The sequence below is a fragment of the Anaerostipes sp. Marseille-Q3525 genome (genome assembly GCF_018223505.1).
Classification (GTDB): Bacteria; Bacillota; Clostridia; order Lachnospirales; family Lachnospiraceae; genus Anaerostipes; species Anaerostipes amylophilus.
The window spans coordinates 1-57,671 of the sequence record NZ_JAGTTT010000011.1; the positions used below are offsets into that span (position 1 = coordinate 1).

At 37.3% G+C, this 57,671-nt stretch carries 60 protein-coding genes, 1 tRNA gene, 1 other RNA gene and 1 riboswitch (1 of these 63 running past the window's edge); of the genes, 52 read left to right on the forward strand and 10 right to left on the reverse strand.

Annotated features, from left to right (window positions below):
• Positions 1-172: 172 nt before the first annotated feature.
• The 5 genes from KE503_RS06725 to KE503_RS06745 all read left to right on the forward strand — a co-directional run bounded on the left by KE503_RS06725 (position 173) and on the right by KE503_RS06745 (position 2,600).
• Positions 173-718, forward strand: a complete 546-nt coding sequence (locus KE503_RS06725; protein WP_022374485.1) for a YcxB family protein — start codon at positions 173-175, stop codon at positions 716-718.
• 17 nt (positions 719-735) lie between these two features.
• The gene (locus KE503_RS14690; RefSeq protein WP_262568766.1) at positions 736-858 is read left to right on the forward strand and encodes a hypothetical protein; all 123 of its coding nucleotides are present in this window, start codon (positions 736-738) and stop codon (positions 856-858) included.
• A 114-nt stretch (positions 859-972) separates the two neighbouring features.
• Positions 973-1,048, forward strand: a riboswitch (cyclic di-GMP riboswitch).
• 122 nt (positions 1,049-1,170) lie between these two features.
• Positions 1,171-1,446 carry a hypothetical protein gene (locus tag KE503_RS06735; protein ID WP_022374489.1) on the forward strand — a complete coding sequence of 92 codons (276 nt, stop codon included), beginning with the start codon at positions 1,171-1,173 and terminating at the stop codon, positions 1,444-1,446.
• Positions 1,443-1,895 (forward strand): response regulator, encoded by a 453-nt coding sequence (locus KE503_RS14865; protein ID WP_055197796.1) that lies wholly within the window; start codon positions 1,443-1,445, stop codon positions 1,893-1,895. Before KE503_RS06735 ends, KE503_RS14865 begins: the two co-directional genes overlap by 4 nt.
• Before the next feature lie 72 nt (positions 1,896-1,967).
• On the forward strand, positions 1,968-2,600 hold the full coding sequence (locus KE503_RS06745) for an endonuclease III domain-containing protein (protein WP_022374491.1): 633 nt from the start codon (positions 1,968-1,970) through the stop codon (positions 2,598-2,600).
• A 115-nt stretch (positions 2,601-2,715) separates the two neighbouring features.
• Here the strand turns inward: KE503_RS06745 and KE503_RS06750 are convergent, their stop codons facing one another.
• The gene (locus KE503_RS06750; protein ID WP_242852147.1) at positions 2,716-3,375 is read right to left on the reverse strand and encodes a YczE/YyaS/YitT family protein; all 660 of its coding nucleotides are present in this window, start codon (positions 3,373-3,375) and stop codon (positions 2,716-2,718) included.
• 228 nt (positions 3,376-3,603) lie between these two features.
• On the opposite strand from KE503_RS06750, the gene KE503_RS06755 reads away from it, so the two are divergent.
• Both KE503_RS06755 and KE503_RS06760 read left to right on the forward strand, forming a co-directional pair.
• A complete protein-coding gene (locus KE503_RS06755; RefSeq protein WP_212384814.1) occupies positions 3,604-4,467 on the forward strand; it encodes a LysR family transcriptional regulator in 864 nt (287 codons plus the stop codon).
• 17 nt (positions 4,468-4,484) lie between these two features.
• On the forward strand, positions 4,485-6,614 hold the full coding sequence (locus KE503_RS06760) for a SulP family inorganic anion transporter (protein ID WP_212384815.1): 2,130 nt from the start codon (positions 4,485-4,487) through the stop codon (positions 6,612-6,614).
• A 33-nt stretch (positions 6,615-6,647) separates the two neighbouring features.
• Here the strand turns inward: KE503_RS06760 and KE503_RS06765 are convergent, their stop codons facing one another.
• Positions 6,648-7,163, reverse strand: coding sequence for a spore maturation protein (locus KE503_RS06765; RefSeq protein WP_022374495.1), 516 nt, complete (start codon positions 7,161-7,163; stop codon positions 6,648-6,650).
• On the reverse strand, positions 7,160-7,732 hold the full coding sequence (locus tag KE503_RS06770; RefSeq protein WP_022374496.1) for a hypothetical protein: 573 nt from the start codon (positions 7,730-7,732) through the stop codon (positions 7,160-7,162). Before KE503_RS06770 ends, KE503_RS06765 begins: the two co-directional genes overlap by 4 nt.
• Before the next feature lie 138 nt (positions 7,733-7,870).
• Here KE503_RS06770 and KE503_RS06775 point away from each other — a divergent pair.
• From KE503_RS06775 to rsmA, 4 genes are all read left to right on the forward strand, one after another.
• Positions 7,871-7,941, forward strand: a tRNA-Gly gene (locus KE503_RS06775).
• Positions 7,942-8,019: 78 nt separating this feature from the next.
• Positions 8,020-8,967: an NYN domain-containing protein gene (locus KE503_RS06780; protein ID WP_022374497.1), complete on the forward strand. Its 948-nt coding sequence runs from the start codon at positions 8,020-8,022 to the stop codon at positions 8,965-8,967.
• Positions 8,964-9,737 (forward strand): TatD family hydrolase, encoded by a 774-nt coding sequence (locus KE503_RS06785; protein WP_022374498.1) that lies wholly within the window; start codon positions 8,964-8,966, stop codon positions 9,735-9,737. Before KE503_RS06780 ends, KE503_RS06785 begins: the two co-directional genes overlap by 4 nt.
• Before the next feature lie 2 nt (positions 9,738-9,739).
• Positions 9,740-10,597, forward strand: a complete 858-nt coding sequence (gene rsmA / locus KE503_RS06790) for a 16S rRNA (adenine(1518)-N(6)/adenine(1519)-N(6))-dimethyltransferase RsmA (RefSeq protein ID WP_022374499.1) — start codon at positions 9,740-9,742, stop codon at positions 10,595-10,597.
• Here the strand turns inward: rsmA and KE503_RS06795 are convergent.
• Entirely contained in the window at positions 10,586-11,488 is a 903-nt protein-coding gene (locus KE503_RS06795) for a DUF6128 domain-containing protein (protein WP_249182994.1), read from the reverse strand. The genes rsmA and KE503_RS06795 overlap by 12 nt on opposite strands.
• A gap of 73 nt (positions 11,489-11,561) precedes the next feature.
• On the opposite strand from KE503_RS06795, the gene tadA reads away from it, so the two are divergent.
• From tadA to KE503_RS06830, 7 genes are all read left to right on the forward strand, one after another.
• A complete protein-coding gene (gene tadA, locus KE503_RS06800) occupies positions 11,562-12,044 on the forward strand; it encodes a tRNA adenosine(34) deaminase TadA (RefSeq protein WP_022375489.1) in 483 nt (160 codons plus the stop codon).
• Positions 12,031-13,461 (forward strand): C1 family peptidase, encoded by a 1,431-nt coding sequence (locus tag KE503_RS06805; RefSeq protein ID WP_212384817.1) that lies wholly within the window; start codon positions 12,031-12,033, stop codon positions 13,459-13,461. Before tadA ends, KE503_RS06805 begins: the two co-directional genes overlap by 14 nt.
• 120 nt (positions 13,462-13,581) lie before the next feature.
• Positions 13,582-13,846, forward strand: an RNA gene (gene ffs / locus KE503_RS06810) — signal recognition particle sRNA large type.
• Positions 13,847-14,008: 162 nt separating this feature from the next.
• Positions 14,009-14,659 (forward strand): GTP pyrophosphokinase, encoded by a 651-nt coding sequence (locus tag KE503_RS06815; RefSeq protein ID WP_022375491.1) that lies wholly within the window; start codon positions 14,009-14,011, stop codon positions 14,657-14,659.
• Positions 14,660-14,721: 62 nt separating this feature from the next.
• Positions 14,722-15,114, forward strand: a complete 393-nt coding sequence (locus KE503_RS06820; RefSeq protein ID WP_022375492.1) for a hypothetical protein — start codon at positions 14,722-14,724, stop codon at positions 15,112-15,114.
• A gap of 155 nt (positions 15,115-15,269) precedes the next feature.
• Positions 15,270-17,765: a hypothetical protein gene (locus KE503_RS06825; protein WP_022375493.1), complete on the forward strand. Its 2,496-nt coding sequence runs from the start codon at positions 15,270-15,272 to the stop codon at positions 17,763-17,765.
• A gap of 140 nt (positions 17,766-17,905) precedes the next feature.
• Positions 17,906-20,098 carry a transglycosylase domain-containing protein gene (locus KE503_RS06830; protein WP_212384818.1) on the forward strand — a complete coding sequence of 731 codons (2,193 nt, stop codon included), beginning with the start codon at positions 17,906-17,908 and terminating at the stop codon, positions 20,096-20,098.
• A 147-nt stretch (positions 20,099-20,245) separates the two neighbouring features.
• Here the strand turns inward: KE503_RS06830 and KE503_RS06835 are convergent, their stop codons facing one another.
• From KE503_RS06835 to murC, 4 genes are all read right to left on the reverse strand, one after another.
• On the reverse strand, positions 20,246-21,415 hold the full coding sequence (locus KE503_RS06835) for a ribose-phosphate pyrophosphokinase (protein WP_055197789.1): 1,170 nt from the start codon (positions 21,413-21,415) through the stop codon (positions 20,246-20,248).
• A 56-nt stretch (positions 21,416-21,471) separates the two neighbouring features.
• A complete protein-coding gene (locus KE503_RS06840; RefSeq protein WP_117944927.1) occupies positions 21,472-22,458 on the reverse strand; it encodes an ATP-binding protein in 987 nt (328 codons plus the stop codon).
• 3 nt (positions 22,459-22,461) lie between these two features.
• Entirely contained in the window at positions 22,462-23,586 is a 1,125-nt protein-coding gene (locus tag KE503_RS06845; protein WP_055197787.1) for a DnaD domain protein, read from the reverse strand.
• Positions 23,587-23,833: 247 nt separating this feature from the next.
• The gene (murC, locus tag KE503_RS06850) at positions 23,834-25,219 is read right to left on the reverse strand and encodes a UDP-N-acetylmuramate--L-alanine ligase (RefSeq protein WP_055197814.1); all 1,386 of its coding nucleotides are present in this window, start codon (positions 25,217-25,219) and stop codon (positions 23,834-23,836) included.
• Between the two features lie 306 nt (positions 25,220-25,525).
• Here murC and spoVG point away from each other — a divergent pair, with 306 nt between their 5' ends.
• From spoVG to KE503_RS07005, 31 genes are all read left to right on the forward strand, one after another.
• Positions 25,526-25,813: a septation regulator SpoVG gene (gene spoVG / locus KE503_RS06855; protein ID WP_008392243.1), complete on the forward strand. Its 288-nt coding sequence runs from the start codon at positions 25,526-25,528 to the stop codon at positions 25,811-25,813.
• A gap of 140 nt (positions 25,814-25,953) precedes the next feature.
• On the forward strand, positions 25,954-26,145 hold the full coding sequence (locus KE503_RS06860) for a DUF951 domain-containing protein (protein WP_212384819.1): 192 nt from the start codon (positions 25,954-25,956) through the stop codon (positions 26,143-26,145).
• A 92-nt stretch (positions 26,146-26,237) separates the two neighbouring features.
• Positions 26,238-26,525 (forward strand): 30S ribosomal protein S6, encoded by a 288-nt coding sequence (gene rpsF, locus KE503_RS06865; protein ID WP_055197785.1) that lies wholly within the window; start codon positions 26,238-26,240, stop codon positions 26,523-26,525.
• 21 nt (positions 26,526-26,546) lie between these two features.
• On the forward strand, positions 26,547-26,990 hold the full coding sequence (locus KE503_RS06870) for a single-stranded DNA-binding protein (RefSeq protein ID WP_055197784.1): 444 nt from the start codon (positions 26,547-26,549) through the stop codon (positions 26,988-26,990).
• 16 nt (positions 26,991-27,006) lie between these two features.
• The gene (gene rpsR, locus KE503_RS06875; RefSeq protein ID WP_055197783.1) at positions 27,007-27,261 is read left to right on the forward strand and encodes a 30S ribosomal protein S18; all 255 of its coding nucleotides are present in this window, start codon (positions 27,007-27,009) and stop codon (positions 27,259-27,261) included.
• 220 nt (positions 27,262-27,481) lie between these two features.
• Entirely contained in the window at positions 27,482-29,557 is a 2,076-nt protein-coding gene (locus KE503_RS06880; RefSeq protein ID WP_055197782.1) for a DHH family phosphoesterase, read from the forward strand.
• Positions 29,558-29,560: 3 nt separating this feature from the next.
• A complete protein-coding gene (gene rplI / locus KE503_RS06885) occupies positions 29,561-30,004 on the forward strand; it encodes a 50S ribosomal protein L9 (protein WP_055197781.1) in 444 nt (147 codons plus the stop codon).
• Between the two features lie 12 nt (positions 30,005-30,016).
• Complete coding sequence (gene dnaB, locus KE503_RS06890) at positions 30,017-31,357, forward strand: replicative DNA helicase (RefSeq protein ID WP_055197780.1); 1,341 nt, start codon at positions 30,017-30,019, stop codon at positions 31,355-31,357.
• Positions 31,358-31,443: 86 nt separating this feature from the next.
• Positions 31,444-32,154: a ComF family protein gene (locus KE503_RS06895; RefSeq protein WP_212384820.1), complete on the forward strand. Its 711-nt coding sequence runs from the start codon at positions 31,444-31,446 to the stop codon at positions 32,152-32,154.
• A gap of 118 nt (positions 32,155-32,272) precedes the next feature.
• Entirely contained in the window at positions 32,273-33,313 is a 1,041-nt protein-coding gene (mutY, locus tag KE503_RS06900; protein WP_212384821.1) for an A/G-specific adenine glycosylase, read from the forward strand.
• Positions 33,314-33,390: 77 nt separating this feature from the next.
• Positions 33,391-34,185, forward strand: a complete 795-nt coding sequence (locus tag KE503_RS06905; RefSeq protein WP_055197777.1) for a basic amino acid ABC transporter substrate-binding protein — start codon at positions 33,391-33,393, stop codon at positions 34,183-34,185.
• A gap of 25 nt (positions 34,186-34,210) precedes the next feature.
• Positions 34,211-34,888: an amino acid ABC transporter permease gene (locus tag KE503_RS06910; RefSeq protein ID WP_212384822.1), complete on the forward strand. Its 678-nt coding sequence runs from the start codon at positions 34,211-34,213 to the stop codon at positions 34,886-34,888.
• Positions 34,875-35,597 (forward strand): amino acid ABC transporter ATP-binding protein, encoded by a 723-nt coding sequence (locus KE503_RS06915; protein ID WP_022374224.1) that lies wholly within the window; start codon positions 34,875-34,877, stop codon positions 35,595-35,597. Before KE503_RS06910 ends, KE503_RS06915 begins: the two co-directional genes overlap by 14 nt.
• 236 nt (positions 35,598-35,833) lie before the next feature.
• Positions 35,834-37,132 (forward strand): diguanylate cyclase, encoded by a 1,299-nt coding sequence (locus KE503_RS06920; RefSeq protein WP_330621929.1) that lies wholly within the window; start codon positions 35,834-35,836, stop codon positions 37,130-37,132.
• A gap of 49 nt (positions 37,133-37,181) precedes the next feature.
• Complete coding sequence (locus KE503_RS06925; RefSeq protein WP_212384824.1) at positions 37,182-37,352, forward strand: hypothetical protein; 171 nt, start codon at positions 37,182-37,184, stop codon at positions 37,350-37,352.
• A 4-nt stretch (positions 37,353-37,356) separates the two neighbouring features.
• Positions 37,357-38,022: a response regulator gene (locus KE503_RS06930; protein ID WP_330621924.1), complete on the forward strand. Its 666-nt coding sequence runs from the start codon at positions 37,357-37,359 to the stop codon at positions 38,020-38,022.
• A gap of 156 nt (positions 38,023-38,178) precedes the next feature.
• Positions 38,179-39,003, forward strand: coding sequence for a substrate-binding periplasmic protein (locus tag KE503_RS06935; protein WP_117944936.1), 825 nt, complete (start codon positions 38,179-38,181; stop codon positions 39,001-39,003).
• Positions 38,993-41,134, forward strand: coding sequence for a response regulator (locus tag KE503_RS06940; RefSeq protein ID WP_212384825.1), 2,142 nt, complete (start codon positions 38,993-38,995; stop codon positions 41,132-41,134). The genes KE503_RS06935 and KE503_RS06940 overlap by 11 nt, the downstream gene beginning before the upstream one ends.
• Before the next feature lie 137 nt (positions 41,135-41,271).
• Positions 41,272-41,565: a hypothetical protein gene (locus KE503_RS06945; protein ID WP_212384826.1), complete on the forward strand. Its 294-nt coding sequence runs from the start codon at positions 41,272-41,274 to the stop codon at positions 41,563-41,565.
• Positions 41,566-41,588: 23 nt separating this feature from the next.
• A complete protein-coding gene (locus tag KE503_RS06950; RefSeq protein ID WP_212384827.1) occupies positions 41,589-42,062 on the forward strand; it encodes a PD-(D/E)XK nuclease domain-containing protein in 474 nt (157 codons plus the stop codon).
• 447 nt (positions 42,063-42,509) lie between these two features.
• Positions 42,510-42,821: a hypothetical protein gene (locus tag KE503_RS06955; RefSeq protein WP_212384828.1), complete on the forward strand. Its 312-nt coding sequence runs from the start codon at positions 42,510-42,512 to the stop codon at positions 42,819-42,821.
• Positions 42,822-42,833: 12 nt separating this feature from the next.
• A complete protein-coding gene (locus KE503_RS06960; protein WP_022375608.1) occupies positions 42,834-43,901 on the forward strand; it encodes a V-type ATPase subunit in 1,068 nt (355 codons plus the stop codon).
• Positions 43,898-45,847, forward strand: a complete 1,950-nt coding sequence (locus tag KE503_RS06965) for a V-type ATP synthase subunit I (protein WP_212384829.1) — start codon at positions 43,898-43,900, stop codon at positions 45,845-45,847. Before KE503_RS06960 ends, KE503_RS06965 begins: the two co-directional genes overlap by 4 nt.
• Before the next feature lie 18 nt (positions 45,848-45,865).
• Complete coding sequence (locus KE503_RS06970; RefSeq protein WP_055197813.1) at positions 45,866-46,300, forward strand: ATP synthase subunit C; 435 nt, start codon at positions 45,866-45,868, stop codon at positions 46,298-46,300.
• A gap of 17 nt (positions 46,301-46,317) precedes the next feature.
• Positions 46,318-46,626, forward strand: a complete 309-nt coding sequence (locus KE503_RS06975; protein ID WP_022375611.1) for a V-type ATP synthase subunit F — start codon at positions 46,318-46,320, stop codon at positions 46,624-46,626.
• Positions 46,627-46,644: 18 nt separating this feature from the next.
• Positions 46,645-47,241, forward strand: a complete 597-nt coding sequence (locus tag KE503_RS06980) for a V-type ATP synthase subunit E (protein WP_081020094.1) — start codon at positions 46,645-46,647, stop codon at positions 47,239-47,241.
• Entirely contained in the window at positions 47,234-49,000 is a 1,767-nt protein-coding gene (locus tag KE503_RS06985; protein ID WP_055197767.1) for a V-type ATP synthase subunit A, read from the forward strand. Before KE503_RS06980 ends, KE503_RS06985 begins: the two co-directional genes overlap by 8 nt.
• Positions 49,001-49,015: 15 nt before the next feature.
• Positions 49,016-50,401 (forward strand): V-type ATP synthase subunit B, encoded by a 1,386-nt coding sequence (locus tag KE503_RS06990; protein WP_212384830.1) that lies wholly within the window; start codon positions 49,016-49,018, stop codon positions 50,399-50,401.
• Positions 50,402-50,416: 15 nt separating this feature from the next.
• The gene (locus KE503_RS06995) at positions 50,417-51,037 is read left to right on the forward strand and encodes a V-type ATP synthase subunit D (RefSeq protein WP_022375615.1); all 621 of its coding nucleotides are present in this window, start codon (positions 50,417-50,419) and stop codon (positions 51,035-51,037) included.
• 298 nt (positions 51,038-51,335) lie between these two features.
• Entirely contained in the window at positions 51,336-51,746 is a 411-nt protein-coding gene (locus KE503_RS07000; protein ID WP_022375616.1) for a sortase, read from the forward strand.
• Between the two features lie 113 nt (positions 51,747-51,859).
• Entirely contained in the window at positions 51,860-53,056 is a 1,197-nt protein-coding gene (locus tag KE503_RS07005; protein WP_212384831.1) for a chloride channel protein, read from the forward strand.
• Positions 53,057-53,264: 208 nt separating this feature from the next.
• On the opposite strand, the gene KE503_RS07010 is transcribed toward KE503_RS07005, so the two are convergent.
• Positions 53,265-54,149 carry a putative ABC transporter permease gene (locus tag KE503_RS07010; RefSeq protein ID WP_212384832.1) on the reverse strand — a complete coding sequence of 295 codons (885 nt, stop codon included), beginning with the start codon at positions 54,147-54,149 and terminating at the stop codon, positions 53,265-53,267.
• A gap of 170 nt (positions 54,150-54,319) precedes the next feature.
• On the opposite strand from KE503_RS07010, the gene KE503_RS07015 reads away from it, so the two are divergent.
• Positions 54,320-54,715: a MerR family transcriptional regulator gene (locus tag KE503_RS07015; RefSeq protein WP_022375619.1), complete on the forward strand. Its 396-nt coding sequence runs from the start codon at positions 54,320-54,322 to the stop codon at positions 54,713-54,715.
• 116 nt (positions 54,716-54,831) lie between these two features.
• Here KE503_RS07015 and KE503_RS07020 read toward each other — a convergent pair whose 3' ends face one another.
• A complete protein-coding gene (locus KE503_RS07020; protein WP_212384833.1) occupies positions 54,832-56,199 on the reverse strand; it encodes an MATE family efflux transporter in 1,368 nt (455 codons plus the stop codon).
• A 162-nt stretch (positions 56,200-56,361) separates the two neighbouring features.
• On the opposite strand from KE503_RS07020, the gene KE503_RS07025 reads away from it, so the two are divergent.
• Positions 56,362-57,648, forward strand: a complete 1,287-nt coding sequence (locus KE503_RS07025; RefSeq protein ID WP_212384834.1) for a 2-hydroxyacyl-CoA dehydratase subunit D — start codon at positions 56,362-56,364, stop codon at positions 57,646-57,648.
• On the forward strand, positions 57,641-57,671 hold the 5' end (the start) of the coding sequence (locus KE503_RS07030) for an acyl-CoA dehydratase activase (protein WP_212384835.1). Its footprint extends 1,628 nt past the window's final position; only the first 31 of its 1,659 coding nucleotides appear in the window; its start codon is at positions 57,641-57,643; its stop codon lies beyond the right edge, outside the window. Before KE503_RS07025 ends, KE503_RS07030 begins: the two co-directional genes overlap by 8 nt.

Consider the following 57,671-nt stretch of genomic DNA (forward strand, 5'->3'; position numbering starts at 1 on the left):
CATAGGGCTTAATAAGTAAATGACGGTACAGTTGGCGAACCAAATTCGATGAGTCTTTAGACTTAGCGTCGGTAATAAGCCCTTATAGGGCTAGTACAAACCACCGGCTAAGCCGGTGGTTTTGATTAAAGTATATGCGTTATCTTAAAAATAAAGCAGGGGGGGAAGGAATATGCTGCAACTAAATTACAAATTAACAGACGAAGACTACATAGAATTCAACGAATTTCATCAGTTAATTCATTCAGAGGTAGGAAAGAGAAATCTGTTTTTTCTAAAACTAGCAGGACCAATGATCAGTGTTCTTGCGATAGTAATTTTCATTTTGGCAAGAGCAGAAAAAATGTTGATCATTACAGAAGTAATTGTATTATGCATTTTTTCAATTGTATGTGTAGCACAGGCTAAAAAGATTATGAAAAGAGGTATTCGCAAGACAATTCTTAAAATGATAGAAACAGAAGGACTACCATTTGCAGAAGAAATAACATTAACTTTTACGGAAGATCAGATTATAGAGATAACAAAAGGCCAGGAAGTGAAAGTAGATTATCAAAAGGTAGAAAATGTTTGTGAAACAGAGACGGCTTTTTACATTTATATTAGTTCCATAGAAGCACTTATTATTCCTAAGAGAGTTTTAAATCAGGATATGGAAAAGAAATTAATACGAATAGTCACAGAGAATTTTGCACATCTTATTTCTATTAACAAATAAAAAAGGAGAGAAATAAGATGCCAGATATATTTTGTTTTCAATGCCAGCAGACAGCAGGCAATAAAGGATGTGTGGTAACAGGTGTCTGTGGAAAGCAGTTACAAATACACACCGGACCAAAGAAGCCGACCGATTGGTAATGGATGGATTATTTACAACAAACTGTATCATGCCGCCAAGAGAGAGTTATCAAGATCGCGTGTATACAACATCAGTTGTTGGATATGAAGGATTAAAATATATTGAACGAAAGAAAGATATAACGGCAAAGCAGTCGAAAGGCTGTGACGCAAAGCTATAGGGCCTTTGACATGGCAGCCAGTTGCACATTGTATAATAAGAGTGCAGGGGACACTGTAGATATATTTATCTATAGTGTTTTTTACATGTTTGAAGATATCAAGAAAGTATTTGACATAGATAAAAAGAGTATGAATAAGGAATAGGAAATAATGAATAAGGAGTTATTTAGGGAAGAAATAATATATTCTGTGGGTGATTCAAACTTGGAGGAGAATAGTTATGAGATGATCAAAGACGTGATCCGTAATAATCATGCAGTTGGATTTATGACAGGACATTATGATGAGAATCTGACAATTACGAATGTCAGTGGATTTTTACTTTATAATCTTGGATATGATTACAAGGAGTTTATGGAAATTACCAAAGGTTCACTTAAAAATTTATTTTATGGGGAAAATAGAAGTTTTTTGGAAATGATGTGACGATCATTATCTTATCGGCATATGATTATTCGGAGATCGAAGCAGAGGCAAGAGAGGCTGGAGTTGATGAATTTATAGCAAAATCATTATTCAGATCAAGGCTTACAGCAACACTAAAAAATATCATTGAAGGGAAATCCAATAAAGAGGCTAACATTGAGACTGCAGAAAATGGAAAAGAAGCCGTTGAAAAATTTGCAAATGCACCAAGTGGTTTTTATGACTTGATCTTTATGGATATTCATATGCCTGTAATGAATGGATACGAAGCAACGGCAGCAATCCGTTCCCACAGAAAATATAGAGAAAAACAAATACCGATCATAGCAATGACTGCCAATGCATTTGCAGAAGATGTTGTAATGGCGAAAAATGCAGGAATGAAGGAGCATATTGCAAAACCTTGGGAGATGAATCGTTTGTGCGAGATCATGCAGAGATATCTGTAATTTGACCAATTTTCTTTCCAGTGCTAAAATAACAAAAATAACCAAACAGCTTTTAGGGAGGATTTGCAATCAATGAACAAAAAAGAATTAGCATTAGAAGTAATTGAACGTTTGAAAAATGAATATCCAGATGCGGATTGTACACTGGAATATGATCAGGCATGGAAATTATTAGTCAGTGTAAGACTTGCAGCCCAGTGTACAGATGCAAGAGTTAATGTTGTAGTCAAAGGATTGTTTGAAAAATATCCAACTGTAGAAGCATTAGCGGCAGCAGATGTCGCAGATATTGAGGAAATTGTACGTCCATGCGGACTTGGAAAAAGCAAAGCGAGAGATATCAGTAAATGCATGAAAGTTTTAAGAGATGAATATGATTGTAACATCCCAACAGATTTCAAATCTATTTTAAGTCTGCCAGGTGTTGGAAGAAAAAGTGCCAATCTGATCATGGGAGATGTGTTTGGAAAACCTGCGATCGTAACAGATACGCATTGTATCCGTCTTGTGAATAGAATTGGTTTGGTTGATGGAATTAAAGACCCAAAGAAAGTGGAGATGGCATTATGGGAGATCATTCCTCCAGAAGAAGGTAGTGATTTTTGTCACAGACTTGTATGGCATGGAAGAGATGTCTGCACGGCAAGAACGAAACCACATTGTGAGAGATGTTGTTTGAATGATATCTGTCATCAGATCATTTAGAAGATTACTTAGCATTTATAATAAAAGAGTATGATAAAAAACCGTAATCACTAATAGTTTTTGTAGTGATTACGGTTTTTTACTGCATATTATTGTATATTGTTAAAGTTAAAAATTATGCCTGAAATCCTAAGTAAGCATTGATTCTTTTGTGGAACAGTGAAGAAAATACATTTGTAATATTTCCGCTTAAGAAAGCAGCGATCACAGTTCCGATTCCAACAGATGGTAATTCTGGAAGTAAAACAAAAGAAGCGACAGCAGAACATACTGTAAATAAAACTTCCAGACAAACTCTCACGGCACCAAAGCTTACATTTTTCTTCTCAGCGATACTCTTAACAAGACCTTCCATTGGCATAACAGCAAATCCAGAACTAATTGTAAATCCAACACCTGTAGATAAAACTGCACATGCAATAACAGATAATAAGATCTTTGCTGCAAGACCATGAGGCTCGATAAAGAATAAACCATAAGAAGTAAATTCAATAAATAAAGAATAAACAAATGTCAACCCAAGTTGAATAAACTGTATTTTCCCGAATTCACGGAGAACCACTGCTTCACAGATCAAAAATGTTGAGTTGATCAGAAAATTAAATAAAGCATAGCTGTGAACAGGGGAGAGATAACTTAAAGTTAAAGCCATTGTACAGCTTGGGGCAACTCCAAGAGTTGCTTTTAAAAATAAATTAGAACCAACAGACATGATCAGCAGTCCTAAAATATAAAACAATAATCTATGGTAGAAAAAAGTTTTTTCGTTTTTCATATTTTTATCCATCCTTTCTATCAAAATTCTATATTTTCATAAATTTATTTCCCTTTTGTGTTCTTATTATATAGAGGTAGAAGTAAGTATTGCAATTCCAGTTAAGACTTGATATATTCCATGTAGGAATATATACAGAAAATAGCAGCTAAAAGTGATTGAGTATGATGAAAAATGAGAATAAAAAGTGTAAAATGAAATATATGAAAATAAAAGAGGATTATAAAAATGGAAATACAACAGCTATATTATTATATGGAATTATGCAGACAAAAGAATTTCACAGAGGCTGGGTATTCTTGTAATATGACACAAGGTGCATTGTCAAAGCAGATCAGAAAGCTGGAAAATGAATTAGGAACAACATTGATCCGTAGGAATACCCGGAGATTTGAGTTATCCAAAGAAGGGGAAATCTTTTTGTCTTATGCAAAAGAAATGACATCAATGTATGAAGAAATGCTAAAAAACATACAAAAAAATAAAGAGATCAAAATTGGATGTATGCCAGTACTTGCACCATATCATTTTGCAAGAATGGTAGCAGATTTCAAAAAACAATATCCGGATATAAAAATGGTGATAGACGAAAGGATTGCAAGTGAGATTCAGGAAAATTCAGATAGTTATGACTTTTTGATCTTAAGAGAAAATACAATGGAAGATGAGAAAAAATATCGATTTACGCCATTATATGATGACCGGCTATGTGCAGTTATTCATAAGAAACATCCATTATATGTGAGGAAAAAAATCCAGCTAAAAGAACTTTGTAATGATAATTTTATTTTCCCAGAAAAGGGAAGCGGAAGTTACGAAGTATTTTCTAAGGCTTGTGAAAAAGCAGGATTTAAGCCAAATATAATTTTTGAATTTCCACAGGCGAATACGATTATGAGTTTTGTAAGTGAAGGAGTTGGGATCACGATCACATTTCCAACAGTATATAACGAAGCAAAATGTGATGGGATAAAAATGATACCGTTAGAAGAAGAATTTCACTCAATGATTTCGTTATTTTATAAGAAAAATAAGCCTTTAGATTATGCACAGAAGCAGTTTCTAAATTATATGAGGGAACATTTAAATTAGAAAGAAGGAATGGAAGAATGACATTAGGACATACAATGAAGAATTACAAAAAAGGAAACCTGATGCATGATGTGATCACGGGAATTATCATTATGGCAGTATCTATACCGATTTCTATGGGATATTCACAGATTGCAGGACTTCCAGCGGTTTATGGATTATATGGATCTGTGTTTCCGATCATCTTATTTGCACTATTTTCTACATCACCTCAATTTATCTTTGGGGTAGATGCAGCACCTGCAGCGTTGGTAGGGTCAGCACTTTTAGGAATGAATATCCAAAGTGGTTCCAAGGAAGCACTTGCAGTCGTTCCAGTCATCACGTTTTTTGTGGCAGTATGGTTGATCGCATTTTATCTGATGCATGCAGGGAAACTTGTGAATTATATTTCGGCACCAGTTATGGGTGGATTTATTACAGGAATTTGTTCAACGATCATTTTGATGCAAGTACCAAAACTTATGGGTGGAACTGCGGGAACGGGAGAATTATTAGAACTTTTGGAACATATAGAAAAAACAGTAGAACAGATCAATCTTCCGTCACTGATCTTAGGGATTGTTTCACTTATTATCTTATTGGGAGCCAAAAAGATAATGCCAAAATTCCCAATGGCAGTAGTGATGATGGCAGCAGGAGCAGTCATGACACAGGTTTTGCCGATGAAAGAATGGGGAATCAAGACATTGGATGCAGTATCACCAGGACTTCCAAGATGGAGTTTTCCTGATCTTACGTTAGTTCCGATGGACGAAGTAGTAACGATCAGCTTGTCAGTAGCAGTTGTTATTATGGCAGAAACACTTCTTGCAGAGAATAATTTTGCACAGAAAAATGGATACCGTATCAACGATAATCAGGAATTGTTTGCATTTGCAGCGGGAAATTTTGTGGCGGCATTGACTGGATGCTGTCCGATCAATGGATCTGTTTCAAGAACAGCAATGGGAGAGCAGTATCAAGGGAAAACGCAGTTAATGAGTATTGTGGCAGGATTATCAATGATCATTTTACTGCTTTTTGGAACAGGATTTATAGGATATCTGCCGATACCAGTGTTGACAGCAATCGTAATTTCAGCACTTCTTGGTGCAACAGAATTTGAACTTGCAGTGAAACTTTGGAAAGTCAGTCGTACAGAATGTTTCATTTTTTGGGGAGCGTTTATTGGTGTACTGCTACTTGGAACGATCAATGGTGTACTGATCGGAATTATTTTATCATTTGCGGAAATGGTAATTCGCTCATCAAAACCAGCAAGTTGTTTCTTAGGAATTCAGCCGGGACATAAACATTTTCGTGATCTGGCAGAGAGTAGGCAGATTCATGAGATCGAAGGAATTGTGATCTATCGATTTAGCAGTAATCTATTTTTTGCAAATGCAGGGGTGCTGCAGCAGGATATTGAGCAGGAGATTGAACGTAGAGGAAATATTAAAGCGGTAATTCTTGATGCAAGCGGAATCGGAAGTATCGATATCACGGCAGCAGATCGACTTGAGATTCTTTATAAGTCATTCAAAGAACAAGGAATCAAGTTTTACATCACAGAGCATATTGCTGGTTTAAATGAGCAGATGAGAAAGCTTGGGATTGGTTATCTGATTGAAGAGGGATGTGTTAGAAGAACAATCCATATTGCATTAAAAGATATGGGAATCAAACGTCCATATCCATTAGAAGGCGGAGTCGATAATGAAGAAAGAAGTGCTTCAAGAAAGCGTGTGGACAATCGGATGCAGGAGTTTGTCTGGGCATTTGGTTCAGAGACAGAAGATCAGATTGAGAAACAGATCACACGCCAGATCGAGCAGCTAAAGCAAAATGGAAATGTAGAAAATCTGTTGCATGGAAGATGGTCACATATGGAAGCGTTTGATGAAGATGAATGGTTAGAACATTTGGAAGAACATTTAAAAGAGATTGTAAATATTTCCGGAAAAGATGAAAGGACGCTGGCGGCACGTTTTGAGGAACATCGAAGAGAAATTCATGAACGAATCATGAAAGAACATCCAGAACTTGCACAGAGATTTAAAGAGAGAAGGCATCGTCTGGATGAACATTTGAAAGAGAAAAGACCAGAAGTTTATGATCTGGTTGTCAGTTTCCGAGAGATGGAAAATAAAAAAGATTTGGAATAATAAAATTCTTTTGGAAAGAGAGATTTTGATAGGCTATAAATAACACAGTACAATAGAAATCAGGGTTCCTGTAAACACAGCAAGTAATGCACCAGTCAGAGTATAACGGATTTTTTTAATTCCAACCACAGAATAATATACAGATAATGTATAAAAACAGGTCTCTGTAGAGCTGAGGATCACAGAGGACATAAATCCCGCTAAAGAATCCGGACCAGAAGTTTTATAAATATCCAATAAAAATCCAGTTGCAGCAGAAGAAGAAAAAAGTTTTGCAAAAATCACAGGAAGAACTTCTTGAGGAATCTTAAGCAGACTCCCGACAGGGGTCAGAAAACGAACAATCAGGTCAAGAGCACCAGAAGAACGAAAGATCTGAATTGCAAAAAATAAAGCAATCAAAGTTGGAGCAATCTCAAATACGATCTTAAAGCCGTCCATAACGCCTTCAAGAAATGGTGTATAGATATCCTTCCTCTTTAATGTTCCATATAAAATAAGAGTAAATATAAACATTGGAATTACAAGATTTGCAAGAAATGTGATCATCGTTTTCGGTCCTTCCATTTGATATAGATAACAGCCATGATCGTGGAAGCAAAAGTTGCGATCAGTCCAGGAATCAGTACTTTCGTTGGGTTTACGGAACCATATTGGCTGCGGTAAGCAATGATATTGATCGGAATCAGCTGCAAGGATGAGATATTTAAAATAAGAAAAGAACACATTTCATTGGTTGCGGTATCTTTATGAGGATTATTTTTTTGTAATTCTTCCATAGCTTTTAATCCAGAAGGAGTTGCAGCCCAGCCAAGCCCTAGCATATTTGCAATAATATTAGTGCTGATGTATTCTTTTGCTTTTTTGTTTTTTAAATTGGGGAAAAGAAAGGAAAGGAAGGGAGATAACATTTGCTGAAGTTTTGTAGTGATTCCAAGAGATAAGGCAATGCTCATGAGTCCAGACCACAGACCAACAATTCCAAACATAAGGATGCAGAGTTCTACAGCTTCTTTGGAGGAAGAAAGAATTGTATCGGAAAGTACAGCAATCTTCCCATTAAAGCTTCCAACGATCAAGCCAAATAAGATCATAAAACACCAGATAGAATTCATCATAAAATATACTCCAAGAAGCCTTTACAATAATTTATTCAAAAAAATAAAAAAAATTCAAAAAAACACTTGCAATTTATAAAAAGTGATGGTATAGTATTACTTGTCGCTAGGGAAAACAAATAACAGCGAACAAGATATGCGGGTGTAGTTCAATGGTAGAACTCCAGCCTTCCAAGCTGATCACGTGGGTTCGATTCCCATCACCCGCTTGGTATTTACTTAAGGATATATTCGAGAGGATATATCCTTTTTTCATTTTATAAACAATTTTAGATATGAGGGAAAATATGGTAGAAGAAGAAAAGAATCAGTTTGCAGTTCTGATCGATGCAGATAATATCAGTCCCAAGTATGCACCTATTATTTTTCAGGAACTTGAAGCATATGGATTTCCATCTTGCCGAAGAATCTATGGAAACTGGTCAAAGGCAAATGGGTGGAATGAAGAATTATTATTAGAGTATTCCATTATTCCTGTACAGCAGTTCGCTTACACTTCAGGTAAGAATGCAACAGATATGGCAATGGTTATTGATGCAATGGACTTATTATATGGGAAGAAAGTGGATGGATTTTGCCTGGTAACTAGTGACAGTGATTTTACAAGGCTTGCGATGAGACTTCGAGAAGAGCATATGTACGTTATTGGTATGGGAGAATCCAAGACGCCGGTTGCATTGACAAGAGCATGTAATAAATTTATACATCTAAATCTTCTGTATGAAGCAGACAGGGATAAAGAAGATGAGATTGAAAATAATGAGATTGAAAATGTAACATCATTAGACGAAATTTCTTGCACAATTGCGGATATCATCAGTGAAAATGGAAATGCACCAGTTGATTTAGGGAGAATTGGAAACCGACTGAATGAGAAATATTCAGATTTTGATGTGCGAAATTATGGATATACAAAATTAAGTGTGTTGATCGATGAAGAGATGGATAATTTTGTGATCGTTCAGGAAGATACCAATTGTTATGTGGAATTTAAAGAATTGACAAGCAGAGAAACGATTGAAGAAGAAGTGATTCTTTTTGTAAAGAAAAATGGAGGTTCACTGGAGAATTTATCAGCCATAACATTAGAATTGAAAGATAAACACAGCGGATTTAATATAAAAGACTATGGGTACAGCCGTATGTCAAGTTTTTTACGAAGTATTCACTGCCTTGCAGTTAACGGAAATACAGTTAGATTAAAGAGACGAAGAGAGAAAGGGGAGAAACGATGATATTTGATACACATGCACATTACGATGATAAGCAGTTTGATCAGGATAGAGAAGAACTGTTGGTTTCTATGAAAGATAATGGGATCGGAACGATTGTTGATGTAGGATCTAACATGGAAACATCTGCATGGATCGTAGATGCAGTGAATCGATATCCGATGATGTATGGAGCTGTTGGAGTTCATCCAAGTGATACAGCTGATCTTACAGAGTCAGATATGGATACATTAAAGGAATACGCAGGCAAAGATAAGATTCTTGCAATCGGTGAAATTGGACTAGATTATTACTGGGATGAACCAGAACGTGAGATTCAGAAAAAATGGTTTGAAGCACAGATTGAGCTTGCCAGGGAAGTGAGATTACCAATTATTATTCACAGCAGGGATGCAGCAAAGGACACATATGATATAATGAAATCATTACATGCAGAAGACATCGGAGGAGTGGTTCATTGTTTTTCATATTCCAAAGAAATGGCAAGACAATTCCTTGATATGGGATTTTATATTGGAATTGGCGGGGTTGTGACATTTAAAAATGCAAAGACATTAAAAGAAGTTGCAGCGTATGCACCATTAGACAGAATCGTATTAGAGACAGATTGCCCATATCTGTCACCAGAACCAAACAGAGGCAAGAGAAATTCTTCTCTGAACTTGAATTATGTAGCAGAAGCGCTCAGTCAGATCAAAGGGATTGATAAAGAGGAACTGATCGCAGTCACAGAAGAAAATGCAAGAAAATTGTATCGTATGAAAGAGGTATAAGAGTGAAACTTGGAAATCCAAAAAATACAATAGAAGTAATCCAAAAATATGACTTTGATTTTCAGAAGAAATTTGGGCAGAATTTCCTGATCGATGAACGTGTACTTGAGAAGATTATTTCCGCTGCCGAAGTAAATAAAGAAGATTTTGTATTGGAAATCGGACCAGGAATTGGAACTATGACACAGTATCTTGCTGAAAATGCAAGAGAAGTCATGGCAGTCGAGATTGATAAGAATCTGATTCCAATCTTATCAGATACATTAAGTGCATATGACAACGTGTCCATTTTAAATGCGGATATTTTGAAAGTTGATATCGCAAAGATTGTAGAAGAAAAGAACGGCGGTAAGCCTGTAAAAGTGGTTGCCAATCTTCCATATTACATTACAACACCGATTATTATGGGATTGTTTGAAAGTCATGTGCCAATCGACAGCATCACAGTTATGGTACAGAAAGAAGTTGCAGACCGCATGCAGTCAGGCCCTGGAACAAAGGACTATGGGGCATTATCGCTGGCAGTTCAGTATTATGCAGAACCATATGTGGTAGCAAATGTACCGCCAAACTGTTTTATGCCAAGACCGAAAGTAGGTTCAGCAGTTATTCGTCTGACAAAATATAAAGATGCACCGATCAAAGTTACAAATGAAAAGCTGTTATTCCAATTGATCCGTGCGTCTTTTAACCAGAGAAGAAAAACACTTCAGAACGGAATTAAGAATTTTGGTGGGCTAAACTTCTCCAAAGAACAGGTAGCACAGGCATTAGAAGAGATGGGATTACCAGCATCTGTCCGAGGAGAAGCCTTAACTTTGGAACAGTTTGCAACACTTGCAAACATATTAGATCGGTAAGATAAAATAGCCGAAATTACCAGTTTTATGAGGCTTTAAAGGAACTGTGATAAATGTTTTAAATCCAAATAAACGAGAGATAAAAGCTTTTTCGTTATCAAAGATTCCAGGAATTCCGAGATAACGCTGGCCGCTGTCAGCATCTTTTGCAAGCATCAGATGGCCGAAATTTCCATAATTTAAAAGAAGGAATCCATTTGCTTTTACGTTGTCATCAAGGTCAGGAATCTGATCAAGATCTTTTAGTGTGATCTTAATGCTAGGATCAAGGCTGTAAGAAAGAGGCATTGGCAAGGTGGGATACTCCTTCCAGTCAAAACCTTTAACAGGATCAGGATGCCGGATATTTTTGGCATCCTTTTCTAATTGAAGAGCTTCAATATACTCAGAAAGTCCGGAAGTTTTTGTCTCCGCGATCTCTTCTATCTCTTCTATCTCTTCTGTCTCTTCTATCTCTTCTGTTTCTTTAGTTTCCTCTGTTTTTTCTATCGTTTCTACTATTTCTGGTTTGGCATCCGGAATTTCCAAGGGCTTAAAACTCCGGATAATGATCGGAAGTTCTTTCCATTGTGACCCAAAGAAATGTTCATTTGAGTGATAGATCAGAAAACCATCCATTTCTTCAAAATTTTCAATTACAGGATAATTCTTTTTAAATTCGATGATTGCATCACTTCGTCTGATCGTATCAAGAAAAATTCCCTCCATTGTACCTTCATGAAAATGATAAAAATAAATTTTATATTCCAATGCCTGATCATTTGTCTTTACATGAAAATATACCCGCAGTTGATTCTGGCGCTTTTCTATTTTGGCAAAACCAACATTAGAACCTTTAATTCCATGGTGATATTCATACAGATAGGATACAATACGCTGATAATCTGACAATCGTCTACTCTCTTTTTGATTCATTCTATGTTATAATAGAAAAAAATATGACATAGATATAAGGGGAACAGACGTGACACAAGAAGAAAAATATATGAAAGAAGCAATCCGGCAGGCAAAAAAAGCAGCAGCAGTCGGTGATGTACCAATTGGGTGTGTGATTGTTCATGAAGATAAAATCATAGCCAGAGCTTATAATCAGAGAAATAAAAAGAAAACAACGTTAGCACATGCAGAATTACTTGCAATCCAGAAAGCCAGCAAGAAGTTAGAGGATTGGAGACTTGAGGAATGTACAATGTATATTACACTTGAACCATGTCAGATGTGTGCAGGAGCGATTGTTCAGGCGAGAATTCCAAAGGTTGTTATTGGAGCAATGAATCCCAAGGCGGGATGTGCGGGATCTGTTTTGAACATTTTGCAGGTAGAACGGTTTAATCATCAGACAGAGATTGAACATGGAATTTTAGAAGAAGAATGCAGCCAGATGTTATCAGATTTTTTCAGAGAATTAAGAAGGAAGAAAAAGGAGGAAAAAAATGCACAGAATTAAGAAATTAACAGCAATACTGTTATGTGCAGGAATAATGTGTTTATCTTCAATTGAGGGAGTATTTGCAGCACAGAAACCAACAGGATATCATTCTATTCATTTAAATATAGAGTCACCGAAGGAAAGTCAGCAGAATAAAACTTATGCAAGATCATATGCCGGATATTATAATGCAGCAGAACAAGGTCTTGTCACATTAGTAAAGAATCAGGGGAATACAGAACTTTGTTGGGCATTTGGCTTGGCATCGCTAGGTGAAACATCATTAATTAAACAAAAGAAAGTAAAAAAGAATGTTGATTATTCAGAAAAACATTTAGGATATTTTATGTATAATCGAACAAATGATGCGCTGAATAACACAAAAGGAGATGCAACAAAAGTATCAGGAAACTGGAAATATTCAGGTGGAAATGCACAGCTTGCGATGATCACATTAACAGGATGGTATGGGCTGGCCAACGAGAGTACAGCTCCATTTAATACCAATAAATGGACATTATCAAGCAAGCTTGGGCAAAAAGATGCTGCGATTTTAAAAAATGGATTTTTCCTTGGAAATAATCCATCAATCAATGTAGTAAAATCTTACATAAAAAAATATGGATCAGTTGTTGTAGCATATCATGCACCAGAAACGACAGAGGAAGATGAAAAATTCTACGATAGATCACATAAATCTTATAATTGTACATTATCAGAGGATGCAGCAAATCATATCGTAACAATTGTTGGGTGGAATGATAATTACAGTAGAGATAAGTTTGGGGAGGCATCAAAACCAAAGAGAAATGGTGCATGGATCATAAAAAACAGCTGGGGAAACAAGGAAGAAGACAAGGGATATACCTATATATCTTATGAAGATAGATCTATGTGTGAATTTTTGTCAGGTCAGTTTGTAAAGTCATCTACATATAAATACAACTATTTTTATGATGGATCAGCAAATCCATCTGCATACCGATTGAAGAAAGGTCAGCAGATCGCTAATATATACACAGCGAAAAAAGGAACAAAGAAGAAAAAAGAGACGCTAAAAGCAGTCAATGTAGTTACAATGAATCCAAATGTAAAATACAGCATTCAAATATATAAAAACCCGAAGAAAGGAAAACCGACATCAGGAAAGAAGCTGTTAAAACGTGCTATGACAGGAACGATCAAAGAAGCGGGAACACATACGATCGATCTGAAGCAGAAAGTCAGACTGGTCAAAGGAGAAAAGTTCTCTATAGTTATTAAGATAGGTTCAACAGCACTCATCGGATGCGATCACAGTGACAATTTTGGCTGGATCAGATTTGTGAATAAAACAGCGAAAGGACAGAGTTATGTCTGCTTGAAGGGAAATAAATGGTATGATATGTATTCTGCAAGACTTACAATGAGGATTAAAGCATACACAACAACATAACAGAAAAATAATAGAATTTATTAAAAAAGATAATAACTATTGACCTTGAGATAACTATTTAGTATAATCAAATATGCATCTTAAATCTAAGATGCCAAAGATAATCAAGTCATAAAGTTTCCGTGCTAGCCGGGGAGGTAGCGGCACCCTTTTTCTGCAATCCGCTATAGCAGAGGTGATGGTCTTGTTTCGGGTTGCCTTCTGTAGAGCTGCCCTCTACAAGTGGCGTTGATATCTGGGTCTCACGCAATAGGAATCCACGAACCGTGTCAGGTTGGGAACAAAGCAGCACTAAGTGGAACCTTCTATGTGCCGTGAGGGTGCCTGGGTTGAGTTAACTATAGAGGTAACGTCTGTGGAAGGCGACACAAGGCAGGCCGCACGGATTTTTTTATTATCATAGAAATTAAACTTATCATTTTTCATTTCATTTAACCTCAGTTTATAATTGAGAAGTCTAAGAAATTTCAGCAGATTGTACACTATTGAATACAAATCCAAACAGTGTTAAAATAGAAACAGCAAACAAGGTAAGGAGTGAGTAGACATGAGAGAATTAGAATTACCTGATGTACAAGATGTAATGCTTGAATATCGAAAGATTAAATTATTATATCGTTCTGCATTAAAAGAGATTAGAACAAAGTTAGAGATATTAAATGATGAGTTCCGTTTAGTACATCAGTACAATCCAATTGAACATATAGAATCAAGACTTAAGACAGATGAAAGCATCACTCGTAAGCTGATGAGAAAAGGAAAAGAGATTACCGTAGAGAATATTCAGAAATATATCGATGATATTGCAGGAGTAAGAGTCATCTGTTCATTTACACCCGATATTTATAGAATTGTTGATATGATCGCATCACAGGATGATATAGAAGTATTGAAGACAAAGGATTATATGCTGAATCCAAAGATCAATGGATACAGAAGTTATCATCTGATCGTAAGAGTGCCGATCTTTTTGTCTGATAAAGTTGTTCGTACGAAAGTAGAGATTCAGATCAGAACCGTAGCGATGGATTTCTGGGCATCTCTGGAACATAAGATTTATTATAAGTACGAAGGTAATACACCAGAGTACATTAAGCAGGAATTAAAAGAATGTGCAGATCTTGTGGCATTCTTAGACAGCAAGATGTTAGCAATCAATGAAGAAGTGAGAAGTATCAGAAAAGAAAATGGTGAATAAGACATGCATTTTTTCTCAAGAATATCATAAGATATGATTGATAGAGAAAAAGGAGCATAAAGATGGCGGATAGAGAAGGATTAGGGAATCTTCCAATATTTGATACAGAAATAAGAACAAGCAGAGAGCTGATAGCACAGGAACAGAGGCAGGAAGATGATTATCAATATATCATTCGGATGTATTCTGCACTGGCGAGAGAGATTCTAGATCAGATTGAGGATGCTTGTGATCAGATGGAATATGATGGAAGCAGAATGTTTGACGAATATATGGATCGGACAATGCTTCTTTCAATGGCAGATAAGATTTATGATAAGATGAATTACCAGGAGAAAGAAGACTGTCCTAAGCAGGAACGCAAGCTACATCAGATGATCGTAATTCTGATCGGAGGAGAGATCTATCACAGACGCTGTCGCTACCGTACAAAGAAAAATATGTTTCGATCATAGATTAATAAGGCCGGGAGAAATCCCGGCAATTGTTTTATTTACAGGATAAAAAGTCCTTTGCACATCTTAAACATTTCTTAAAATGGTTGTATAAATGTACAAAAAAAGATAAAATGAACAATAGAAAGCTTCACGGAATGAAAAAGGAGAATATAATGAAGCAAAATAAAGTGATACAGATTGCAATATTTGGGGTCATTTTTCTGATCTCATTATTTATATGGAATTATACATTAGTAGGAAGAAATAATCAGGGAGTGACAGAAACACAACAGCCGACATTCCCTTTATTAACAATATCTGTAGATGGAAAAGATATCAATGAATTACATGGTTATCAGGGAGATGTAGATGCATCACTGATCCGTGATAGTATCACACCGGTATATGAAAATCAGGTAAAAGTAATCCTAAAGGATGCAACAGAAGATATCAGTGTTGTATCATATAAGCTTTATGATACAGATAATAAGACTGTTTTGGGAAATGGTGATACAGCTTTTCATAAGGGAAAAGAAAAAAGTACTGCCAATATACAGATCAAAGAACGCTTGGAAAATGGAAAGACATATTTGATGGAGTTATCTGTAAAGCAGGATAATAAAACGATCCGTTACTTTACAAGAATTATCTATGGAACAAGTTTCCATCTTAAGGAATGTCTGAATTTTGCAGAGAAATTCCACAATGCGGCATTGACAGAAGGAAATACTGAATTTATCAGTCAGTATTTGGAAACAGCAGAAGGTACAACATCCAATAACCTTTCGAACGTAACATTGAAATCAACACAGGAAGCAGTTTCATACGCAACATTAAAACCTCAGGTAGAGAGTATTTATCCGGCAACAGTAAAAGAAATTTCAGATAATGTAACATCTGTTGAATTAAGATATATTCTTTCAGCTGAGAACAGTGACGGGACAAAACAGTATTATCAAGCAACAGAATATTTTAGGATTCGTTATGCAAAGGACAGAATGTATTTGTTAAATTATGAGCGCAATATGGAAGCTTATATGAGATATGATACGATTGACAGAAGTAATAATAGAATCTTACTCGGAATCGGAAGCAACCAGAAGCAGGTTGTCAGCAAAAAAGGCGGAAAGAAAGTCGCTTTTGTTGTACAGGACGAGCTTTGGTATTATGATTACCAGAAGTCTAATATGTACAAGGTATTTTCTTTTGAAGGAGAAGATTATCGAGACAGCCGTAATAATTATCAGAAGCATGATGTTCAGATCATGAAGATGAAATCTAATGGAGACATTTCGTTTGTGGTATACGGATATATGAATCGTGGAAAGCATGAAGGTAATAATGGTATTGCGGTATATCAGTTTAGTGCTTCAGACCAGAGGATAGAAGAATTAGCATTCATTCCAACAAAGATACAGTATGATATGATGAAGAATGATATCAAGAAAGGTGCGTTCTTAAGTGATGATGGAGATTTCTATTTCTATCTGGATGGTGCTGTATATCAAGTTGATGTTGAATCAGGAAAGAGTAAGATTCTCGCAAAAAATATTACAGATGATATGACAGTTATTTCTGACAATGGAATGCTGGCATTAAACCAGTTCAAAAATAAAATCAAGATCATAGATCTTGCAACACAAAAAACAGATAACATTTCTTGTGGCAAGAATGAAGTTTTAAGACCAATAGGATTTATAGGCAAAGATTTTATCTATGGAATTGGAGAAAAATCAGAAATCGTAAGACAAAAAGATGGTTCTTATCTGTATCCTTTAACAAAGGTATTTATCAGAAGTAATAAGAAGAATGTTAAGACATATGGAGAAGACGGAACTTATATTACGGATGCCAACGTAGATAGTACAACAATCTCATTGACACATTCACGAAAGAGTGGAAAAGGATATAAGAAAGTGAATGAAAGTTATATCCGTTACAAGGATAAGAAAGAAAATAAAGTTGTCTTGGAATATGGATATACAGGGACAAGATTAAATCAGCTTTACCTTGGATTCCCAGAGGATGTATATATTCAGACAAGACCAGATTATCTGTCCACAAATGTTGAAGAAGCAGACAATGATACAGAGATTACATTTGCAGAGAATGATAATAAATATAACGATGCATATGTATATACAGGTGGCAAGCTTTCAGGAATCTATAGCAATATGAAAGATGCTATTAAAGTTGCCGAACAAGGTGGCGGAGTTGTTGTAAATTATAATCAGATGTATTTATGGGAAAAAGGTATTGCACAGAATTATGGAAAAGCTTCTAATATTCCGATGATCAAAGCAGAGAATAAAGACGAAACAGATATTGCATGTATTCTGATGATGGCAAAGGCAGATGGAATTGATATCTCTTACAATAAGATTAAGAAGATGTCAGGAAGCACATATGACAAGTTAAATAAGGTATTTAAGCATAGAGCAGTAAACTATTCTGATTGCAGTATTGATGATATTGTTTATGTGATCAGTAAGGGTCGTTCATTTATGGCACAGAGAAAGGATGGAACATTCATCGTTGTTATGAGTTATAATCAAACAGACCTAAGATACTATGATCCATTGACAGGAAAATCTGTAAAGACAAACCGTAAGAAGCTTGAGAATGAATTTAAACAGGCAGGAAGTGTTTATTATGGATATGCGAATTAGTATATTTTGTCTTTAAAGTGCAAACTATGTCGAGACAAAAGTTTTAGTTATGATATATTTTATGTTAAAATTAAGATATATATCCGGAGATATTCCGGAACAAATGTAAGCAGTAAAAACAAACGAAAGGTGAAAGGAATATGGCTGAAGAAACAAAGGAAACAAAAAAGATTATTCCCGAAAGCAAGAAAAAGAAGAAACGTAAAAAGAAAAAAGTTCTTTTAAAAGTTTCAGTGGTCTTTTTGTTGTTGGTCGTAATCGGCTGGTTTACTTTTGGGGCAAAGGTTATGAAGCTTAGAAGTGAGGCCAAAGAACTCGTCGCACAGTCGAGTGAGGATACATTCAAGGCATCACAGACAAGTATTGTATATGACACCAACGGAAAGCAGTTACTGAAGTTTAAAGGTGAGAAAGATGTATATTACCTAAAATACAAAGAACTTCCGGTTTATGTCATAGCTGCTGTAATTTCTGTGGAAGATAGGAATTTCTACAAACACAGTGGTGTAGACTATAAAGGAATTTCACGAGCTGCGGTAAGTTATGTCGTACACAAAGGAGCAATCACACAGGGTGGAAGTACCCTTACACAGCAGCTTGCAAAGACTGTATTTTTGAATCGACAGAAAACATGGAAGAGAAAAGTAAAAGAAATTTTCATGGCAGTAGAACTGGAGAAGAAATATTCAAAAGAACAGATTTTGGAATTTTATTTGAATAATGTTTATTATTCAAATGGATATTATGGAATTCAGGCAGCAAGCCAGGGATATTTCAGAAAAGATGCGAAGAATCTGACAATGTCAGAAGCAGCATTTTTATCTGCAATTCCAAACAATCCAACAATTTATGATCCACGTACAAATAAAGAAAATACGATCAAACGTAGAAATAAGATTTTGAAAGATATGTACGAACAGAATCTGGTCAAAAAAGATCAGTATGAAGAAGCGTTAAATGAAGACATTGATGTGAAGAAAGCACAGAAAACTAAGACAGAGAAGAAGAACTATATAGAGACCTATGTCATTCACTGTGCAACAAAAGAGATCATGAAACAGAAGGGATTTGAATTCAAGGATGATTTCAGTTCTAACTCTGAGAAGAAAAAGTATCAGGAAGAATATGATAAGATGTATGCAGAGTGTAAGAGAACATTATACAGTGCTGGATATCATATTTACACATCCATTGATCCTGATGTTCAGAAACAGCTGCAAAAAAGTGTAAATAATGCGTTATCTGGATATACGGAGAAAGATAAGAATGGTATTTATAAAGCACAGGCATCTGGTACATGTATTGACAATGATACTGGAAAAGTAGTTGCAATCGTTGGTGGACGTGAACAGAAGAATATCGGTTATACGTTAAACCGTGCATATCAGAGTCCTAGACAGCCAGGTAGTGCGATCAAACCATTACTTGTATATGCACCAGCATTAGAGCATGGATGGTCTGCTGGATCAACAGTAAATGATTCTCCGATGGCATCAAATGATAAGCATCGAGTAAGAAACTCACATGGTTCTTACTCTGGACAGATCTCTCTTAGAAGAGCAGTTCAGAAATCAAGTAACGTTGCAACTATGCGTATATATGAACAGTTGACACCGAAGACATGTTTAAAATATCTGGAAGAGATGAATTTTAAATATTTGGAACCTTCAGATTATAAATATTATACGACATGTATTGGTGGTTTCAGAAAAGGAACAACTGCTGAAGAAATGGCAGCAGGGTATGCAACTTTGAAGAACAATGGTGTATACAGAGAACCAACATGTATTACAAAAATTACAACTTCTGATGGAGATGAAGTAATGTCATCTTCTACAAAGAAGAGAAGAGTTTATTCAACAAGTGCAGCAAAACAGATGACAGATGTATTAAAGAGTGTAGTAACAGGCGGAACTGGAGTGGGAGCTAAAGTACCGAATGTTGATACCGCAGGTAAGACCGGTACAACAAATGATAACCGAGATGGGTGGTTCTGTGGATACACACCTTATTATACAACTGCAATCTGGGTAGGTAGAGATGATTATAAAATCATGCCAGCATTAAGCGGAGCATCTTATCCAAAAACTATATGGAGCAACTTTATGAATATGATACATTCAGAGTATTCATCTTCAGATGCATCAGGTACAATCACAGAAGATTATTCAAATTATGATGGAGGAGACTATCAGGCGACAACATCAACACAGGCTACAAGCACTGGAAGGGTAGAGACAACAACAGAAGCGCCAACAACGGCAGCACCAACAACAGAAGCGCCAACGACAGCTTCACAGTCTCAGGATAATAATTCGTCAAAGGAACAATAATATTGTACAATAAAGAAGCGTACGGGAAATCTTAATGATTCCTGTACGCTTTTTGTTTTTTTGATTCTTTTCATGTTATGAACAAAAGAAATTTAAATATAATAAAAAAGGATCTGCTGATAATAACAGATCCTTCTATATTACAAATTAAAGATTTTTCTTTTCAAGATATTCTTTGATACGTTCTGTTGGATTTAACAGATCACTGATTGATGCGTCATGATTTAATGTATCAATTAACAGTGCAACGTATTTAGATACATCAGAAGATGCATACCAGTCACGAGATAATAATTCAGGTGTCTGATAAGTAAGGTTTGTAGTGATAACCTTTTCAATGATACCTTCTTCAACAGCACGATCAAATACTTCTAATCCATTTGTGAATAAACCAAATGTAGATAAGCAGAAGACACGACGTGCATTTCTGCGTTTTAATTCTTTCGCTACATCGATCATACTTTCTCCAGAAGAGATCATATCATCAATGATCAGTACATCTTTACCATCTAATGAATCACCAAGGAATTCATGGGCAACGATTGGGTTACGGCCATCAATAACTGTAGAATAGTCACGACGTTTGTAGAACATACCAACATCAACACCAACAACGTTTGCCATGTAGATTGCACGTTGCATAGCTCCTTCATCTGGACTGATAACCATTAAGTGGTCTTTGTCGAAGTGAACGTCTTTACACTGTTCAACTAATGATTTTACAAACTGATAAGTAGGCTGAATATTATCGAATCCGCTGATAGGAATCGCATTCTGTACACGAGGATCATGTGCATCAAATGTCAGAATGTTATCAACACCAAGGTTTAATAATTCCTGAAGCATAACTGCACAGTCAAGGGATTCACGAGTACTTCTCTTATGCTGGCGGCTTTCATATAAGAAAGGCATGATAACATTTATGCTCTTAGCTTTACCAGCGGCAGCACTGATGATACGTTTTAAGTCAGCATAATGATCATCTGGAGACATATGGTTCACACGTCCACTTAAAGAGTAAGTAACGCTGTAATTTAATACGTCAACGATGATGTATAAATCCATGTCACGAACAGATTCGCGAATGATACCTTTGGCTTCTCCAGAACCAAAGCGAGGGCAACTAGCATCTAAAAGATAAGTATCTCTTAAATATCCATCACAAGCAACAGAGTCTTTGAAATCTTTGAAAGTTTCAGATCTCCACTGAATGATATAGTTGTCAATTGTTTTTCCAAGTTCTTTGCATCCTTCAAGGGCAATGATTCCAAGTTTACCGTCTGGAATCTTAGTAAAGTTACGGTCAGATCGTCTCATGATACTATCTCCTTCGTATATTGTTCTTTATATTTTTTTATAACATTATAAATAAGTTACGTCAAGTTCGATTTTTTGAAACGGATATCATCTCCATAGATTTTCTGCCAGGAATAATTCTCTATAATTCTTGAGAAGATTCGTTCCGAGTAGGTATTTCGAAATTCCTGAAGAGATAAATTGGTAGAAATAATTGTGGATTTCTCTTGGATCAATCGTTCATTCAAACATTGAAACAACTGTGAAATCACAAATTTGTTAATCATCTCTGTACCAAGGTCATCAATGATCAGTAGATCGCATTGAAAGATCAGGTTAGCAGAAGTCTCCTGTTGAGCATTCTTTTCTCTGCCAAAGGTATGTTTGGCAAGTGTATCGAAAAGTTGAAAAGCTGTCATATAGACACAGGTAAATCCGCGGTTCATGATCTCCTTTGCAATACAATGACTTAAAAAAGTCTTCCCAACACCAGTGGAACCCTGAAATAAAATGTTGTCGTGATTTGGAAATCTGGAAATAAAGGTTTTGCAGTGTTCCACAACTTTCTGGATGTTGCGTCTTGGACTTGGAAGACCTTGTTTGGTCATCTGATCGGAGTAATAATCTTCTCTGAAGGTCCGAAAATTCTCCCGGGCTAAAATCTTAGCCATATTAGAACCGGAATACAGGTGATCGATCATCGCCTGATGAAAACAGGAACATGGTTCCTGCCCAATATATCCGGTGTCTTTACACTTCTTACAATGATAGATGGGTTCCAGATAATCAGATGAATATCCGGCCTCGTGTAAGAGAGCCTGCTTCTTCTCGATCAAAACATGATTCTTCTTACGGTAGTTTTCTCGTAAAGCAGGATCATCACTGACGATAAGCTGCTTTCCAAGAGAAATTGAATTGGAAGTAATCTGTCGGTCAAGATCTCTGATCTCTGGAATGGTTGTATATATATCTTTCTTGCGCTGTTCATGAAGACGGTAATTAGAAAGCCGCCTTGCTTCATATTGGCGCATGATATCCTGATAATCGTTATTTGATAATGACATAAGTTAGTTCTCCATGAGTTCGTTTGCGAACTGTTTCTGTAAAAGCTGCTGCTCTAACGCATCAAAATCATAATCACGCTGAGTAAAATTATGCATAGTATTCTGGTTATTATTGTTAGCAAAAGTCTTAGGAGCCTTCTGCTGTACATGGAAGTTCTTAGCATCTTCCAAGGTTACAATATGGTTATCTTTCCAATGTTTTAGGATGGTATCTGCATATGGAAAACTTGGTTTATTGATCGCATTGATTGTTCGGTTACATGCTTCGATGATCAATGGAAGATCAAAACCATCTGTCTCAAGCCATCGTTTCATATATTCTTCCTGAACAGGTGCAGGATTCTGGTTTAATCCGAAAGCACGCATAATAGAATAATATTCCTTACGGAAATTTTTGCTGTATGCTTTCGCTTCATCTGGAGTCTGAATATTGGCTTCATACCAGTTGATCGCTACAGACTGCATATAACGGAAACTCTTCTTGCCATTGGAAACACAATGCTCTACAAGATATTCAACTAATTCGCAGGACATCTTAAGATCCTCGATCATATAAAGTAATGTGTTCATATCTGTGCAGGTAAGAGGTTTTCCTAAAAACATTTCACATACATAAAGAAGATATGAGAAACGTTCGTCTTCACTCTTACGCTGTAATTCAGCAGGGGACAAAGTCTTCATTGCTGGGATTGCTTCAGCACCAATAGAAGCCTGTTTTTTTGCTGTAAACTGTTCTGTCTGGGAAGAGACAGTGGATGAAGCTGTTATAGACTGTGCCTGTGAATCTGGCTGTGCAGTCTGTGCATTGGAAATCTGTTCAGGAGAATGTGGATTGCCACTGACAGGGAGAAGTTCAATAAAACTGATCTCACCATCTTTTAATTCCATGCGCAGAAGTGATTCTTTCTCCCAGTACTTTAACGCACGAGTAACATCACGCTCCGTAAGTTCCAGTACGTCTGCCAGACAAGGGATGCTGAAGTTCGCACCATCAGAAACCATACGCAGAAGATAGATATACACTTTGATATATTCACCATTCGCACGGATCATGTAATTATCAACAAAAGCGTTTGGAAGCAGCGTTCCACCGGTTGGATATGTGGTTGTTACTTTAATGTAATTCATGGCAATTTCTCCTTCTTTTATTATTGTTAATCTGACTATAACGCAGATTGGAGAAATTGTAAATACCAGGGAAATCCACAGCCCAATTGTGTACAAGTATGTGGATAATGTGGATAATGTGGACAAAAATCGTAGAATTATGGAAATAAGCCATTTACAAAGATTTTACAAATGTGGAAAAGGATAAAAGAAATCCACAGATTTGTTTATCAACAATTGTGTACAAACCTGTGGATAATGTGGATAACTATCTATTTACGAGAGAATTTCCGATAGAATCGACGTTTCCTGCGCCCATAGTTATCAACAGATCATTTTTTTTGCAATTTTTTAAAATAAATTCTTCAATGTCATCAAATTCCTTAATATAATGCACATCTACATCATAATCTGCCATACGATCTACGATATCTTTGGAACTTACGATACCAGTATCTTTCTCTCTGGCTGCATAGATATCAGTTAAGATCACATGATCACAGAGACTTAATGCCTTAGCAAAATCATCAAGGAATGCGATCGTTCTGGAATAAGTATGTGGCTGGAATACACACCATAATTCATTATGTGGATAATTCTTTGCAGATTCCAGAGTTGCACGGATTTCTGTTGGGTGATGAGCATAATCATCAACAACAGTGAAGCCGTTGCATGTACCTTTTAATTCAAAACGACGTTTTGCACCAGTGAATCCAAGAAGCCCTTTCTTTATCGTATCAATATCGATACCGATACGTTTTGCAGCAGCGATGGCAGCCAGTGCGTTCTTTACATTATGCTCTCCATTGACATTTAACTGGATATGGTCAACATATTCTCCTTTAAAATAATAATCAAAATGTGCATGTCCAAATGCATCATATCCAATATTCTTTGCACAATAGTCGTAAGAATCATTTTCCAGTCCAAATGTTGCATATTCTGCTTTTAATCCGTCCACAATATAATCGATGTTCTCAATTTCACCATTGATGATCAGGTAACCATAATCAGGAAGTTTGTGAGCAAATTCACGGAAAGAATGGCGGATATCATCAAGATCCTTGAAGAAATCCATATGATCTTCTTCGATATTAAGGATAATACTGATCTTAGGGAAAAACTCTAGGAAACTGTTTGTATATTCACATGCCTCTGTTACGAATGTTTCAGAATGTCCAACACGGATATTTCCATTGATCGCATCAAGGATTCCACCGACACTGATCGTAGGGTCTGTGTTACCAGCAAGTAAAATATAAGATAACATAGAAGTAGTCGTTGTTTTACCATGAGTTCCAGATACAGCGATCGCATTCTGGTAATTGTGCATCATCTGGCCAAGCAGTGTGGCACGTTTCATAACTGGAATGTTACGGCGTACGGCTTCTTTATATTCTTCGTTTGTATCGAAGTTGATGGCAGCTGTATATACAACAAGATCAATATCATCTGTAATATTATCAGCAGTCTGGCTTAAGTAAACTTTGGCACCTTTATCTTCCAAGTGTTTGATGATATCAGAAGTATGGACATCGGATCCAGAAATAGTAAATCCTTCTTTGATAAGAATTTCAGCAAGACCACTCATGCTGATACCTCCGATTCCCATAAAATGAATATGAATTGGTTTGTTAAAATCTATTTGATACATTTTCATGTGTCCTTTCTTTCTATTTTGATATAGTTTCATTGTTTTCCTTATTATAAGTCACTGCAACTAAACTTGCAAGACGGAGATTGAATTGGAAAATATTATAAGTATCATAAAAATATGGATAAAAAAGTAGTAAAATGTTATAATAAAAAAGGGGATAAAAAACAAGTTTTTGTTCACAATTGCTGAAAATAGTGTTATAATAGAAACTAGCATATACGGTCGAAGAGAGAGAAGAAGTTACCAGAGCCTGACCGGAGAGCGAATTTTAGCTAAATTATTAGAAACTAGGAGGATGACAACATGCAAATAACTGATGTACGAATTAGAAAAGTGGCCAAAGAAGGTAAGATGAAAGCTGTTGTGTCTATCACGATCGACAACGAATTTGTGGTACATGATATTAAAGTAATCGAAGGGGAAAAAGGTCTGTTTATTGCAATGCCAAGTCGTAAAGCGGCAGACGGTGAATATAGAGACATTGCACATCCGATCAATTCTGATACAAGAAATATGATCCAGACTTTAATTTTAGAACAATACGAAGCAATGAATCTGGGGGATATTGACGCAACAGCGCCAGAAGTCTAAGAGAATAACTTCTTCTTTAATTTACGCAGGAAGAGAATCAGGGTTGACCGCCTGGTTCTCTTTTCTGCTATAATAAGGTATCATGATTTACGAAGCTAAGATACGAAAGAGATATTATTAAGAATAAGGAGGTTTGACCGATGGAATTTCAGATAGGAGATATTGTCAAATTAAAGAAAGCACACCCATGTGGAACGAATGAGTGGGAAATACTCAGAGTAGGAATGGATTTTCGCTTAAAATGTGTTGGATGCAGCCGACAGGTTATGGTACCAAGAAAGAGGATTGAAAAAAATTTTAGAGGATTTATAAAAAAAGCTTGCCAAGATTAGATTTTTATGATAGAGTAAATATTCGTGGTATATAAAAATATCCTTGCTCTTTCACGAAGAAAGAGCCACTAGACCAAAAGGAGGTGCAAGTAATGATGAAATATGAATTAGCATTAGTTTTAAGTGCAAAGATCGAAGACGAAGAACGTGCAGCTATGGTTGAAAAAGTTCAGGCAATGATTACTACAGCAGGTGCAACGATCACTAACGTCGATGAATGGGGTAAGAAACAGTTAGCTTACGAAATTCAGAAGATGAAAGAAGGATACTACTATTTCATCCAGTTCGAAGGCGAAACTACAGTTCCAGCAGAACTTGAAGAAAGACTTCGTATTGAGGAAACTGTATTACGTTTCTTATGCGTTAAACAGGATGCGTAATTAACAGGAGGGATCCGAATAATGAATAAAGTAGTATTAATGGGAAGATTGACAAGGGACCCTGACGTAAGATATTCACAGGGTGAAACACCTTTGGCAATTGCCAGATATACGTTAGCAGTAGACAGAAGATTCAAGAGAAACGGTGAACAGGATGCAGATTTTATTAACTGTGTGGCATTCGGACGCACAGCTGAGTTTGCAGAGAAGTACCTGAAACAGGGTACAAAGATGGTCGTTTCTGGAAGAATCCAGACAGGTAGTTACACAAACCGTGACGGAGTTAAAGTTTACACAACAGAAGTTGTGATCGAAGAGCAGGATTTTGCGGAAAGTAAAGCAGCTGCAGCCCAGAACAGTAGTATGGGAGTTCCACAGCCAAGCGCGCCACAGCCTAGTGCCGCAGCAAGCGATGGTTTTATGAATATTCCAGATGGTTTGGAAGAAGAATTACCATTTAGTTAAATAGGAGGTAGAAATCATGGCTTATACAAAAGGCGATTCTCCAATGAGAAGAAGAGGCGGACGTAGAAGAAGAAAAGTATGTACATTCTGTACAGAAGCCGACGCTGTAATCGATTATAAAGATGTAGCAACATTAAAGAAATATGTATCTGAAAGAGGAAAAATCCTTCCAAGACGTATTACTGGAACATGTGCTAAACATCAGAGAGCTGTTACAGGAGCTATTAAGAGAGCTAGACATTTAGCTTTAATGCCATATACAGCTGAATAATTTTAAGCAGATAATGAAGAGTTATATTGTGACGAATGTTGCGATATAGCTCTTTTTTCTTTATATTAAAATATATTGTTTTGTAGAAAAAACATGTCGTAATGATTAAGAAAATTGCAGAAATTGAACAAATATCTCGCTTTCGTTAAATACAATGTACAAATTCATACAATTGAGGTATAATAAAGGATAATTGTAATAACTGAATCAGGAGAAAAAAATGGACATTATGAAGAAAACAAAGATAGAACAGTATCTTCAAAGACCATTATGGGTATTGCTCATTTTGGTTTTTATAGATGTAGAGTTCTTTTTCTTGGATATTCGATGTGCAGTAATCTTAGCTGTCGTTATCATTGCATTTGCAATTTTTCAAATGGTCATTTATTCCAGAAGTAAGCAAGCAATCGTGAAAGAATGTATGAACTTTATGTTTGAACAGAGTCAGGTGCAGAATTATCTGCTTCAGCAGCTTCCAGTGCCATATGCTTTGCTTGATGGGAATGGGATGATCATTTGGTCGAACGAGGCATTTCAAAAAATTGCAGGAGATAACAGAGGAAAGTCGATTCAGCAGATTTTTAATAATCTGAATCGTAATCTGATTCCATCTGATGTCAGCCATGCGATTTCACATATTGAATACCAGAAGAAATACAAAGATGGTGACCAAGAAAAGGAACAGACGCTGTTCTATAAGGTAGAGATGAATCGTATTCGTGTGGAAGATTTCTCAGATGAGAATGATAACAGCTGTTCCAGACAGATGCTGAAAGATAATGACCTGATCGCAGCTTATTTCTTTGATCAGACACTGCTTAAGAAATATATGGAGCAGAATGAGAACCAGAGAATGGTTATTGGATTGATCTATATTGATAATTACGATGAGATCCTTGATGATATTGATGCAGTGAAACGTTCAATGTTGATCGCAGTTGCAGATCGTAAGATCAATAAGTTTATCCAGAATGTTTCTGGTGTTGTGAAGAGAACAGAGAGAGATAAATATTTTGTTGTGTTTGAACAAAAATATCTGGATAAGATCAAAGAAAACAAGTTTTCAATTCTTGATGAAATCAAGACGATCAACCTTGGAAATTCTATGCATATGACACTAAGTATCAGTTTTGGAATTAATGGAAACACGTATCAGGAAAGCTACGAAGCAGCTTGTGCTGGTATGGATCTTGCTTTGGGACGTGGTGGTGATCAGGCAGTTATCAAAGATGGAGAAGATATCTCTTATTATGGTGGTAACTGTGAGGTTATGGAACGTACAACAAGAGTCAAAGCACGAGTGAAGGCACATGCATTAAAAGAATTGTTGGAATCTAAAGAGAATGTTGTGATCATGGCTCATAAGATCCCAGATCCAGATGCGATCGGTGCAGCTGTTGGGTTATACAGACTGGGACTTTCTCTGGGAAGAAAGGCACACATCGTTATGAACGAAGTGACGATCTCTGTCAGAGCAATGGTTGATGAACTGAATAAGAGCGGCATTTACGATGAAGATATGTTTATTGATAATGAACAGGCCATTGATATCACAGATGAGAATACACTTTTGATCGTTGTAGATGTAAATCATGCGAATTATACAGAATGTGAAGAATTGCTAAATCGGACTAAAACAATCGTGATCTTAGATCACCATAGAAAGAATAAAGATATGATCAGAAATCCAGTTCTTTCTTATGTAGAACCATATGCTTCTTCTACTTGTGAGTTAGTTGCAGAGATTCTTCAATATGTAGATTCTAAGCCAAAGCTGGAACCAATGGAAGCGAATGCTATGTATTATGGTATGCTTGTTGATACCGATAATTTTGTGAATAAAACAGGAGTCAGAACATTTGAGGCAGCGGCATATTTGAAACGTAATGGGGCGGATCTTACAAAGGTAAGAAAGATGTCAAGAGAGAGTATAGAAACCTACAGGATCAGAGCCAAAGCAATCAGCGAGGCAGAGATTTTGTATGGAAGATTTGCAATTGCAACACTTGTAGGAATCGGAGTGGACAGCCCTACAGTCATTGGTGCGCAAGTATCGAATGAATTGCTAGATATAGATGGAATAGAAGCGTCATTTGTTTTAACAAGTGTTCATGAGAGAGTTTATATCAGTGCAAGATCGATCGATGAAGTAAATGTCCAGAAGATCATGGAAGAATTCGGTGGTGGTGGCCATTTGACAGTTGCAGGAGCACAGCTTGTCGATGTATCATTAGATGAAGCAAAAAATATTATCCGTGAGACATTAAAATATTTGGAATCAAAAGGAGATATATAAACAATGAAAGTTATTTTATTAGAAGATGTAAAATCAGTTGGAAAAAAAGACGAAGTAGTAGAAGTTAACAACGGATATGCAAGAAATGTATTATTTCGCAAAAATTTAGGAATCGAAGCTACAAAGAAAGCTTTAAATGACTTGAAATTAAGAAAAGCAAATGATGACAAACTGGCAGCAGAAGCATTAGCAGAAGCGAAAGTTTTAGCAAAAGAGATTGAAGAAAAACAGTTAGTATTAAAGATGAAAGTCGGAGAAGGTGGAAGAACATTTGGATCTATTTCCACAAAAGAGATCGCAGCAGAAGCAAAGAAACAGTTAGGGTATGACTTAGATAAGAAGAAAATGCACTGCGAACCGATCAAGAATCTTGGATTCCATGATGTTACAATTAAAGTTCATCCACAGGTAACAGCAACATTAAGAGTCAAAGTAGAAGAAAAATAAGAGGGCATATTTATGGATGAAGCATTTATCAAGAAAGTGCAGCCAAACAGCCCAGAGGCAGAACAGTCTGTGATCGGTGCAATGATCATGGATAGAGACGCGATCGCTGATGTTATTGATATTGTAAGTGCGGATGATTTCTATCAGAAGCAGAATGGCATTTTATTTGAAGCGATGACAGAATTATATCGGGAAGGAAAGCCGGTGGATCTGGTAACGCTTCAGAATAAATTAAAGAAAAAAGATGTGCCGGAATCTATGAAATCTCTTGAATTTATCAGAGATCTTCTAGAAGCAGTCCCAACGTCTGCGAATGCGAAACAATATGCAAAGATTGTCAGTGAAAAGGCAACACTTCGTAAACTGATCAAAGTCACAGAGGACATCACAACGGAATGTTATCTCGGCAAAGATGATGTGACAGAGATTCTTGACCATACAGAGAAGAATGTGTTTGGACTTCTTCAGCAGGCAAGTGGAAGAGAAGATTTTGTACCGATTGATAAAGTCGTGTTAAATACGCTGGACGCGATCGAGGAGGCAGCAAGCTCTGAGGGACGAGTGACGGGTATTGCAACAGGATTTACAGATCTGGATTACAAATTATCTGGATTACATCCATCCGAGCTTATCATCGTGGCAGCACGTCCTGCTATGGGTAAGACAGCATTCGTATTGAATATTGCACAGAGAGCGGCAGTCAGAGATCATGTTCCAACTGCGATCTTTAGTCTGGAGATGTCAAAGGAACAGCTTGTAACCCGTATGATGGCGATGGAAGCGATGGTTGATTCTCAGTCCATCCGTACTGGTGATCTTCAGGAAACGGACTGGGAGAAGATCATGGAAAGTGCCGGAACGATCGGACGTTCTCCATTGATCATTGACGATACACCGGGTATTACAATTGCGGAGTTGCGATCTAAGTGTCGAAGATACAAACAGACACACGGACTTGATCTGATCATTATTGACTATCTGCAGCTGATGTCAGGAGGAAAACGTTCCGAATCAAGACAGCAAGAGATTTCTGAGATTTCCAGATCGTTAAAAGCACTGGCAAGAGAGATGAATGCGCCAGTGATCGCATTATCTCAGTTAAGTCGAAGAGTAGAAGAGCGAAAACCAGCCAAACCAATGTTATCTGACCTTCGTGAGTCAGGATCGATCGAGCAGGATGCCGACGTTGTAATGTTTATTTACCGTGATGAATACTATAACGAAGATTCTGAGAAGAAAGGAATCGCAGAGATCATCGTGGATAAACAGAGAAATGGTTCAACGGGTAGTGTAGAGCTTGTATGGCTAGGACAATACACTAAATTTGGAAATAAAGAAAGAGCACCACATTAATGTCTGGTGCTTTTTCTTACGCATACAACTGGATAAAATATACAATTTAAATAAAATAATACAATTCAATAAAAAGGGGGTATCTTATGTTATCATTTCTATTTCCTCCAATTTGTCCATTATGTGCAAAAGAATTGTTGGACAAAGGAGAGCATATCTGTAAATCTTGCAGTAAAAAGCAGATCTTTATCAAAGAACCGACCTGCTATTCCTGCGGAAAACCAATGAAAAATCACGAAAAAGAATACTGCAGTGACTGCAGACAACACCCGAAAAACTTTGAACGTGGAATGGGATTATGTATTTATCAGAAACCAGTCACGAATTCTTTGGCTGCGATCAAATATAAGAATGAAAGGAAATTTGCAAAATATTATCTGGAAGAGATTCAAAAAAGAAAATACAGAGATTTGTTACAGTTAAAAATAGATGTCATCATTCCTGTGCCGATCCATAGAAAAAAGAGAAGAAAAAGAGGCTTTAATCAGGCAGAAATTTTTGCAAATGGAATTGCAGAAATGTTAAACAAACCTATGTATACAAAGATTGTAGAAAGAATTCATGATACGAAACCGCAGAAACAATTAAACCCAGGAGAGAGAAAAAGCAATTTAAAGAAAGCATTTCGTGGAAATTTAAAAGAATATCAGAGAGCAGGAATGCCAAAAAGAGTGTTATTAGTAGATGATATTTATACAACAGGATCAACCGCAGAAGCGGTAACAGCAGCTTTGAAACAACTAGGAATCAGAGAGGTTTATGTATTTTGTATAGCAATCGGAAAAGGATTTTCCTGATATTTCCGTCATGGTATTTTGTAGAAAGGTCTGTTATAATGAGGTCTGGCTGATCCATGAAGATTTGAAAAAGATATGGATCAGAGGGAAGAAGATAGAGTTAGAAAGAGGCAAATAGATGGAAAATCGATATGACTTAAGTGGATCTCTGCTTCACTGGTATGATTATAATAAACGTCTGTTACCATGGAGAGAAAATAAAGATCCTTATAGAATCTGGATTTCAGAGATTATGCTGCAACAGACAAGAGTAGAAGCAGTGAAACCGTATTTTGACCGTTTTATGGAGGCATTGCCAACGGTTTATGATCTAGCCGAAGTAGAAGATGATCGACTGATGAAACTATGGGAAGGCCTTGGCTATTACAATCGTGCAAGGAATCTAAAAGCAGCAGCACAGACGATCGTTCAAGAATATGGTGGACAACTGCCTGCAGATTATGATAAATTATTATCGCTGAAGGGCATTGGAATGTATACAGCAGGGGCGATCGGATCGATCGCATTCGAACTACAGGTTCCTGCAGTAGATGGAAATGTTCTTCGTGTGCTGGCTAGATTATGGGGAGATGACTCTGATATTCTCAAAGATAAAACAAAGAAAGATATGGGAAGAAGGATCATGGAATTTATGTCGGAAGACCGACCGGGAGATTTTAATCAGGCATTGATTGAACTGGGTGCGACAGTTTGTGTGCCAAATGGGAAACCATTATGTGATCAGTGTCCATGGGATACGGTTTGTAGAGCTTACAAAGAAGATCTTATAGACAAATTACCGGTCAAAACGCCGAAGAAGGCAAGAAAGATCGAGCATAAGACTGTATTTTTATTAGAATGCAACGATCAGATCGCAATCCATAAACGAGGAGACAAAGGATTGCTTGCCGGATTATGGGAGTTCCCGAATGAAGATAAGAAAATGGATGCCGAAGATATCAAGGAATGGATGACTGTGCATCATATGGAAGATGCCAAGGTAGAAGCAGCAGGGAAAGGAAAACATATCTTCAGTCATGTGGAATGGCACATGGAAGGAGTAAAAATTTCCTTAAAAACACCTATAGAAAGCAAAGATTACGTTTGGGTACTAAAAAAAGAACTAGAAAATACGTATGCATTGCCGTCAGCATTTGAAATATTTCGTAAGATATTGTAAAATAAAAACTATGTATATAATTACAGACTTATAAAATCCCGTAAAGGGCAAATTCATTTTTAAAAGGAGAAAAGATTATGAAAAAGTTTTTAACAGTCGCATTAGCCGGTGTACTGGCAGCTTCTATGCTGTTCACAGGATGCAGTAAAAAAGCAGAAAGTAAAGTTCCAGACAAACTGATCGTAGGAACAAACGCAGAGTTTCCACCATTTGAATACATGAACGATAAAAAACAGCCAGAAGGTTTTGATATCGCTATGATCAAAGAAATCGGAAAACGTATGGGTAAAAAAGTTGAGATTAAAAACATGGAATTCAAATCTCTGATCGGTGCTATGGAATCTGATTCTATCAATGCGATCATTGCTGGAATGACAAAGACAGAGAAACGTGAAAAAGCTGTAGATTTCTCTGACAGCTACTATACAACAAATCAGGCGATCATCTTAAAGAAGGATAGCAAGATCACAAAATTAGCTCAGCTTGATGGAAAGAAGATTGGTGTTCAGGAAGGAACAACAGGAGATTTAATTTCATCTGGAGATAAATTTGGAGATGGTAAGAAAGCGAAAGTCCTTGTCAAAGGTGCAAAGGTAAAACGTTTTAAGAAGGGCGTTGATGCTGTCATGGATCTGAAAAATGGATCAGTTGATGCAGTAGTCATCGATGAATTAACAGCAAATGAATTTGTGAAAAAGAATGCGAAGAAGTTAAAAATAGTGATCGATTCTGCAGGATCTGAATACTATTGTATCGCACTTACAAAAGGTAATACAGCTTACAAAGAAGAGGTCAATAAACAGATTAAAGCAATTAAAGAAGATGGAACATATGATAAGCTGAAAGCTAAATATATTGATTCCAAAAACTAGAAAATAGGAAGGTAAGGTTTCAAAAATGTTAGATTCATTTTATACCGCATTTATTGAAGAACAACGTTACCTGCTATACCTCGATGGACTAAAGATGACAATTCTTGTGTCAGTCATTGCGATCATCATAGGTGTGGTACTTGGTACATTGTTAGCATTAATGCGTTTGACAGCAGAGCAGAAAGGAAAGAGTACACTTTTATCAAAAATCGCATACGTGTACATTGATGTCATTCGTGGAACACCAACGTTGACACAGTTGATGATCATGTATTTCGTTATTTTAAAAGGTCAAAGTGGACTGCTTGTAGGTTCCTTAACCTTTGGTCTAAACAGTGCAGCTTATGTTGCGGAGATCATCCGTGCAGGAATTCAGGCTGTTGATCAGGGACAGATGGAAGGTGGACGTTCTCTTGGATTATCCTATGTACAGACAATGAAAGATATTATCCTGCCTCAGGCGATTAAGAACATTCTTCCTGCCCTTGGAAATGAATTTATCGTACTGGTAAAAGAAACTTCTATTTTAGGATATGTAGCGATCGTCGATCTGACAAAGGTATCAGATTTCGTAATTTCAAGAATCTTCGAAGCACTGGCACCATTGCTTGGAACAGCACTAATCTACTATGTGATCGTTAAGTTCCTGACATTAGGATTAAACGCATTAGAAAGGAGACTGAGACAAAGTGATAGACGTTAAAAATTTGCATAAATATTTCGGATCTCTGGAAGTGTTAAAAGGCATTGACTGTCATATTGACAAAGGAGAATGCGTTTGTGTGATCGGACCATCTGGATCTGGAAAGAGTACATTTTTAAGATGCTTAAACTTATTAGAGACTCCTACAAAGGGAGATATTGTCATTGATGATATGCATTTAACAGAGAAGAATTTCGATGTTGATGCAATGAGAAAACGAGTTGGAATGGTATTTCAGCATTTTAACTTATTCCCACATCTGACAATCCTTGAGAATGTTACATTAGCTCCAATCCGTCATAAGATGATGACAGAAGAACAGGCAAAAGAAAAAGCCATGGAATTGTTAAATCGTGTCGGTGTCGGTGACAAAGCTGACAATTATCCAGCACAGTTATCTGGTGGACAGAAACAGCGTGTAGCGATTGCAAGATCTCTGGCATTGTCACCAGAAGTCATGTTGTTTGACGAACCAACTTCCGCACTTGATCCAGAGATGGTTGGAGAAGTATTAGAAGTTATGAAACAGCTTGCCAAAGAAGGTATGACCATGGTTGTTGTAACTCACGAGATGGGATTTGCGAGAGAAGTGGCCAACCGTGTATTCTTTATGGATGGCGGTGGAATCCTTGAAGAGGGAACACCAGAACAGATTTTTGACCATCCACAGGAAGAACGAACAAAGACATTTTTAAGTAAAGTGTTATAAGAAGATGATGAAGGAGCAGATACTGCGATATTGTAGGATCTGCTCCTTTTTTGGTACTACCAAAGAAAAAGATTGTAAAAATCAGCATTCTCGATGGAAAACGACAAAAGTATGTGATATCATAAAAATATATATTAATAAAGTGTATTGTTAACATAAAGGGAGTATAGATAGGGTGACGCAAGTAAAATGTATAAAAAATAAAAGTTATTATGAATTAGGGGTGAAAGTTGTACGTGAATACAAATGTTAAGATGACCAGACAAGAGGTAGAAGAAGAGATAAAAGTACTAGAGAAAATTTTTGATGTTGTTAGAATTTTGGATGGAGAATTTTTATCTAAGATGCAAGAGAATCCCTGTGTGAGAGTACAGCTTGGAATGTGTAAATGTTATGAATTTTGGAAGAAGAATAAGCCATGTGAGAATTGCATATCAGTAAAAGCGTATACAGAGAAACGGCAGAAGACAAAACTAGAGTTTCTTGATACAGACATATATCTTGTGATCTCAAGATATATGGAAATTGATGATGAACCGTGTGTTATGGAACTTGTCAGATATCTTGCGGATGATACATTAATTGATATGGATGGAAGAGATAAACTTGTCGGCAAATTAAAAGGTTATCAGGATAAATTATACAGAGATCCTTTGACGGGAATCTATAATCGAAGATATTTTGAGGATGAGATTAGAGATATGCAGAATCCTGCTGGGGTTGCAATGATCGATCTGGATGATTTTAAATTATATAATGATATTTATGGACATGATATGGGAGATCGTGTATTAAAAACCGTAGCCGATGCAATCAACCACTGCATACGAAAGACGGATAAACTGGTTCGTTATGGAGGAGATGAGTTTTTACTGATCCTTCCGAATATGGGCAGAGGCACTTTGCGTGGGAAATTACTGCAGATTCAGGAAGCAATTCAGAATGCGAAAATTCCAGAATGTTCAAGACTAAGACTGACAGCAAGTATCGGTGGTGTTTTGTCTGAGAATGAAACCATCGATGAAGCAATCGCAAGGGCAGACCATTTGATGTATAAGGCAAAAGATTATAAAGCGATAGTAGTGACCGAATGTGATAAAAAGATGCTGGATGATGAAGAAACTAAGAATAAACCAAGAATTATGATCGTAGATGATTCAGAATTTAACCGGGAAATTCTGTCAGAGATCCTGCAGGAAGACTATGAGATCGTAGAAGCGGAAAGTGGAAGAGAAGCTCTTCATAAACTGGGTGAGTATGGACTGGGAATTTCTCTAGTACTGTTAGATATTATTATGCCAGAGATGGACGGTTTTGAGGTTTTAAAACATATGACAGAAGAAGATTGGATATCAAATGTTCCAGTCATCATGATCTCAAGCGAGGATTCAGAGAATTATATCAGACGTGCCTATGAGATGGGTGTTACCGATTATATTAACCGTCCATTTGATGCAAATATCGTCTATCAGCGTGTATCAAATACAGTAAAATTATATGCAAAACAAAGAAGACTGATGGCACTGGTTACATGAACCGTGCAGAGGGAGCGTTAAACACAGAATAGATAAATGGTGAGAAAATATGAAAAAAGAATACGATGCAGACATTTTACAGGCTTTTAGCCAAAGCTATTTTACAGGAATTTTAGTAAATGTCGGAGAAGATCGTTATGAGGTATTGCATCTTGCTTCTTGGATGAGACATATTTCAAAGGAAGGAAGTTATACAGATTTTATTAAATTGTATGAGTAATGCGATGAAATATACAAAGGCAGGGGGAACAGTAGGCTTTCGCATTATTCAGAAAGGGCATGCACCAGAAGGCTTTGCAGATTACGATTTTGTTGTAAAAGACAATGGAATTGGAATGGCGATTACAAAGAATATTGTAGATATGATGGGTGGAACTATCAAAGTAAAAAGTGAATTAGGAGTGGGATCGGAGTTTACGATCTCTCTTAGATTTAAGATAACCCAGCAAAACAGCAAGAGAGGAGTTATCAAGGAATTAAATGGTTTTCGTGCATTAGTAGCAGATGACAGTATGGATAGTTGTGCTAGTGTTGAGAAGATGCTGAGAACGATCGGACTTCGTCCAGAATGGACAACGTCTGGTAAAGAAGCGATATTCAGAGCCAAATATGCATCCCAGGAAAAAGATCCATTTCAAGTTTATATCATCGACTGGCTGATGCCGGATATGAATGGGATTGAAGTGGTACGGAGAATCCGTATGGAGATCGGGGATGAAGTACCGATCATTATCTTGACAGCATATGACTGGGCAGATATCGAGCAGGAAGCAAGAGAAGCTGGAGTTACAGCATTTTGTGCGAAACCGTTGTTTGTATCAGAATTATACGATGTACTGCAGAACGCAAGCCGTCCTGTGAAGACAAAAGATAAGGCAATTAGAGGATAAGACAAAAGCAGACATTCCGATCATTGCAATGACAGCGAATGCATTTGAGGAAGATGCAAGGCTGGAATGAATGCACATATGGCGAAACCTATCCGAATTGAAAGTTTGTATGAGATTATAGAACAATACTTATAGACAAATCATACGAGGTGAACTATGCATTTAAAGAAACTTATGACTGGAGTCATGGTCTTTTTTCTGTTAGGATGCTTTCTTTGCGCATGTGGAAAGACAAAAGATCAGACTAGAAAAATAATAAAGGATACGAACAAGAAGATTATTATCGGTGGAGATAACTACCCTCCATTTAACTATACGGATGAGAATGGCAATCCGGCAGGGATCGATGTAGAACTTGCCAAGGAAGCTTTTTCTCGTATGGGTTACAAACCAGTCTTTGTAAATATTGATTGGGAGAATAAGAAAAATCTTGTAGAACAAGGGAAAATAGACTGCATATGGGCGTGTTTTTCAGTGACTGGAAGAGAAAATGATTATCACTGGGCAGGGCCTTATATGCTGAGCCATGAGGTTGTCGCAGTGAACAACAGCAGCAAGATCTATAAGCTGTCCGATCTTAAGAATAAAGTCATTGCGGTTCAGTCTACAACCAAACCAGAAGAACTATTTCTAAAACAAACAGACCCCAAAATACCGAAAGTAAAACAAGTCTACAGCATGGAAAACAGAGAACTGATCTACACTTCTCTGGGCAAAGGATATGTAGACGCTATTGCAGCGCATGAAATTTCAATCAGACAGTATATGTCCGATTATGAAGCAAAATACAGGATCCTTGATGAAGACATTCTTGAGACAGGGATTGGCGTTGCATTTGCAAAAAATGATCAAAGAGGAATTGAGAAAGAATTGTCAAAGACATTAAAAGCAATGGTCAAAGACGGAAGTGCCAAGAAGATTCTGAAAAAGTATGTTTCTGATGCAGAGAAATATCTGGAGGTGAGCAGCCTTGAGAAATAAAGCAGATAAAAGATTATGGACATTGAGTATCGTTGGCTGTGTGATCGTTGTTCTGACAGTTCTTTTCGTGTCTATAAAAGTGGAGACAAACAATGTCAAAAACAGAATTCATTCAACGATAGAGTACATTAAGGATCAATATTCCATGTATAACAGCTTCAATGATGCGGTTGAAGCAAAAAGCCTTGTAAGAATGGTTGAAAAAGTCCAGCAGACCGCAAGAAATTTTAAAGCAGATGATCAGGCGTTGGAAAAAGAGCATTTAAAACAATATGCAGGGGAACAAAAACTTACAGGTATCATTGTATTAAATGATAAAGATCAGCAGATTGCACAATATCATATGGGATCAAGATTTCAAAAAGTGATGGACTATGTCATGGAAAAAGAAACACTTCGTGATGTAAAAAAATATCCACAAAAATCATATATGGCAAGAATTGATCTGAAAAATGGAGGTTACATTGATCTGGCATCTTATGGAAGGATTGATGCAAAAGGAACGATCATAGGATATCAGTATATAAAAGCTGAGTATGCCAAAAACAGTGAACTCACAATCAAAAATGTGCTTGCCGGATATAAGCAGGAAAATGATGGAACGATCGTGATTACAAATGGAAATGACATCATAGCATCAAATGACAAGAAACTGATCAATACAAAGGCACAGAATAATCCTGTCGTCAATGAGATACGCAAAAGCGTGAAATTAGGACAATTTGCGGTCATCCAAAATGGCATCAAACGATATTTTACAAGTCTGGATAAGGGACGAAATTATTACATTTATATGTATGCAGAGGACAGGGATCTTGTAAAAACATTGACGAGTAACATAGGGATCGCACTTATTTTATATGGAATTTTTGTAACCATTTTAATGACGATCAAGGCAAAATCAAACCAACAGTATGAACTCATTCAAAAACAGAGGGAAGAAGAGTATAAGAAAGAGCTGGAAAAATCAGCAAGAGAAGCAAAGAAAGCAAATATTGCAAAAACAGAGTTTTTACAGAGAATGAGTCATGATATCAGAACTCCGATCAATGGAATCCGGGGAATGGTGGAAGTCGGTGATTATTACAAAGATAATCTGGTAAAACAGGCAGAATGCCGTAAAAAGATATGGGAAGCATCTGGATTCTTGCTGGAATTGATCAATGAAGTTTTGGATATGGGAAAATTAGAATCAGAAGAAGTAATCTTAGAGGAAAGAAGTTTTAATTTTTTTGGATTATTTAAAGAGATTCGGATGGTCATTGAAAAGCAGGCAAAAGAAAGAGGAATTCAGATCATTGTACATAAATACAGAGTGATTCACGAAAATTTGATCGGAAGTCCTTTACATGTGAAAAGAGTTGTAATGAATATTCTGACGAATGCAATTAAATATAATAAAGATAATGGAAAGATTATCATGGAATTTCAGGAGGTACAAGAAGATCAGGATACAGTTAGGATTCAATTCAAATGCAAAGATACAGGAATCGGAATGAGTGAATCCTTCCAGAAGAAGATTTACGAGCCATTTGCACAGGAAAAGGTAGGGGCAAGAACCGTTTACGGCGGAACAGGGCTTGGAATGCCGATTACGAAAAGTCTTGTAGAGAAAATGGGCGGAACGATTTCATTTGAAAGTGAACAAGATGTAGGAACAACATTTGATATTGAGATTCCATTCCAGATTGATCATAATAAACAGTGTGAAGAACATAAGAAAAAAGAAGTAAAGGAAACATCAATCAAAGGTGTTAATGTATTGCTTGCAGAAGACAATGAATTAAATATGGAGATCGCAGAATTCGTGTTGGAAAGTGCAGGGGCGAAAGTGATTAAGGCATTTAATGGGAAAGAAGCGTTGGAAATCTTTAAAGCATCCGAACAGGGAGAAATTGATGTGATTTTAATGGATGTGATGATGCCGGTTATGGATGGATTAGAAGCTACGAGATATATCAGGCGGAGCAATAAAGAAAATGCTAGAGATATTCCAATCATTGCGATGACTGCCAATGCATTTACGGAAGATCGGCGAAGAGTTTTGGAAGCAGGGATGAATGAGCATTTGGCGAAGCCGTTGGAATCTGAGGTGTTGATTGAGATGATTGCGAAGTATTGTGGGAAGTAGTAGATTACAAATAGAAAGGAGGAAAGAGCAATGACAAAACAGCCTTTGGCAATTGGAATCGAAAACTACAAAGAAATCATAGAAAAGAATATGATATTACAGGAAACCTTATTGATAATACCGAATATTTTGCTAAGATGAAGATTTGGCAGGAAAAAGAAATATGTAAAAAATATCAAGGAAAATATCCAGTTATTACATTATCACTAAAAAGTGCAAAACAGCCAACTTTTGAATTGGCGTACCAGATGATCGTAGAACAGATCGCCTCAGAATTCAAAAGACATCGTTATTTATTAAAGAGTGATGTCTTGCTAGAAGATGAAAAAGAACGATACCAAGCATTGATGACACGAAAAGGAAGTCAGGCAGAGATGACAATGGCATTAAAATTTCTGTCAGACTGCTTGAAGGAAATACAGTTTATCTGAAACTGGCAATTCCAAATGAAGAAGTGAGATATATCTATCAGAATACGATACAGGAATGGTTTAAAAAGAATGTAAGATCAAAAGATTTAAGCAGTATGTACGAAGCTCTTCTTGATGGAAATCAGGAGAAGTTCGAAGAATATATCAAACAAGATCTCAGAGAAAGTATTAGTTATTATGATAAAAAAGAAGATTTTTATCATGGATTTCTCTTAGGATTATTAAGCAGTTTGGAAGACTATGAGATTCTTTCAAACAGAGAAAGCGGAAATGGAAGACCAGATATTTTATTAAAACCTTATGATGAAAAGAAACCGGCAGTGATTCTGGAACTTAAGTATGCTGAGAAATTTACGCAGATGGAAGAGAAATGTAAAGAGGCATTAAATCAGATCGATGAAAAAGGATATGCAGATGGTTTGACCAATGAGGGATATGAAAAGATATTGAAATATGGAATCTGCTTTTGCCAGAAAAGCTGCCGTGTGTTTATATAATGATGAGAGTGTTAAAGGTATAAATTAAAAATTAAAACGAGAAAAGAGACAAGTGTGAAAAATATCAAAATCACAACTTGTCTCTTTTTAACATATTAAAAAATACATGGTATAACTCTTGCTTATTCATAAGGGGATAGAGGCGATGGGAGCATCGCCTCTTGTAAGTATTCAGATTAATGTACTACAAAAATCTATTGCCAGTATACAATATTTTCGGGGGGGGTGCAAGCTTTTTTTCTGGCTATAGGAAAATTCTATAAAGCAGAAATATTTGTTGAGAGAATAAAATTTCAAGAAATGAGAGAGGCTATAACACACAACAGATCATGAAAAATTGTCGGAAAATTGTGAATAATTGCTAAATTAATGCAAAAAATCAGATAAAATACTGGTAAAAATAAACGCAAAGGACTACAATGGTTGGTATGAAAGGAGGTTTAACTGATGGAGAGAATTGCAGAGAAACTTTCAGAGATCGAAATGACAGCGCGTTCGATCGTAGATGGCGCGCAGGAACAAAAGCATCAGATGGAAATGAAAATGCAAAAGCAGCGGGATACATTTGATGCGGATATGGAAAAGGAGACAAATGAAAAGATATTAAAGATTCAGTTGGATCTTGCAACAAACATGGAAAATCTTCTAAAGAAACAGGAAGAACAAAATAACAATGAAATAGAAGTTTTAAAACAAGACTTTAAAGAACATCGCAGCGAGTATGCAAGGCAGATACTAGAGCGGGTGATCAAAGTATAGGAGGCGGTGTCATTGAGAGATGTGATGCGCTACAGCGGAATTGTGACGAAAGTCGCAGCAATGCGTGCAAAGCTTTTAAAGCCGCAGGATTATGAACGGCTGGCTTCCATGAATACAGTGACAGATATTATCGAATATCTGAAACAGACGAAATCGTACGGAAAATTTATCAATCAGATGGATGAATCACTGTATCACAGAGGAAATATCGAAAAAGTTCTGATCCAGTCATTGTATGATGATTATACAAGACTTTACCGTTTCGCAGATATGCAGCAAAAAGAGTTTTTAAAGATTTTTATGAAACGCTATGAAGTTGACTTGATTCGATATTGTTTAAGGATTGTATTTAATCACAGTAATGTACCATTTGATCTAAATTACAAAAAGCCGTTTTTTGATAAGTATTCAAAGATTCGAATCGATCAGCTGGTAACGGCAAAGAATATCGACCATCTGGTAGATTATCTGAAGAATACAGAATATTACGCTCCACTTTCAAGGATCAGGGAATCAGGAGCATCGACATTAGCGGATTATGAGCTGGCATTGGATTTATATTATTTTTCCATGATGTGGAAAGCACGTAAAGGAAACTGGAACAAAAAAGATCAGGAGATGCTCACAAAAGAATTAGGAGCCAAGATCGATCTATTAAATCTTCAATGGATTTACAGGGCAAAGAAATATTACCATATGCTCGCACCAGACATTTATACATTGTTAATTCCGATTCAGCATAAACTAAGCAATCAGGAATTTAAAGATCTGGTTGAAGCACCATCGGTGGAAGAATTCACAAGAAGATTAAATGAAACTTATTACGGAAAGAAATATGAGTTCGGAGAACAGGTGCAGATGGAAAGCGTGGTAAATGAATGTGTAGAACATATCCTAACGATCGCTTACAGAAACCACCCATATTCTCTGGCGAGTATACAACAATATTTATTTTTAAAGGAGGAAGAGACTTATAAGATCACCACGGCACTGGAATGTATCCGCTACGGATTATCACAACGAGAGACATTACAGTATTTGGTGAGACAACAACGACGTCAAGGAGGTAATGCATCATGATCGTAAAGATGAAATTCTTAAGCATTTCCGGTCCGAGAACTGATATTGACAGGGTAAGTGCATCTTATCTTTCCAAATACGAAATGCAGCTGGAAAATGCGATCACAGAATTGAAGACGACAGATAACCTCATGCCGTTTATGGATGTGAATCCTTACAAAGAACCGCTTTCCAAAGCGGAACAATATGTAGCGATGCTTGCACAGCCAAAAGGGGAGATGGATACCTCTCTTACGGCAGATGAGATCCTTACAATGATCCGGGATCTCAATCATGATTATCTGGATCTTAAGGTGAGAGAAGACCGGTTAAAGAAGCAGAAAGAAGAATTCTTAGAAAGGCTTCATGAACTCGAACCGTTTCAGCCTTTAGAGTTAAATTTAAAAGAAGTTTACGGTTACCAGTATATGAAAGTCAGATTTGGACGGGTAAACGTAGAGTATTATCAGAAACTTGAAAAATATTTATTTGATGATCTCAATGCGATCTTTTTGGAGGGAGTCCGGAATGAAAATTATGTGTACGGATGCTATTTTGCAGCACATAAAGAAATGGGAAAAATCGATTCAACGTTTAAATCTCTGCATTTTGAAACGATATCACTCCCAGATGATTACGAGGGAATGCCAGCAGAAATCTGCAGGAATCTAAGAAATCAGATCGATGAGATTGAAAAAGAAATTAAAAATGTCCAGAAACAGATGAAAGATTTCTTATCTGTGAAAGCAAAGAAGATCCGAGGTGCCAAATATAAGTTAGAGGAATTATCCAACAACTTTGATGTTCGTAAAATGGCAGCCTGCATGGAAAATGAAGAACAGGAAGATTACTACATTCTCTGTGGCTGGATGAGTGAAAAAGATACGCAGGCATTTATCGAAGAGACAAAAGATGATGATCGAATCACGATCATCGTCGAAGAAGGCCGAGAAAAATTCTTCGGTGATCCACCGACGAAATTACAGAACCCAAAATTCTTTAAACCGTTTGAAATGTTTATCAGAATGTATGGACTGCCATCCCATGATGAGATGGACCCAACCATTTTTGTGGCACTGACTTATACCTTTATTTTTGGAGCCATGTTTGGTGATGTTGGTCAGGGATTGTGTTTGTTTATCGGTGGGGGATTACTATATAAGATCAAGAAATGGAATCTTGCAGGAATCATTTCGATAGCTGGAATCTTCTCTACATTCTTTGGATTTATGTTCGGAAGTTTCTTTGGATTTGAAGGAACGATTATCAAGCCGATGTGGTTATCGCCAATGCATGCAATGATGAAATTACCATTTGTCGGACAGTTAAATACCGTATTTATCGTGGCGGTTGCATTTGGTATGGCACTGATCCTGCTTGCGATGGTATTTCAGATCATCAATGCAAAGAAACGAGGGGATAAAGAAAATTTATTTTTTAGTCCAAATGGAGTTGCAGGACTTGTATTTTATGGATTCCTTGTCTTAACGATCGTGCTTTATATGACAGGACACAAAACACCAGGAAATATCATGATGGTCATTTTCCTTGGAATTCCAGTCATACTGTTTTTGTTAAAGGAACCATTAGGACAGCTGGTCGAAGGAAAGAAACCAAAAGCAGAAGGCGGTGTCGGAATGTTTTTGGTACAGGGATTTTTTGAACTGTTTGAGACGATGTTAAGTTTCTTCTCCAACACAATCTCATTTGTGCGTATCGGAGCATTTGCAGTGAGCCATGCGGCAATGATGGAAGTTGTTTTGATGCTTGGAGGCATCACAGACGGGGCAGGAAATCCAAACTGGATCATCATTGTTCTTGGAAATATTATCGTGTGCGGACTGGAAGGTCTGGTTGTCGGAATTCAGGTATTACGTCTGGAATATTATGAGATGTTCAGCCGTTTCTACACGGGATCAGGAAGAGAATTCCATCCATATGACAATCATGCAGGCAAGGAAAATTAGGAGGTATCGGTTATGGTTATGACATTAGCAATCAAATTAGTGATCATCGCAGCATTAATTTTAAGTATATTTATTCCTTTTGGTTATTTTCTTCATGGAGAGAGAACAAAGAAACGTTATAAACGAAGCATTGCATTTAACGCATTTTTCTTCTTCGGAATCATTGTGATCGCCGGAGTGATGATGTTTATCACAGATCCGGTACAGGCAGCTCAGGCAAGCTCTGATGCTGGAATGAGTACAGGATTAGGATATCTGGCAGCAGCATTATCAACTGGACTTTCCTGCGTTGGTGGTGGTATCGCTGTAGCGAGTGCTGCAAGTGCAGCCTTAGGTGCGATCAGCGAAGATCCAAGTGCATTAGGTAAATCCTTGATCTTCGTAGGTCTGGCAGAAGGTGTGTGTCTGTATGGATTGATCATTTCATTTATGATCATCGGTAAACTTGGATAGATCAGGAAGTGATATTTATGAAAATGTATTTGATCAGTGATAACGTAGATACATTGACAGGAATGCGGTTAGCCGGAGTTGATGGAGTCGTGGTTCATGAGAGGGATGAACTAAAAGAAGTGATTGAAAAAGCTATGAGCGATCCGGAGATTGGGATCGTGCTTTTGACAGAGAAGTTTGGAAGAGAATTTCCAGAACTGATCGATGAGATCAAACTGGAACGCAAGATGCCGCTTCTGATCGAGATTCCTGACCGGCACGGAACTGGGCGGAAGAAAGATTTTATCACGTCTTATGTCAATGAGGCGATCGGATTGAAATTATAAGCCGGCTGTAGAAGGAAGGTGACGAATGTGACAGTAGAAGAAAAGATTTCACATATTAGGGAAGCTGCCATGGAAGAGGCGAGAGCCAGAGGAAATGAAATCATAGACCAGCATCAGAAGGCTTTGGAAAGCGTGTTCAAGACACATAAACAAGAAGCTGTGATGCAGGCAGACACGAGAATTAAGACCGAAACAGCATCGGCAAGGCAGCAGTTAAATACAGCAACATCCAAAGGACAATTAAAACTTCGAAGGCAGTTAAGCCGTGTTCAAAATGAACTGAAAAACAAGCTGTTTGAGGAGGTCCGTGAGATGACCGATGAATATATGAAAACGGAAGAATACAAAGAATTGCTCGTATCCTATATTGCCAAAGCAGCAAGATTTGCAGATGGGAATCCACTGACGATCTATATTAACAGCTCCGATCAGGATAAGAAAGAATTTCTTGAAAAACGGACAGGAATGACAGTCACAGTTAGTGAGGAAGATTTTATCGGAGGAATCCGTTCAGTCATTCCGGGAAGAAATATTTTGATCGATCACTCATTTTCGGGAGCCTTGGAGAAAGAATACGAAGAATTTACCTTTAAAGGGGGTGTGACAGGTGAGTAAGACTGGAACAATTTATGGAATCAACGGACCTGTCATTTATCTGGCTGGAAATACTGGATTTAAGATGTCAGAAATGGTTTATGTCGGCAAAGAAAAGTTAGTCGGAGAAGTCATTTCGCTGGATAAAGACCGAACAACGATACAGGTCTATGAGGAAACATCTGGGTTAAGACCGGGAGAGATCGTGGAAGCAAGCGGAGAAGCAGTATCTGTTACATTGGCTCCCGGAATCTTAGATAATATTTTTGATGGAATTGAACGCCCGCTTGAGAGAATTGCTGAAAATGCAGGTGCATTTATCACAAGAGGTATCAGTGTAGATTCGCTTGATATACAGAAGTTGTGGGATACAAAACTGGTTGTCAATGAAGGAGATGTTCTTCATGGAGGAGACATCTATGCCGAAGTGCAGGAGACAAGAGCGATCGTACACAAATGCATGGTACCTCCAGATCTTACAGGAACGGTTACCTTTGTGGCATCTGATGGAGAACATACGATCAAAGATCATATGATCACATTAAGATTAGATGATGGAACAGAGAAGATTTTAACAATGATCCAGAGATGGCCAATTAGGGTTCCAAGGCCAGTATACGATCGAATTCCGGCATGTGTGCCATTGGTCACAGGACAGAGAATACTGGATACCATGTTTCCAATCGCAAAAGGTGGAACAGCAGCGATCCCAGGCGGGTTTGGTACTGGAAAGACAATGACCCAGCACCAGATCGCCAAATGGTCCGATGCGGATATCATTATTTATATCGGATGCGGGGAACGTGGAAATGAAATGACGCAGGTATTGGAAGAATTCTCAGAATTAGTCGATCCAAAGAGTGGAAATCCATTGATGGACCGAACAACACTGATCGCTAATACGTCTAATATGCCAGTGGCAGCACGTGAAGCGTCTATTTATACAGGGCTTACACTGGCAGAATATTACCGCGATATGGGTTATGATGTCGCGATCATGGCGGATTCTACCTCAAGGTGGGCAGAAGCATTAAGAGAATTATCTGGTCGTCTGGAAGAAATGCCAGCAGAAGAAGGATTCCCGGCATATTTGGCATCGAGATTATCTGCTTTTTATGAGCGAGCTGGGATGATGCATAACTTAAATGGAACCGACGGTTCCGTAACGATCATCGGTGCGGTATCACCACAGGGAGGAGATTTTTCTGAGCCAGTAACGCAGAATACAAAGCGATTTGTCCGCTGTTTCTGGGGATTGGATAAATCGTTAGCCTACGCAAGACATTTCCCAGCGATCCACTGGCTGACAAGCTACAGTGAATATCTTACAGATCTTGGAGGCTGGTACAGAGATCATGTATCACCGAACTTTGTGGACTATCGAAACCGGCTGATGGCAATCCTGAATCAGGAAAGCAGTCTGATGGAGATCGTAAAACTGATCGGTGGAGATGTTCTCCCAGATGATCAGAAATTAACGTTAGAGATTGCAAGGGTAATTCGATTAGGATTTCTGCAGCAAAATGCATTCCACAAAGACGACACCTGCGTATCTATGGAGAAGCAATATAAAATGATGGAAGTCATTTTATATCTATACCAAAAGAGCAGAGAATTAGTGGCAAGAGGAATGCCGATGAGTGTGTTAAAAGCAGAAGGAATCTTTGAGAAAGTCATTGCGATCAAATATGATGTTCCAAATGATAATCTGCAATTACTGGATCTTTACCATAAACAGATTGATGATTTTTATGACGCAGTACTGGAAAAGAATGCATAAGGAGGCGGATAGATTATGGGAATTGAATATTTAGGCTTAAGCAGCATCAATGGTCCGCTTGTCATTCTGGAAGGGGTACAAGACGCATTTTTTGATGAGATCGTGGAATTTACGGTCGATGGAAAGACAAAGAAAATTGGAAGGATCATTGAATTATACGAAGATAAAGCAGTCATTCAGGTATTTGAGGGAACCGAAAATATGTCCCTTGACAATACAAGAACGAAACTGACCGGACATCCGATGGAAGTTTCTCTTGCACCAGATATGCTTGGAAGAACATTCAACGGGATCGGAAAACCAATTGATGGATTAGGCCCATTGATCACGGATGTAAAACGAGATGTCAATGGACTTCCGTTAAATCCAGTCCGAAGAAAATATCCAAGAAACTATATCCGCACAGGTATTTCAGCCATTGATGGATTAACAACGCTGATTCGTGGACAGAAGCTTCCTATCTTCTCAGGAAACGGATTGCCACACGATCAGTTGGCAGCACAGATCGTAAAACAGGCATCCTTAGGAGATGGTTCTGATGAGCCATTTGCGGTAGTTTTTGGAGCAATGGGTGTCAAACATGATGTTGCGGATTTCTTTCAGAAAACATTTGAGGAAAGCGGTGTTGCAAATCATGTATGTATGTTCTTAAATCTTGCAAATGACCCAGTTGTCGAACGACTGATCACACCGAAAGTAGCCTTAACGGCAGCAGAATATCTGGCATTTGACTGCAACATGCATATCTTGGTAATTCTGACCGATATGACATCATTTGCAGAAGCGATGCGTGAGGTATCTTCATCCAAAGGAGAAATTCCATCCAGAAAAGGATATCCAGGATATTTATACAGCGAACTTGCGACACTTTACGAACGTGCAGGAATTATTGAAGGAGCGGAAGGTTCTGTAACACAGCTTCCAATCCTTACAATGCCCAATGATGATATCACACATCCGATTCCTGACTTAACTGGATATATTACCGAAGGGCAGATCGTACTGGATCGTAACTTAAATGGACAGTCTATTTATCCGCCAATCAGTGTCTTGCCGTCACTTTCCCGTCTGATGAAAGATGGAATTGGTGAAGGATACACAAGAGAAGACCATCAGGATCTTGCAAACCAGTTATTTTCTGCCTATGCAAAGGTGGGAGAGGCAAGGAACTTAGCCTCTGTCATCGGTGAAGATGAATTATCACCGATCGATAAAAAATATCTGGAATTCGGAAAGGAATTTGAAGAACGATATATCGGTCAGGGATCAGAAGAAAATCGTTCTATGATTGAGACTTTGGATCTTGGATGGGAATTATTAAAGATTCTGCCAAGGGAAGAATTAGACCGAATCGACACGAAGATCATCGATAAATACCTGCCGAAAAAGCAGGAAAGCTAAAAAGGTGGTGAGATTATGGACCCACGAGAATTCCCAACCAAAGGAAATCTGATCGCAGCCAAGAACTCGCTTGCATTAGCAAAACAAGGCTATGATCTGATGGATAAAAAAAGGAATATTCTGATCCGTGAGCTGATGGATCTGATCGATGAGGCAAAAGATATTCAGGAAGAGATCGATACGACATTTACAAGAGCATATGCATGTCTTCAGAGAGCAAATATCCAGCATGGGATTAGTAAGGTCGAAGAACTTGCCTATACGGTTCCAATCGAGGATTCGATTCAGATTCAGACCAGAAGCATCATGGGAACGGAGATACCACATGTAAAATATGATGCACATGAAAACCAGCTGACTTATGCGATGGATGGGACATTTGAGTCAATTGATGTTGCAAGAGAAGCGTTTCGACAAGTGAAAGATCTGACAATCAAATTGTCGATGGTCGAAAATGCAGCTTATCGGCTGGCGACGAGTATTAAGAAAACACAGAAGAGAGCGAATGCGCTGAAAAATATTACGATTCCGACTTATACTGGGTTTGTTTATAAGATTTCAAATGAGTTGGAAGAGAAGGAGAGGGAGGAATTTACGAGGCTTAAGGTTATTAAGAGGATGAAGCAGAAAGGATGAGATGTATAAAATAAATAAACTAAGGGGTGAAAAACTGGGGGGTGTGTACTATAATTAGTACAAAGAATAAAAAAATTTATCAATCTTGGCATAAAATAACAAAAAATCACGTATAGGTAACACAGCCTGTGTTAACGTTTTTACAAAGAAAGCAAGCGGGGGTGCTTTATATTTGGAGAGCCAAAGGAGGAAAAATGAGAGATTCTGAAAAAGTGTACTCCAAAGAAGAGTTACTAAATTATTTGTATAAATATGGAAATATCCCTGTTATATTATTTGCAAAAGATAAAGAAGGAAAATGCAGACAAAGACGATCGATGGAATCAAGTATATTGGAGTTTTGGAAGTACCGGAATTATCACTGCAGCTTCCAGTAATGTCACACTGGAGCCTGGCTGGATTAAAAATTGCACCAGGAAGATACAAAGGAAGTGTCTACAAAAGAAATATCATCATTGCAGGTCATAATTACCGAAGTCATTTCAGTCGATTAAAGACGTTGGACATCGGAAGCAAGATCTGGTTTATTGATGTAGAAGGGAATCGATTTGAATACAAAGTTTCTGATATAGAGATCATTAAAGGAACCGATGTAAAACAAATGGAAAAAGGCAAATGGGATATGACACTATTTACCTGTACCTATGGTGGCCAAAACAGAATGGCACTGCGTTGTACACTTACAAATGCAGTGGCTGGTGAAAATTGACACGATCAAAAAGATATGATATCTTAACAAAATAAGCTGATGACATCTGTGTAATGGACACAGGGGTTATCAGCTTTTTATTTTACTCTATAGAAGAAAGGAATTTATAAAAAATGGATAAGAAAAGCTATATTTTGCAGTTGTTGAAATATTTTATTATGGCAGTGATCGTGGGGATCATCGTAGGAGCAATTGATGCCCTGTTTGGAAGAGTACTGATCGCAATCTCTGATTTTAGAACCATACATTATCAATACTTACTTCCATTCCTGCCAATTGCCGGATTAGTGATTACGGCAATGTATTATGCATTCAGTAAAGCAAGCTTAAAAGGAATGAAACTTGTCTTTGAAGCTGGACAGCAAAAAACAGATGCTATCCCATTATTATTAATTCCATTGGTAATGATCGGGACATGGTTGACGCATTTATTCGGAGGAAGTGCAGGAAGAGAAGGGGTTGCTGTCCAGATTGGAGCGACATTATCTTATGCAATCGGAAGAAAATTCAAATTCCCAGAGAATGGAAGATTAATGTTAGTGATCGGTATGGCAGCAGGATTCGGAGGTCTGTTTCAGACACCACTAAGTGCAACTTTTTTTGCCATTGAAGTGATTGTCATAGGGAAAATGGATTATGAAGCGTTACTTCCAGCGTTAGCATCCGCATATACAGCAGCATTTACATCACATAGTCTTGGATTGGAAAAGTTTTCAGTTGTAATGAAAGATACAGTAAATCTGTCAGGAACAAAGACGATTGCAGCTGTGATCTGCCTTGGGATTATTTTTGGACTGACAGGACGATTATTTTCATTCTCACTAAGCAAATTAAAAGCATTTATGGGTGAAAAGATTATGAATCAGTTTTTGAGAATCGGATTTATGGCGATTCCATTGGCGGTATTATTATTTGCTGTTCATGGATCAAGATACAGCGGACTCGGAACAAACCTGATCTCAGCAGGATTTACAGGACAGACGATCTACGGGTATGACTGGATCCTAAAATTGCTATTTACGATCTTTACATTAGCAATTGGATTTCAGGGCGGAGAAGTTACACCATTATTCTCAATCGGAACATCTCTTGGAGTAATTCTAGGTGGACTATTCGGACTGCCACCAATGTTATGTGCAGCATTAGGATACGCAGCAGTTTTTGGAAGTGCCACAAATACACTGATCGCACCGATCATGATCGGACTGGAAGTATTTGGAGGAGCTAATATGGTACTATTTGTGATCGTTTGTGCGATTGCTTATGGAGCGAATGGGGATTTGTCTATTTATGCACAGGAGAAATTATAATATTCAATAATTTCAGTTATCCAAACCACTGGGGTGCGTATAATGTCCTAATGAAATATTTCACGCTATATAAGTAACATTTTTCAACAAAATTATATTTTTATACTAAGAATACTTATCTATCAGCTTATCAATAAATAATAAATTATATGTAAAGACAGTACAAAAAGGAACTGCAAACAACTAAGCAATTCCTTTTAAAATCCAGCTATTTTTTCTTCAATTCATCCCTTCGCTTCTTCAAGATCCGGCACAACTGTCCAAATTCTCTTACATGCTCACGAGGCATCATCTTAGGGAATGCACGCAAGATACGACGAGATGTGAATGTAGGAAGCTTTGCCATGTTTTCATATCTAGTGCGAAGTTCAAATGCACGTTGCTTCATAGAATCCATACGAGCTTTGACTTCTTCAGTATTTTCCTGTTTCACTTCATCTACTTTCTCACGAATAACATCCGCACGAGCTTTCATTCGATCCTGAGCTTCCAAGCCATCCATCATACTGTCATAAATATTCTCACCGATCTGATCAGAAATATTACGCAATTCTTTCGCAATATCCTCCATAAGAGCCAGACGTTTGTTGAACTTTAAAATACCCTGAACAGTAATACAAACATCAACGAAAATCGTGATCATTAATAATACAAGCAGGAATTTACCAAACCATACTGGAAGAAATGAAACCAGTTTATCCGTAAAAGGATAAATAAGCTTCACGATCAACACACAAGCGACACCCCAGATCGCAGAAAATAAAGGACATACATAACCGCCAATATTCAAAGGCAGCTCAGAATAATCCCACCATCTATGATGAAATAACTTCTCAAGCAGAAATCCAGTCAGCCATTCAAGAAATGTAACAAGAATGGTAGAAGTAATATAAAGTAAGATCAGATTCCCAACATAAGGTTGCAACAAAGCAACGACAACGGTCACGCCAATCCCATAGATCGGACAGATCGGACCATTTAAGAATCCACGGTTTACAAAAGAATGTTGTTTAAAAGCAGCATATGCAACTTCGGTACACCAACCAAGAAAACCATAGATAAAGAAACTAAATAAAATATCATAATAAGTCATAGAAATCTCCTTCTAAATCTTTTCAGATTAAAAGTGGTATCCAAATCATTTTAACAAATTATCATATAAAAGACCAGATATACATGAGGAGATCAGAAAAATCTTGACTTAAACCCTGCTCCAAGGATTAAAATAAACTCAGAAATAAGTAGAAAGGAGCAAGCAATACTATGACGATTAAAGAAGTAGCAGAAAAATATGATATCTCTGCAGATACCTTAAGATATTACGAAAGAGTCGGAATGATCCCAAAAGTAACGAGAAGGCCAAATGGAATCAGAGACTATCAGGAATCAGACCTGGGATGGGTAGAATTAGCCATTTGTATGAGAAGTGCAGGACTTCCAATAGAGGTTATGATCGAGTATGTAAAATTATATAAAGAAGGAGATAATACGATTCCTGCAAGATTAGAGTTATTGCAGGAGCAGATGAATGCTTTGAAAGAACAAAAAGCACAGATTGAAAGTACGGTGGAGAGATTAGCTTATAAGATATCGAAGTATGAAGAAGCCATGGAGACTGGGGTATTGGTTTGGGATGAAAGTGGAGATTGTCATGATTAGATTTTAACTTGTAAAAACAGAGGTGTATTGAGTATAAATAGAAAATTTCTATCTGTCCGAAAGATGACCAAAATTCAGAAAAATATTTAATATACTCAAAGTCTATGTTTGACCAATTACTGTCCACGGATTGCAGACAAAGCTTTCTTAAATTGAACAGAAAATAAGATTGCTGTAAATGTCACCGCAATAAAATCAGCAACTGGTTCTGCCATGTAAACAGCCGTTGTCTGATCAGCTGTGAAAATATGTGGCATGATATAAATGAGTGGAATCAAAAGCACAAACTTTCTCATAACCGCAACAACAATAGAAGAAATTGCTTTTCCAAGAGAGTTAAATGCCATCTGGCATGAAATCTGAATTCCGAACATGAACATGACTGCCATATAAACACGAAGTGCATTTTTGGTAAATGCAACTAATGCAGGATTGGAAGTAAAGATACCTGCAAATACCTGAGGAAATACCATGACAAGTACCCATAAGATCACAGAATAAGTCAAACTTGCCTTTAATAAAAGGAAGAAAGTGCTCTTTACACGATCTGCATTTTTGGCACCATAATTATAACTCATGATTGGCTGTGCACCCTGTCCAAGTCCCTGAAGAGGAAGCATTGCAAACTGCATGACACTTGTAAGGATCGTCATTGCACCAACTGCAACATCTCCACCATATTTTAATAAGGAAGAATTAAAACATACAGAGATAATGCTTTCACTTGCCTGCATGATAAATAGGGAAAGCCCAAGAGCCAGACAAGGCAGGATCACCGGAGCACTCAAAGGCATATGCTGTTTCTTGATACGAAGTGTAGATTTTGGCCCAAATAAGAAACTCAACACCCAGATACAAGAACAAGCCTGAGAAATGATCGTAGCCAGTGCAGCACCACGAACACCCATATGGCATGCAAAGATAAAAATTGGATCTAGAATAATATTGATCACAGCCCCGATCAAAACAGAATACATTCCAGTCTTTGCAAATCCCTGTGCCGTGATAAACGCATTCATTCCAAGTGTTAACTGCACAAAGATCGTACCAAGTGAATAAATATTCATATAACTAACCGCATATTCGATCGTATTTTCACTAGCTCCAAATGCCATCAAAAATGTACGGTTTCCAAAGAACATGATCAAAGTCAGGATCACAGAGATAATGATCTGCATCGTAAAACAATTTCCAAGAATATTTTCCGCAGAATCAAGATCTTTCTTACCCATCAAGATCGAAGCACGAGGGGCACCACCATTTCCAACAAGAGCGGCAAATGCCGAAATGATCATGATCAGCGGCATACAAACTCCAACTCCAGTCAGAGCTAAAGCGCCACTTCCAGGAATATGTCCAATATAAATACGGTCAATAATATTGTAAAGCATATTGATCATCTGAGCGGCCAAAGTCGGAATTGCCAGTCTTAAAAGCAGTTTCCCAATGGGTTCCGTTGCTAAAAATTCTTTATCATTATTCATAATAAAATTACCAAATCCTTTCTTAAGCATAAAAATTCATTTTATCACAAAAATCCGTAAAATGTATACATATATATGTATTGTGCCAAATTTAATCGTTGATTTTTTGAAAAATAACAAGTAATATAGTTCTTTAGAACAAAAAAAGGACGTGAAATAAATATGCAGATCATAGAGACATACGGAAAATATATCGAGAAATGGGCAAATACAAATCCAGACAGAGCAAGAGTATTATTAAAACTTGGATGGGAAGCTCAGAACTTAAAATATAAATTTACACCAGACAAACGATTACTGCCAGCAGATAGATATCTCGCAAATCTGATGATGAACACGATGCTGATGCCACTTAAGAATCCTCAGGAATGTGCGATCGTCAGTATCTTTACACCATGTGAGATCTTACACGAAGCAGGATTACATCCATATAATGTAGAAGCATTTTCCTGCTATCTTTCCGCATCAAATGCAGAACGAGCATTTTTACAGCAGGCAGAGAACACAGGAATTTCAGAGACACTATGCAGCTATCATAAGACATTTTTGGGAGCGGCACAGAAGAAGATCCTTCCAAAGCCCAAATGTATCGTATACACAAACCTTACTTGCGATGCAAATCTGCTAACATTCAAAACATTAGCAAAACTATATGATGTACCAGCATTTGCGATCGATGTACCAATGCAGCAAAATGAAGATAACGTCAAATATGTCGCAGATCAGATCAGAGATCTGAAAGTATTTTTAGAAAAATGTACTGGAAAGACGATTACAGAAGATGGACTAAAAGAACGAATGAGACGAAGCAAACGTACGATGGATAAGTTCATTGAATGTCAGAAAAAATCCGCAGATAAAGATATCAAAACAGATCTTGTCACACCGCTTTTTGCAGGAATGACAAATAATATTTTGTTGGGAACAAAAGAAGAAGAGAAATATGTGGATCAGTTATTAAAAGATATCGAAAAAGCACCAAAGAAAAAAGGAAAGAAGATCTACTGGATGCACACGATCCCATTCTGGTCAGGTGCAGTACAGGAAGCACTGGCATTTAATGAGAATGCACAGATCGCAGGATGCGAGTTAAGTCGTACATTCGAACCTGATTTTGATCCAGAAGATCCATACGATGCGATGGCGAGAAGAATGGTCTATCATGGATTAAATGGAAGTGCGGTAAGAAGAATTGAAGCCGGAATCCGCCATGCAAAAGATGTGAAAGCAGATGGAGCTGTCTGGTTTGGACACTGGGGATGTAAACATACACTTGGAGCAGCACAGCTTGCCAAGAAGAAGTTTGAAGAAGCAGGAATTCCAATGCTGTTATTAGACGGAGATGGATGTGACCGAAGCCACGGCGGAGAAGGACAGACTTCAACAAGACTAGGAGCATTTTTAGAGATGCTTGGAGCTGAAGAAATGGAAGGTGGACAAGATGAGTAAGACATATTACGTTTGTAAATATA

What these genes read in the sequence shown, in the direction of transcription:
- KE503_RS06725 (WP_022374485.1), top strand. Translation starts at nt 173, where the DNA reads ATGCTGCAACTAAATTACAAATTAACAGACGAAGACTACATAGAATTC.
- KE503_RS14690 (WP_262568766.1), top strand. Translation starts at nt 736, where the DNA reads ATGCCAGATATATTTTGTTTTCAATGCCAGCAGACAGCAGGCAATAAA.
- KE503_RS06735 (WP_022374489.1), top strand. Translation starts at nt 1,171, where the DNA reads ATGAATAAGGAGTTATTTAGGGAAGAAATAATATATTCTGTGGGTGAT.
- KE503_RS06745 (WP_022374491.1), top strand. Translation starts at nt 1,968, where the DNA reads ATGAACAAAAAAGAATTAGCATTAGAAGTAATTGAACGTTTGAAAAAT.
- KE503_RS06750 (WP_242852147.1), bottom strand. Translation starts at nt 3,375, where the DNA reads ATGAAAAACGAAAAAACTTTTTTCTACCATAGATTATTGTTTTATATT.
- KE503_RS06755 (WP_212384814.1), top strand. Translation starts at nt 3,604, where the DNA reads ATGGAAATACAACAGCTATATTATTATATGGAATTATGCAGACAAAAG.
- KE503_RS06760 (WP_212384815.1), top strand. Translation starts at nt 4,485, where the DNA reads ATGACATTAGGACATACAATGAAGAATTACAAAAAAGGAAACCTGATG.
- KE503_RS06765 (WP_022374495.1), bottom strand. Translation starts at nt 7,163, where the DNA reads ATGATCACATTTCTTGCAAATCTTGTAATTCCAATGTTTATATTTACT.
- KE503_RS06770 (WP_022374496.1), bottom strand. Translation starts at nt 7,732, where the DNA reads ATGATGAATTCTATCTGGTGTTTTATGATCTTATTTGGCTTGATCGTT.
- KE503_RS06780 (WP_022374497.1), top strand. Translation starts at nt 8,020, where the DNA reads ATGGTAGAAGAAGAAAAGAATCAGTTTGCAGTTCTGATCGATGCAGAT.
- KE503_RS06785 (WP_022374498.1), top strand. Translation starts at nt 8,964, where the DNA reads ATGATATTTGATACACATGCACATTACGATGATAAGCAGTTTGATCAG.
- KE503_RS06805 (WP_212384817.1), top strand. Translation starts at nt 12,031, where the DNA reads ATGCACAGAATTAAGAAATTAACAGCAATACTGTTATGTGCAGGAATA.
- KE503_RS06815 (WP_022375491.1), top strand. Translation starts at nt 14,009, where the DNA reads ATGAGAGAATTAGAATTACCTGATGTACAAGATGTAATGCTTGAATAT.
- KE503_RS06820 (WP_022375492.1), top strand. Translation starts at nt 14,722, where the DNA reads ATGGCGGATAGAGAAGGATTAGGGAATCTTCCAATATTTGATACAGAA.
- KE503_RS06825 (WP_022375493.1), top strand. Translation starts at nt 15,270, where the DNA reads ATGAAGCAAAATAAAGTGATACAGATTGCAATATTTGGGGTCATTTTT.
- KE503_RS06830 (WP_212384818.1), top strand. Translation starts at nt 17,906, where the DNA reads ATGGCTGAAGAAACAAAGGAAACAAAAAAGATTATTCCCGAAAGCAAG.
- KE503_RS06835 (WP_055197789.1), bottom strand. Translation starts at nt 21,415, where the DNA reads ATGAGACGATCTGACCGTAACTTTACTAAGATTCCAGACGGTAAACTT.
- KE503_RS06840 (WP_117944927.1), bottom strand. Translation starts at nt 22,458, where the DNA reads ATGTCATTATCAAATAACGATTATCAGGATATCATGCGCCAATATGAA.
- KE503_RS06845 (WP_055197787.1), bottom strand. Translation starts at nt 23,586, where the DNA reads ATGAATTACATTAAAGTAACAACCACATATCCAACCGGTGGAACGCTG.
- murC (WP_055197814.1), bottom strand. Translation starts at nt 25,219, where the DNA reads ATGTATCAAATAGATTTTAACAAACCAATTCATATTCATTTTATGGGA.
- spoVG (WP_008392243.1), top strand. Translation starts at nt 25,526, where the DNA reads ATGCAAATAACTGATGTACGAATTAGAAAAGTGGCCAAAGAAGGTAAG.
- KE503_RS06860 (WP_212384819.1), top strand. Translation starts at nt 25,954, where the DNA reads ATGGAATTTCAGATAGGAGATATTGTCAAATTAAAGAAAGCACACCCA.
- rpsF (WP_055197785.1), top strand. Translation starts at nt 26,238, where the DNA reads ATGATGAAATATGAATTAGCATTAGTTTTAAGTGCAAAGATCGAAGAC.
- KE503_RS06870 (WP_055197784.1), top strand. Translation starts at nt 26,547, where the DNA reads ATGAATAAAGTAGTATTAATGGGAAGATTGACAAGGGACCCTGACGTA.
- rpsR (WP_055197783.1), top strand. Translation starts at nt 27,007, where the DNA reads ATGGCTTATACAAAAGGCGATTCTCCAATGAGAAGAAGAGGCGGACGT.
- KE503_RS06880 (WP_055197782.1), top strand. Translation starts at nt 27,482, where the DNA reads ATGGACATTATGAAGAAAACAAAGATAGAACAGTATCTTCAAAGACCA.
- rplI (WP_055197781.1), top strand. Translation starts at nt 29,561, where the DNA reads ATGAAAGTTATTTTATTAGAAGATGTAAAATCAGTTGGAAAAAAAGAC.
- dnaB (WP_055197780.1), top strand. Translation starts at nt 30,017, where the DNA reads ATGGATGAAGCATTTATCAAGAAAGTGCAGCCAAACAGCCCAGAGGCA.
- KE503_RS06895 (WP_212384820.1), top strand. Translation starts at nt 31,444, where the DNA reads ATGTTATCATTTCTATTTCCTCCAATTTGTCCATTATGTGCAAAAGAA.
- mutY (WP_212384821.1), top strand. Translation starts at nt 32,273, where the DNA reads ATGGAAAATCGATATGACTTAAGTGGATCTCTGCTTCACTGGTATGAT.
- KE503_RS06905 (WP_055197777.1), top strand. Translation starts at nt 33,391, where the DNA reads ATGAAAAAGTTTTTAACAGTCGCATTAGCCGGTGTACTGGCAGCTTCT.
- KE503_RS06910 (WP_212384822.1), top strand. Translation starts at nt 34,211, where the DNA reads ATGTTAGATTCATTTTATACCGCATTTATTGAAGAACAACGTTACCTG.
- KE503_RS06925 (WP_212384824.1), top strand. Translation starts at nt 37,182, where the DNA reads ATGAAAAAAGAATACGATGCAGACATTTTACAGGCTTTTAGCCAAAGC.
- KE503_RS06930 (WP_330621924.1), top strand. Translation starts at nt 37,357, where the DNA reads ATGAAATATACAAAGGCAGGGGGAACAGTAGGCTTTCGCATTATTCAG.
- KE503_RS06935 (WP_117944936.1), top strand. Translation starts at nt 38,179, where the DNA reads ATGCATTTAAAGAAACTTATGACTGGAGTCATGGTCTTTTTTCTGTTA.
- KE503_RS06945 (WP_212384826.1), top strand. Translation starts at nt 41,272, where the DNA reads ATGAAGATTTGGCAGGAAAAAGAAATATGTAAAAAATATCAAGGAAAA.
- KE503_RS06955 (WP_212384828.1), top strand. Translation starts at nt 42,510, where the DNA reads ATGGAGAGAATTGCAGAGAAACTTTCAGAGATCGAAATGACAGCGCGT.
- KE503_RS06965 (WP_212384829.1), top strand. Translation starts at nt 43,898, where the DNA reads ATGATCGTAAAGATGAAATTCTTAAGCATTTCCGGTCCGAGAACTGAT.
- KE503_RS06970 (WP_055197813.1), top strand. Translation starts at nt 45,866, where the DNA reads ATGACATTAGCAATCAAATTAGTGATCATCGCAGCATTAATTTTAAGT.
- KE503_RS06975 (WP_022375611.1), top strand. Translation starts at nt 46,318, where the DNA reads ATGAAAATGTATTTGATCAGTGATAACGTAGATACATTGACAGGAATG.
- KE503_RS06990 (WP_212384830.1), top strand. Translation starts at nt 49,016, where the DNA reads ATGGGAATTGAATATTTAGGCTTAAGCAGCATCAATGGTCCGCTTGTC.
- KE503_RS06995 (WP_022375615.1), top strand. Translation starts at nt 50,417, where the DNA reads ATGGACCCACGAGAATTCCCAACCAAAGGAAATCTGATCGCAGCCAAG.
- KE503_RS07000 (WP_022375616.1), top strand. Translation starts at nt 51,336, where the DNA reads ATGCAGACAAAGACGATCGATGGAATCAAGTATATTGGAGTTTTGGAA.
- KE503_RS07005 (WP_212384831.1), top strand. Translation starts at nt 51,860, where the DNA reads ATGGATAAGAAAAGCTATATTTTGCAGTTGTTGAAATATTTTATTATG.
- KE503_RS07010 (WP_212384832.1), bottom strand. Translation starts at nt 54,149, where the DNA reads ATGACTTATTATGATATTTTATTTAGTTTCTTTATCTATGGTTTTCTT.
- KE503_RS07015 (WP_022375619.1), top strand. Translation starts at nt 54,320, where the DNA reads ATGACGATTAAAGAAGTAGCAGAAAAATATGATATCTCTGCAGATACC.
- KE503_RS07020 (WP_212384833.1), bottom strand. Translation starts at nt 56,199, where the DNA reads ATGAATAATGATAAAGAATTTTTAGCAACGGAACCCATTGGGAAACTG.
- KE503_RS07025 (WP_212384834.1), top strand. Translation starts at nt 56,362, where the DNA reads ATGCAGATCATAGAGACATACGGAAAATATATCGAGAAATGGGCAAAT.